The organism is Mesobacillus selenatarsenatis SF-1 (genome assembly GCF_000813125.1).
Taxonomy (GTDB): Bacteria; Bacillota; Bacilli; order Bacillales; family Cytobacillaceae; genus Mesobacillus; species Mesobacillus selenatarsenatis.
The window spans coordinates 1-57,671 of the sequence record NZ_BASE01000073.1 but is presented as its reverse complement, the minus strand read 5'-3'; the positions used below and the strand labels follow the sequence as shown (position 1 = coordinate 57,671).

Genomic DNA, 57,671 nt, shown 5'->3' with positions numbered 1-57,671 from the left:
TCCAGTCGCCATTGCCCTAACCGCTTATTTCAATCACATTCCGTATTTGCCGATTATTTTGTTCATCGTGATGGGAATTGCGCAATACCTGATCTACTGGTTCCAAATGAAACGTTACTCGTAAACGGGAGGAATTTTTATGGAGACGCGCCTGATTGTGACGGGCATCATTCTTGTTGTGCTTCTCGAAGCCTTTCTTGTACATTTGTTTCTTTTATACCGAAAAGGAAAAATCAATGAGAATCCGTTGCTGCTGATCTACAAAAAAGAAATGAAAATTCTTTTTTATGCTTTTTTTAAATGGAAAATCCCTACTCCTGCCCGAGATACTTTTTACTATCATAAAAAATCGAACTACTTCTGGCTATTTCTCGCTCTCGTCCATGAACAGATTATCGAAATGATTGTTTTCCATATTTATTTAAGAAAAGAAGCGCCTGAAATCGCTCTGGTAATGCTGCTGCTTCATATTTACAGCGTCTTTTACATAATGGGTGATTACAATTTATTGAGGAATTTGCCGATTTCAGTTAAGAAGAACAGTGTGCACATTAAAATCGGCGCAAGAAGGGAACTGAATTTTCCCTTGAGCGATATTGAAAGAATCCAGCCCGCAAAATTGAAGTATAACAATAACGGCGGAATCATTCATGAAAAAAATGTGTTCCATGCCACTGCCTTTCCGCGGGCGCTCACCAGGATATTCGGGATGAGCGATGAGGCGAAGTATGAGGTTATCTTCAAAGAACCGATGATTGCAAGAGGATATTTCGGCCAGGAAAAAGAAGTGCAAAAGGTGCTATTCTACATCGACCAGCCGGATGAATTCGCTGATTTGATAATAGAAAAACTGGATCATATCAATAATGACAGACTGGTAACCGTATAACGATGGCCACTTTAACTCTCTCAAGTGGCTGGTCATTTTAATATTTTACGAAAGTGGTAATACTCCGCTTCGAGGCAATCGTTTTTCTTGCGAGCTCTTCCTTCCAATTGCTCTCGTCCAGCCGGTATTCACCATTTTCATTCTTATAGGTCTTTTTCAATAGATTGATCGTCCGGGCTTCTTCAGGAAGATTGACAGACAAAGGCCTCCCCCGTTTTCCTTCTTCATATATGTAAAACTCAACAACATCGCCAAATTCCATGAACTCATCTAGAAACGTGATGAATACGGAATCCTCGCTTCCGTATTCATACACGTATGGCAGAGAAAGCGGCAGTTCCTTTTTATAATCCTCACCACTTATGAAAGGATAATCCTGTCCGTTTATATGAAATTCCTCGATCGGTCTCATTGTTGCGATAAAATAATGGCAAGTCATTACGTTCACCCCTTTTTTGAGTCACTATTTATCCATTCTTCATCTGAGTAAAAAACTATATATATGTAACCCTGACAAGTTATTACATACACTCCCAGTCTTATTAAGCCTTTCGACTTACCTTTTACGAGAATGGTATGTAAAAAGTTTCAAAGTTAACCAGATATTACAATTAACTGGGAGATTTACTTAAAAAGGTCCTTCTTCTGTATTTAGGATATACATACTCTGTCAGCCAAATGAAACACAAAAAACAGCCTCAAATATTAATAAGAGACTGTTTATTCAATATTTTCTAAGCGTTTAGCATCGGCCGCCAAAACAACAACGCCATAACCTTCGGATAATGCAGTAGGCAAACAAGATTACGACGATTAAACCTATAACCCCTAGAATTGTATTCAAAGTTCCAGCCAATGCGCCAAGTCCTGCTAGTATCGCAGCGACTAATCCAAAAGTAGACAACAAAATCAATCCTACCCCCAGCAAGACTCCAAGAAACAATTCGAACACGCTGCACGCAGCATGAACACCATTACTCATATGCTTCACCTCCAAACTATTGTTCATCTTCATCATATGCATGTACCAGACTGCTTGTTTGTTTTTAAAAGTAAAAGAGGCGTTTATCTATCTATTCATGCCTTACACCCATATTTCCATCTATACTCAAAGTGGTTTATGATGTAATCAACTAGAACGAACAGGAGACTAGTAATGGAAAAACAACAAACAAGCTTAAAGCCTTTTCTCAATTTGATTTTATCGACGAATCTTCCGAAGGCGGCCCTTTTCACTGGGCTGACTGCGAGCATCATCACGACTCTGGCTGGACTGGTAGTTCCGCTCCTAACGAAAAATCTAGTCGACGGTTTTCAGTTGAGGCAATCAGTGCTCCGCTTATGATCGCAATTGGTGCCGCCTTCATCATTCAGGCATTGATCAGCGGGATTTCGATCTACCTGCTCAGCTATGTCGGTCAAAAGGTAGTGGCGAGGCTGCGCGAACGGATGTGGTCGAAGCTCATCCGCATGCCTGTCCGTTATTTTGACAAGCAGTCCAGCGGGGAAACGGTCAGCCGAATCGTCAATGATACGAGTATTGTCAAAGACTTGATCACGAACCATTTCCCGAATTTCGCCACAGGAATCATCTCCATCATTGGTGCTGTTGTGATTTTGCTCGTGATGGACTGGAAAATGACCTTGCTCATGCTCATTTCCGTGCCGCTCACGCTGGCAATCATGATGCCTCTTGGCAGGAAAATGGCCAAGATTGCACGTGGGCTTCAGGATGAGACGGCCGTTTTTACTGGACATATCACCCAGACTCTCGGCGAAATTCGCTTAATGAAAGCTTCAACCGCTGAAAATATTGAAGAGGACAATGGCTATGGTGGCATTGATAAGCTGTTCAATTTTGGATTGAAGGAAGCACGGATCTTTGCGTTGATTGGTCCAGTCATGCAGCTGATGATCATGGTCGTTATTGTCATCATCATTGCGTACGGAGGAATGCGCGTAGTGAATGGAACCATGTCGACAGGTTCGCTCATCGCCTTCCTGCTTTATTTGTTCCAGATCATCATGCCGATCACTTCGTTTGCGATGTTCTTTACACAGCTGCAAAAAGCGAAGGGCGCGACAGAGCGGATCATTGAAATTCTCGACCAGCCACTTGAAGAAGGCCAGGAAGGAATCGAAACTGATATTAGCAACCTGCCAATTACCATCGATAATGTCAGCTTTGCCTACAGCGAGGAAGAGCCTGTCATTGAAGGAGTTTCTTTGGATGCGCAACCTGGCCAGATGGTTGCTTTCGTCGGACCAAGCGGCGGCGGCAAAACGACTATGTTTGGCTTGATTGAACGTTTTTACGAACCGACAAAAGGAGAAATCCGGATTGGCGACACTCCGATCCAGGAACTATCGCTCACCTCCTGGCGCAATCAGATCGGCTATGTTTCACAGGAAAGCGCGATGATGGCCGGTACCATCCGCGAAAATCTTTACTATGGGCTGGAAAACGGTGATCAGATTCAGGATGAACAACTGTGGGAAGTCGCAAAAATGGCCTATGCAGACCAATTCATCGCCGACTTTCCAAAGGGACTTGATACCGAGGTTGGCGAACGTGGGGTCAAATTATCTGGCGGACAAAGGCAGCGTATCGCAATCGCACGTGCCTTCCTCCGCGATCCGAAAATCCTGATGATGGACGAAGCCACCGCCAGCCTCGACAGTCAGTCAGAAGGAATCGTCCAGCAGGCACTGACCCGCCTGATGGAAGGCCGGACGACATTTGTCATCGCACACAGACTCTCCACCATCGTCAATGCGGATAAAATCGTGTTTATCGAAAAAGGAAGAGTGACCGGGATTGGCACTCACCAGGAATTGATTCAAATGCATGATTTGTATAGGGAGTTTGCACAGCAACAGCTGGCATAGGCATCATTTACACAGAGAGTTTGCCAAGCTTATGGGATAAACAACAAAAAGGAGGTCCGCCGTCATGGTTGGACCTCCTTTTTAGTTTTCACTTATTGTCCTGGCTCTCCCTAAACAAAAATGATCTCTTCAGTAGCCCTGTAGTCCCTCGGTGACAGGCCAACGTATTTTTTGAAGGTCCCGCTGAAGTAGTTGGGGGTGTTATACCCCAGTTCTTCGGCAATGGCTTCCACCGTGTGGTCCGTGTGGCGCAGCATCCAGACACCTCGCTGCATGCGGACGAAGGTGACATACTCGACGAAGCTGCGACCGGTTTCTTGTTTAAAGATGCGGCTGAAGTATGGCACGCTCAGATTGATCTGGTCTGCAACCTGCTTGATGGACAGGTCCTCCGTACAGTACTGGGAAATATAATCGACACACTTTTGGATTTGCATGTCCATCGTGATTTCCTCGAAATAGCGAAGCTGCAGTCTTTCGTATGGCGATGTCCGCCTTGCTTTACACGCTTCTTTATATGAATGGTGCAGCAGCAGCGGCTCGCGATAAATGGAGCCTACACCAATATAAAGCTGTATCCCGTATTCATTTTCCAAGGACTCAATTGCCTCAAGTATGTGCCCTTCCCCCTCTTTCCAATGCTTCAATGAACCATACTCCGACGGCACTTGGAGCAGCATGAGCAGGTGTTTCCTGTAGGACAGGAACGTGAGCTGATATCCTTCAAACTGCTTTTTCAAAAACTCCTGGATGACCATCGACGACTGCCAGCCCTCTTGCATACGTTTAGCCGGACAGCGGACGAATCCCTGAATAAAACAGACCACATTCGGCACAGCTTCCCCCGGCAGGTAAAAACGGGATTGCAGAAGCTCCTCCTCTGTCTTCACTTCCCCTGACAACAGTCTCCGTAAAAAAGCCTCCCTAAAAGGTAAGGTGTTGCGCCCAACTGCCTCAGCCGCATCGAAATGATGGAATACTTCCTCGCTTTCTGCGTATCTGGTATTCTCACTTTCAATCTCTTCGACCGCTCGCTTTAAGGTACGTATAAAAATTCGTTGTTTCACCGATTTTACCAGCAGGTAGGTCAGCTTGAACTCGATTGCCAGCGGAGAGGTGTGCAAAAGTGACGGGTCCAGCAGCGGAATGATCCGGCAGCCTTTATTCCGTTTGCGGAACCGGTGTATTTTTACCCAATCATGCCATTTGTTCACTTCAATGATCGCGATATGTATATCATTCTCTTCGTCTACTAGCTTACAATTCTCCTGGCATTCTCCCAGAATCCATGCAGCTAGCTTCCCATACTCCGCTTCATCCTCAACAGCAAGCCAGATTGAATTCAACCTTACCACCCCCTTGTCTTATTCACATGAGTGAATAAAAATTTAAATTATATTAAATATTTGTATATTTCTGATAATTTATTGTAAGGTATCGGACAATTCTCTATCGTACAATCAATTTAATGATATCACGGCTAACCTAAAGGAGGGAAATCTTGATAACGGGTTAGGCCAAAATTTTAACTAGGGGGAATTATATTTGGCAGGGGAGTATCGGGAGTATAATTATGTAGCGGCTGATACAATTGACGTCAGCGAACTAAAGCCGCTTGATCCGGAAACGAAGCAAATCATGAAAAGTGAATTCAGTACAGGCATTAAACTTACGCTCTTTTATTATGTATTCATTCTTTCCATTCCTATTTTGAATTGGTATGCAGGAGATTTCATGTTCTCCCGGATGTGGGGCGGCATGACCTACAGCTGGTTCTTCACAAGTATTGTCGCGATGGCGATGGCGTTTGTCATTGCACTCATCCATACGACTTTGTATGAGAAACGCCTGAAAAACCAAGCAGAACAATCCACATCTCCTGCTGATGGAAGGAGAATTGGCTGATGTCGACATTCATGGAGCCGAAATTCCTGTTAACATTGATCCTGATGGGAACCATTGTGTATATCACCTACCTTACAAAAAGAAACGCGACAGCTTCCGATTACTTCGTCGGAGGACGCAGCTTCGGCTGGTTCACCAACGGGTCGGCAATCGGCGGCGACTATTTGAGCGCTGCCACTTTCCTTGGGATTGCCGGCCTGACCTATCAGCTCGGCTATGATGGGGCTTACTATGCGTTTTGCTTCTCGATCGGCTTGACACTCCTGGCGATTTTCGTCGCTGGACCGCTTCGCAAGTTCGGTGCCTATACAGTTGCTGACTTTTTGGCCTACCGGTTCCACAGCCGGCGCGCCCGCCTTGCAGCCGTCGCTGTCGTACTCGCTATTTCCGGTTTCTATGCAGCTCCGCAGCTCCTTGGTGCTGCGCAGATTCTAAGCATGTTTTTTGGCACCAGCTATGAATTTGGAATCATTTTTACCTGCTCCGTGATGATTTTTTATGTAGGAATCGGCGGCATGAAAGGGACTACCCTGAACCAGGCGCTGGAACTATGGATTCGCCTTGGCGCGTTCCTTCTTATGGTCGGCGCAGCCATCTGGGGCGGACTTCATTATCAAGATATCCTGGCATCAATCAATGAGTTCAAAGGAACGATCACAGGTACAGCAGGCTTTACCACTGACAGAAAGGATATTCCTTTCGACGGTTCTGTCTGGACTGGAACAGGCAACTACTTCCCGTCCTTCTGGCAAACGATGTCGATGACAATTGGACTTTCGCTTGGTACGATTGGGCTTCCGCACATCCTTTTACGCTTCTACACAAACCCAAGTGCAAAAGCTGCCAGAAGATCCGCTTTAATGGCGATCGGAATCGCGAGCGCGTTCTTCCTGTTCGCTGTTTACCTTGGAGTAGTAGGACGCTCAATTTTCTTGACTGGTGAAGCTGATCCGGCTGTCATGAAAGACCTGATCGCTGGGGGGAATAACATGGTTGTCCCGTCAACAGCACAGGCGCTTGGCGGAGAATGGCTGCTTGGCCTTGTCATTGCCGGCGCATTCGCAGCCGTCTTTTCAAACCTTTCGGGGCTTTTCATCGCGAGCTCTGGTGCCCTGGCCCATGATTTATACGCAACCTTCTTCCGTAAAAACATTACTGAAAAAGAGCGCGTAATCGCTGGAAAAGCATCTATCATCGTACTGGGTGTTTTATACGGAATTCTTGGCCTGATGGTAAAAGAAGCATCCATCGGCCACCTGGTTGCCCTCGCCTTCACCGTGGCGGCCAGTACGTTCACTCCAATCTTCATCCTTGGCATCTGGTGGAGAGGAATGACGGAAAAAGGAGCGATCGCTGGCCTTGTATTGGGTCTCGTTTCCTCCATGTACATGATCTTCTTCAAAACGACACTGCCAGAATTCCTGCAGTTCAACGTACCTGGGATCATCACTGTGCCGATTGGATTCTTGTCTGTCTACATCGTCTCAAAGCTCGATCGAAGAGTACCAGCCGATGTGAATGAATTTATGAAGCAAGTTCACTCCAAAGAGTCTGAAGCAGCATAATAATAAAGAGAAGCCGGGGATGCTGATATGCTCCCCGACTTCTCTTTTTCTTCTATATAGACTCTGCAACCCTCTTTGCAGACTCTCCCTGCGTTTCCACATACAGTGTCCGACTCGGAAACGCGACGGATACTCCCTCTTCTTCAAGAATTTCCATAATCGCAAAATTGATTTCTTCCTTCACTGTCAGGAATTCTGCCCAGACGGTGGTTTTCGTGAAGAAATATAGGAAGATGTCGAGGCTGCTGTCATTGTATTCGTCAAACTTAACAAAAATAGTATCTGGATGTATGTCGTCGTTTGCCCTCAGCATCTCTTCAATCCTGAGAATTGTTCTTTGCAGCTTCATTCTAGGTGTGTCATACGTTACCCCAAGCTTGAAGGTGATTTGTCTTTTCCCCATTTTGCTCCAATTCGTGATCGATTCATTTGCTAAAATCGCATTCGGAACAGTAACAACGGCCTGTGCGAAGGTGCGGACTCTCGTGCTTCTGAAGGAAATATCCTCAACCGTCCCCTCCACACTCGGTGTCTTGATCCACTCACCTATCGTAAAAGGTTTTTCAGTAATAATGATGATGCCCCCGAACAAGTTCCCGATAGCATCCTTCGCTGCCAGCGCAAACGCGAGACCGCCCAGGCCAAGCCCTGCAATGAAACCATTCACATCGTATTCAAATACCTGCGCGATAATACTCAAGCTGATTGCGACGATGATGAACCGGATCGCCTTCGAGAAAAACGGAATCAAAATCTGGTCGATTTCCATTTGAAAACGATCATTGATTTTCATGAATAATAACGATGAACCCGAAGACAGATTATAGAGGCCCCATGCAATCAGCATGATGATCGAGGCTCTGATAATCTTTAAAAATAGCGGATTCGATTGCTCCATGAACGGAAAATAATCCGCGGCAACATAGATTCCTATAATGATAAATAACCATCGAATCGGCTGCTCAAATGCAACGGTCATACTGGTGAAAAATTCAGTCGGCGTTTTCTGCCCTAGTTTTAACATCAGCTTGAACACATACTTCGTGAAAAGCTTTCGGAACAAAAGGAATAAGAAGAAGATCCCTATGGATATTCCCAGATTTTTCAGCACTTCATAAGACAAAAGATATTCCCACCAGGTCATTTCATCCTCCCTCTCTATTTTTTACTCGTTCCATCATAACATATTTACTTTCTCTTAAATTTCTATGAAAAAAATGCCGATCAATGATTTTAATCACTACTTCCTTTTTCAGTAAGTGTTATTTTAATCATGAGAAACATTATCAGTTATAACCAATCCACACTCTAGGAGGAAATATAATCATGAGTGAAATGATAAATAATCGTGAATTGAAAGCAATGGATCCTGCAAAGCGAAAGGAAACCTTAAAGCAGCTTTTCAAAGATCTGCATGATGGTAAAAATGTGAATGAGGTCAAAGCTCATTTTGATGCTTTTATCGGAAAAATAACCATCGAGGAAATTGCCGGCCTACAGCATGTGGAGCTGATTGAAGGCGATATATCCGTTACGGAAATGCAGCGTATTTATGCGGCACACACCGACCTTTTCAAAGGCGCAATTGAAGAAGATGATTCAATGTACGGACCAGAAAACCAGCCGGGACACCCGGTCCATACATTCGAATTGGAAAACCGTGAGATTGAACTGCTTTTACAAAATAGGCTCCGCGTTCATCTTGAGCAATTTGCTATGGAAGACAGCGCTGAAAATATCAATCTTTTGCTAGAAGACTGCAACCTGCTCTACGACATTGACAAGCACTACAGCCGTAAGGAGAACTTAATCTTCCCGTACCTTGAAAAGTACGGCATCTACGGTCCGACGACGAATATGTGGCGAATCGATGATTTCATCCGCGACGGAATTAAGTTAGCTAAGAAAAAGCTGGCCAATTATGATGGCGATAAAAATGGCGTAATCGAAGAGGTCCAGTTTGTCCTCAGAGAAGTAAGCGGAATGATTTACAGGGAAGAAAACATCCTTTTCCCGATGGCCTTGCAAAATTTCACGGAAGATGAATGGGTAAAAATCGCCCATGAAAGCGACGAGATCGGCTATTGCCTCACGTCCCCGGCTGAGGAATGGAAGCCGGCCCGAAAACACCTTGATGCAGATGCAATTTCTGAAGGCTATATCAAAATGGAGACGGGAATCCTGTCATTGAAGCAGCTTGAATTGCTCCTGAACCATCTGCCGGTCGATATTACTTTCATAGATCAGGATGATGTCGTTCGCTACTTCTCGCATGGTAAAGAAAGGATTTTCGCGCGCACCAAAGCCGTCATCGGCCGTACCGTCCAGAACTGTCACCCGCCAAGAAGCGTCCATGTTGTCGAAGATTTGTTGCGCGACTTCAAAGCTGGCAAAAAAGACACCGAAGATTTCTGGATCAAGGTCCGCGATAAATTTGTGTACATCCGCTACTTTGCGGTTCGGGATGAGGACAATCAATATATCGGCACCCTTGAATTCACGCAGAACATCAATCCGATTCAAGCCCTTGAGGGAGAAAAACGAATTCTTTCTTAAATCGACGCTAGGCAACAGCCCCCACGGCTGTTGCTTTTTTTTGTCTAAAAATACGACCACAGTCTTAGCAGATATTAAGCCTGTGGCACATTATGAAATTACTTTTCTATCACTATAATGAGAGACGATTAATAGATTGGGGGATTCAACATGAGAAAAATCGGACCTATAGGTTTGAGATGGTAGAAAATGATTCACGTTTTTCTAGTGGTATTATTCTTTGGCGGGATATTGAGTTCGGTGGCGTTAAATCTCCACATTGATTTCACTCGATATGACGAGGCTTACCTCAGCTATAAAAACATCGTCACCATAAGTGATCAGATTGTCAGATGGGGTGCAATCGGAACGCTGCTTGTCGGGTTCACATATGGATTTTTCACGAATTGGGGATTTTTCAAGCATCGCTGGGTGGGCGTGAAATTCATTTTGTATATCATCCAAACATTTGTCGGTATTTTTATCGTCGACGAGCTGATGAGGGAAAACATGGAGCTATTGGAAGCACAAAAAGAGTTAGCCTTAAGCAATCCTGACTTTATTAAAAATCATATCGTCAGGCAATACGCCGTATACTTTCAAATTGTCGTCACTATCTTCATTTTCATCATTTCTTTTATAAGACCCTGGAAAAAGAAAAAGGAATTGAGCAGCAAAGCAGGGATTCCCAAAAATATACAGAATACAAGATAAGAAATTATATATTGGGAGGTTATGAAGATGGTTGCAACACAAGCGATTTTAGCGTGGACATTTATCTCTGAATGCCCGATTCCGAATGACGTGAATGAACTTTTAGTAGAAGGTGAAAAGGCGATCGCCGCCTATAAAACTCTACGCGACAGCGCGATTTTTACCAATAAACGACTGATCGTCCGAGACGCACAGGGCCTCACCGGCAAAAAGGTAGAAATCTACTCCCTGCCATACTCCTCGATCAATATGTGGTCCACCGAAAATGCCGGCAGCTTGTTTGATGTCAACGCCGAGGTAGAATTATGGACCAGGGCCGGCCACATTAAGGTCAACCTGAAGAAAGGCGTAGATATCCGCAAGTTTGATAAGTTGATAGCTGAAGCGATATTGTAATTTGATTAAAGCATTCCTCGTCATGACAGGGGGATGTTTTTTTTGGGTGCATGCCTACCAACAGGAGAAAACCTCCTGGTCAATTAAAGTCTCTATGGGTCAGTTTCCGCTTCTTTCCCGTTCAGTTTGTCCGATAGAGCCTTGCTATCGGACATTCTCCGCTTCTTTCCCGTCCCTTTTGTCTGATAGAACCCTTCTATCGCACATTCTCCACTTCTTTCCCGCCCGTTTTGTCCAATAGAACCCTTCTATCGCACATTTTCTGCTTCTTTCCCGTCCGGTTCGGCCGATAGATCATCCTATTAGAAACAGTATTCCCTTCTTTCCCGTCCAGTTTGTCCGATAGAGTCTTTCTATCGGACAGTTTTCTCTTCTTTCCCGCGCAGTTTGTCCGATAGAGCACAATTAGCGGCCCACTTAATTAAATATTTTCTCCCTCCATGTCCTTTTCACCTCCCCGCCTGTATATAGAAGGTGAAAGGAGGTGAGGCAAATGGCAATGGCGATGTTGAAGGATTCTAATATCAGGCTGATGTTTGAAGCAGGTGTCGATGAGAAAGGCGAGCCAATCTTCAAGGGCAAGACTTACCGCTATGTGAGAAAGGAAGCTACTGCCGACCAGGTTCAGCAGGCGGCTGTGGCTCTTGGTGGCCTTAGCGCGAACTTGTTAAGCTCTGTGGAGCGTAACGACAGCTTCGATATCATCTAATCTGGCAATCTACTAATTCAATAGGAGGTGAAAAACATGGCTAAAACACTTGAGTTGCAATTCGCTACTGACCTTGGCAAATACGCCAAGCTGACGGTTGATAACCCGACGGAGCCGGTTGATCCAGCAGCGGTCAAGCTGGCAATGGAGCAAATCATCGCTTCCAACGCATTCCTGCCAACGAATGGAACCCTCGTTTCCGTTCATAGCGCACGCGTCGTCGAACGCAACGTAACTGAATACGAACTAATCTAATGAAAGTGAGCCGGTCCTCTTCTAGAGACCGGCTCTTGTTTTAAAAATATAAGGAAGGAGGAAGCGTATATGGAACAGCTTATTCCGTTCATCAGCGATGTTGGGTTTCCGATTGTCGTGACACTTTACTTGCTTCATCGAATCGAAGCAAAGCTGGATACTGTCGTCCAATCAATCCAGGGCCTGCCCGCGAGATTGCAGGAAAGGCCAGAGCCAGAGCGGGGTTATACCCAACAAGCAATCCGAGAGATTAATCACTAACCATCAGAAACTATCCTCTTTTAAAAAGAGGGTGGTTTTTATTTAATCAAACGTTTGATTAAAACAATATCCTTTTAAATTTAATAATCACGAAAGAATCATTGGAATTATATGTTAAAATATAGATGATTTATTTGGCTGCGGGCCAAGCTAAAAAGGCCTTGTTCTGCTGACTAAACTTTGAATAAATCAGATGTTTCCTGCTAAAAGGGGGTAAAAATGGCAGCTATTATTTATAATGTCATATTAATTGCTAGTTTCTTATTTTTAGTGTGGAAAAAAGACGATGCAGAACCTTATTTTCCGTTAAAAATCCTTGGATACTTTTTATTAGGCTCGTTTGCCTTTAATTTGAATCAAGTCTCTCTGCCGCTTGGCTTTATCTTGTATCTCCTGTTTTTTCGTCCCAAGTTAAATGCGCATGTAAAACGGATGGCTGCTGTTCTTGGTGTTTTTTCCTTTGTCATTGTCCATTGGATTTTCCCGTTTGGCATCAACCAATGGGAAAATCGCTCCATTTACATCGCACATGAACTTGACTCTGTATATACGATGAATTTTCAGGATGAATATGAACTGATTAAGAAAGAATTAAACCTGGAGAACGACCATTCAAAGCTAGAAGGCTTTGAAATGCGCTATCATCAAGATGGACGCATTGCAGAAATAAAATGGCAGCTGATCCGGCAAGAACACAATAGCTATTATCTTTATCAAATTCGATATGATTTTCACAAGAGCAGGTATCAAGTTGTAAACGGTCAGAGCGATACTTGGTTCCAATACGATCGGTTAATTGATGCTGATCATTTCTTTGAAAATCTAAATGTACTTGATATGAAAGATCTTACCCAAAAGAAAGGCAGTTTTTCTTCCTATGCCATACAAAGCTCTGGAGAACGGGTCTTATATTCAGCAGACCTTAGAACTCATTACTACTTATTAAACGGGGAAACCAAGTTGTTAACTAATGACCAATTGCCCGTTGAAGGTTATGTAATTTCAACCTTTGCCATGAAGAAAACAGAAGAAGAAAAAGATCAGCAAGGAAATATAATTCATGAAAGCTTTGAAGGTACCGAATCAGCTGATTATCTATTTGATGTTTATTTTGGTGATCAATAATAATCAGGAAGCAACTCAATGCGCTTTTTACCCACGAAGGCAAAACAAAACTAATACACAAAAACTCCTGAACGACAAAGAGAGCGGCCTTTCGCCGCTCTCTTAAATGCTATTTCAACAACTTGTAAAGTCTCGCCCCTGCTTAACCGGAATCCAAACCTCAGAATAATAATCTTGGTCAGCCGCATTCCCTGCTGTATAAACCTCCAGCTCGGGTGTTCCGGCATGCTGGTATCCGCTGGACGGGAACCATTCGGTGAAAATTTGCTTCCAAACCTTTTGCATTGCGTCTGGCATTGGGCCGTGGACTTCGAAGATTGCCCATTTAGATGCAGGTATCTCCATTTTCAAATAGCCTTCAGGTGTTTCCCCGTCATATGCCGCAGCAACCCAATAATCCATCCGCTTATCCTGGACATTGCTTTGATCCACACAAACACCAAGAACTCCTTTTACTGGCCCATTATTTTTACCTAACAAATAGTCGCTCGTTCCATCCTGATTCGCCTGATCCCACATTTTTGGAATGCCGGCAAGATTTTCGCCATTTGCGAAAGAAAATCCCTTTTTGACTCCAATCACTTCAAAACCCTCTTGTTCCACCACTTTGTATTGCATCGGTTCCGCTCCCTTCAGACTCACCTGTATTCCCAGGCGGCTATAAGATTTAAGCTTTCCTGTGTACTTCCGTGCTTCACTTGGCGAAATGCCATGCTGCCTGCGGAAAGCCTTCGTAAATGCTTCGGGAGTGTCATAGCCATATTTCAGCGCAAGATCAATGACCTTTGCATCTGTGCTGCATAGCTCGCCGGCTGCCAGTGTCAGCCGCCTTCGTCTCAGGTACTCGCCAACGGAGCAATCCGTTAAAATCGCAAACGTACGCTGAAAATGAAAAGGAGATGAATTGGCCTGAATCGCAATCTCCTCCATCGTAATGTCTTCCAGCAAGTGCTCCTCCATATAGTCAATCGCCCTCTGTAAAGCTTCAATCCACGCCATACAACTCACTCCCTTAAAAACATCCTATCAAGATTCCATTGAGCTATCCGGTCAATTTTTGCTCACTTATGTCAGTATTTTTCTATAAGATAATCCCCTTTTCCTTTCCCAAAAGAATGAAATTTTTCAGATTGGTATGATCCTTACCTTCAATTGACCCGTTAGCTTAGCAGACTCTAAAATTACATCTTTAAATAAATAGGTTATGATGTTACAAAATACATATAGAAGGAGAAAGTGATGAGCGAACATGATATCGAGCTTTATGCCCGCTTGCAGGCTAAAGATAAACGGGCACTTGAAATCTTATATGACCGATATGAAAAGCTTCTGTTTTCGTTCGCATACAGGATGACTGGCAGGCGTGATCTGTCAGAGGAAATCGTACAGGATGTTTTCCTTAAACTGTGGACGAAACCAGGAATATATGATGATACGAAAGGAAAATTCTCTTCCTGGATCCTGACCGTTACCAGATATGCTGCAATTGATTGTCTGCGTAAAAAGGATGATAATCATGTGGAGCTTGAGGATCGTGATGCTTTGAAATCCTCCGGGCCTTCGGTGGAAGAAGTGGCAGAGTGGAAAGAAAAACGCCATGAGATCAGGACAGCCATCAATCAACTTGCTGAAGAACAGAAGCAAATTGTTGAACTCTTTTATTTTAAAGGACTTTCACAGCAAAAAATCGCTGATACTTTCGAGATCCCTCTTGGGACGGTAAAAGGGCGAATACGATTGGCACTTAAGCATCTTCATAAAAAAATCGGCGGAATCAAGGAAGGGAGGGATCATAGCTATGACCGAACATAAGACATGTGAATGTTTACTGGATTATTTTAATGACACACTGACAGACGAAGAAAAATCACAGTTTGAGCATCATCTAGCCACTTGCAAAGATTGCCGGGATGAGTTGCAGGAACTGAATATGCTGACAGCTGATCTCCCTTTTTCAGCAGAACTGACCGAGCCGAATGAAGGAATGAAGGACCGAATCCTTGCTTCCGTTTTTGAAGAGAGTGAAGTACCTGAAGAAACTGAAACACCAATAGTAATAAAGGAATCCAAACGCCGGAATTACAGATGGCTTCAGCCGCTTCTGGCCGCGTCATTGCTTCTCTCCTTATCGGCTAACGCATACTTTTATTTGAACCAAAATGGCCAGGAAATCAGCAACCCACCGCGGGAAGGAACGGATGAAATCGTAAAGCAGGTTCAATTGGCGGTTTCGGAGGGATATGAAGGAACCGCGGAAGCAGCCATGATCAAAAAAGAAGAAGGAATGGCCCTTGTTGTCCAGGCAAGCAATCTCAAGCCTTTAACTGGCAATGAAGCCTACCAGGTTTGGCTGATCGATGAAGCCGGCGAAAAGTTCAGGGCGGGAACATTCCGCACCAACACGGAAGGAAAAGGTGCCGTAACATACTCGGTTAATTACGAAGGTGAGCACAATTGGACTACCATCGCAGTTACACTCGAACCTACTCCTGACAGCCAGCAGCCAAAGGGTGACATTGTTTTAGCTTCACAGCTTTAAAATGAAACAGAGCCTGAACGGTAATTTACCTGCCCGTTCAGGCTCTTCTTTTTGCATTTTTAATCACTATGCCATAACAAATGCTTAAATCCCCCCCCGGCCTTTCTGAAAAAATAAGCCTGAATGTTAATAGGATTCCAAGGACACATGCTTTAATTTTTCAGGATTCCTGACAATATAGATATCTGCTATTTGATCGTTTTTGACATGGAAGCTGATGACAGTCAGGATATTATCCATACCCTTTACCAGAAGGCCACACTCACCATTTACATTGACCATTTTAACCACTGCCGGTTCATCAGCATGGTGGTTTTGCTTCATGATGTTTAAAATAAAGCGGGTAACCAGGTCCTTTGAAATGATTGGCTTTAAGGCTGCGTAGACGTTTCCTCCGCCATCTGAATACAGGGTCACTTCTTTACCTAATAATTCCTCCAGCTTCTGAATGTTCCCCTGATATAAGGCAGAGACGAATGCCTGAATCATCTCCTTGTTTTTCGGTTCAGGTTTTCCTTCTGTCTCTTCTTTTAAAGGAAATTGGTTATTTACCCGACTGAAAATTTTTCGGCAATTAGGTTCGCTTCGGTCGACAATCTGCGAAATCTTCTTGTAATCGTATCTTAGTACTTGTCTAAGAACGAATACGGCTCTCTCAATAGGATTCAACTTCTCAAGTAAAAGCAAAAAGGCAAACGAAATGGCTTCCTGGTTCATAACCTCCGAGATTGGGTCATGATCCTTTAAAATCAGAGGCTCAGGAAGCCAAGGACCAATATAGACTTCACGCTTATACCTCGCTGATTTGAAAAAATCAATACATCTGTTTGTCACCATTTTACACAGATAAGCCTTTTTATTTTCCACCTGTTCAATCGTCTTTTCACTTATCTGCAGGTACACATCATGTACGATATCTTCTGCATCTGATACACTGCCGAGCATTCGGTAAGCAATCGAAAAAAGCAGCGGTTGATACCCTGAATATAGATCCTCCAACTCCACACTCCCCATCACATACCTCAGTTGATCTTACTCGCCAGCTCCCATGTATACTCTCTGATTTTGCTGGCAGGCTTCCCACAAAAGACAACATCTATTCCCCATTTTTGTGCCCACACAAAACCGTCGTCTGGCCCCAGTCCAATACTGAGAAAATCGGGAAAGTTCTGATGGGCAGGCGCTGTATTTCCATCCATATTCGCTTTCAAAATTTTAGCCAGTCGTTCCGCCTGTGAAATGGCTTCTTTACAGCTCATACCTGCGGCCATACCACTATTTGAATCCACTGCATGAACGCAGTCTCCAATCCCATAAATATCTTCGCTGCCAACAAGGCGATACCAGGGATCGACTTTTATTTTCCCGTCGTCAGTGAGGGGAACATCCAATACAGAAAGACTGGGACAAGGCTTTAATCCGACAGTCCAAATACAAAAATCTGCATCCAGTTTGGATCCATCAGTTAAACATACTTCACCATCAGCGAATTTTTCAGCCACTGCATTATGGATTATTTGGATTCCGTGTTCTTTAAGCCTTCTTTCAAGCCTTGAACTGACTTTTACTGGAGCTTCCTCCAATAATCTCTGCGAAGCGTTAATAAGAACTAATTCTATATTCTTAGATATTCTCCTTTTTACCGTTTCATCTTTGAGCCATGAATTTACTTCTGCTGCGGTTTCAATACCTGTAATTCCGCTTCCCGCAATCGCCAGGCGAATATTGCTATTGGGCGAATCTGTAATTTTTAATAGCTGTTGCCGAATTTCCCGGGCATTTTCCAGGCTAACGAGCGGTACGCCTCCACGGTCAGGATCATCATTACGAAGTACACTTCCCAGAGCAAGTACCAATTGGTCGTATCCCTGCTGAAATGGCGTTCCGTCAATCCCAGAAATGAGGAGGGTTTTCGCTTCAGGATTGAGACCAATAAGTTCCCCCTGGATAAAATGAATATTTCCGCAATACTGTTTAAGCGGGATACGTAGTTTCGAGACATCTTCGTTAACAATCCCTTTAAATAACTTTACCTTCTTAAAATGATAGTCATTTTTATCAACCAATATCACCCTGATTTTTTTATTCAACTCTTTCTTAAGTGCAGCTATCAAATTTATTCCTGCGTATCCCCCTCCAATAATCACAATCGTTCTCAGCTTAGTCATTGTCCTTTCCTCCCTTGGTCGTTGTACTTTCATAACGATTAATGGAGCCATTTTGTGACCACTTCATCTACTTTTTAAAAATTTTTTAAAAAAATTCACCCAAAAGTGATCCATCCTGAATTTTCTCCCGTTAGCATAGTGAAAACAAAAACAAAGGAGAGATTTCAAAATGAATTTTAAAAAAGCAGCGATTGCCGTACCACTTAGCCTATCCCTCTTATTGCCTGTTGCAGCAAACTCAGCTTCAGCACACGATCATGCAAAACCTACAGTATCAAATTCAGCAGTTGATTTAAGAGCTACCCTTGACCAACTCCTTAGCGAACATGTTTATTTAGCAGTTGATACGATGAGAAAAGGTGTCGATGGCACGAAAGATTTTGAACAATCCGCCGCTGCCCTTCAAGGAAACACTGAAGATTTAAGCGCTGCGATTGCATCTGTATATGGAGATGAAGCAGGTGCGAAATTCAAGGATATGTGGTCTGCTCACATTGGTTTCTTTGTCGACTATGTCAAAGGAACTGCGGGGAATGACGAAGCAGCAAAGAAAGCCGCCCTAGATGAACTGGCGCAATACAAAGAAGACTTCTCTAATTTCCTTTCCACCGCAACAGAAAAACGCCTTGAAGCGGATGCCCTTGCTGATGGATTGCAAATGCACGTCGATCAGCTGGTCGGAGCCTTCAATGCTTATGTCGAAGGCGATTATGAAAAAGCGTATGAATACGAACGTGAAGCGATCCATCATATGTACATGGTGAGCAAAGGCCTGTCCAATGCGATCGTCATGCAGTTCCCGGATAAATTTGAAAACCACAAGGCCGTCACTCCGGCAGCTGATTTACGATCAGACTTAAACTATCTATTGTCCGAGCATGCAGGTCTGGCCGTTACAGCGATGCAAAATGGCATTGATGGTTCAAAGGACTTTGAAGCATCAGCCGCGGCTCTTTCTGCCAATACCGATGACTTGAGTGCTGCGATTGCATCTGTATATGGCGACGAAGCTGGCGCGCAATTCAAACAGATGTGGGCTGCCCATATTGGCAACTTTGTTGATTATGTAAAAGCGACCGGCGCAAACGATGAAGAAGGCAAAAAAGCAGCCCTTGCCGCTCTTGCCCAGTATAAAACTGAATTCTCGAAGTTCCTCGAAACAGCCACAGATGGCAGACTTCCTGCAGATGCCCTGGCAGAAGGATTGCAAATGCATGTGGATCAGTTGATCAAAGCTTTCGATACCTACACAGCTGAAGATTATGCAAGCACCTACCCTGCAGTAAGGGAAGCTTATGGACATATGTTTGGAACATCAAAAGGTCTTTCAGGAGCAATCGTAGACCAATTCCCTGACAAGTTCAACGCTGAAATGCCAAGCGAAATGCCAAAGACTGGTTTGGGCGGTACCGCTTCACAAGGACTTCCGTTTGAGGCGATTCTGATTTCAGCCATTCTAGCGTTAGTCGCTGCAGGATTCGTAACAATTCGCCGTCTGGCTGCTGACAAAAAATAATAAGCCAGATTGAGAGAAGGCACTGTCCCTTCTCTCTTCTGTCTTTTTACTGAGGTGATCCACTTGAAAAAACTCTATGTAATGATTGCTGCAATGATACTGGCGGGCTGCTCAAGCCAGTCGGGTGCTGAAACGGCAGAAGGAACCCAGGCTCCTAATAATCAGGAGCAAACGGCTTCTGTAGCTGCTCCTTCCTCAGAATCCAAGATTGAAATCATTAAAGATAATCGGACAGGAATCATCCCTGCGACAATTGAAATTCCTGCGATCAATGTCAAAACCAGGATTGAACAAGTAGGCACCTTGAAGGACGGTCGCATGGATGTTCCGAAAGATCCTGACAATGTTGGCTGGTATGAGCCCGGTACATTACCTGGAGCTCCAGGAAATGCAGTCCTCGCAGGACATGTAGACGATCTGACGAGCCCTGCTATTTTCTATGACCTTCACAAACTGAAAAATGGCGACAAAATCATGTTAACGGACACTGATGGCCAGACACTGACCTTCGAAGTCTACGACCAAAAAACCTTTCCGCGTCTGGATGCACCAATTGAAGATATTTTCGGCTTCACATTTGCAAGCACCCTCAACCTGATTACCTGCAGCGGTGACTATGACCCCGAAACAACCGAACGGGCTGAACGGACCGTAATATATACCAAATTGGTTGAAGAAAAGAAGGATAGTCTCTGATGCATAAAACTGCTTTTTGAAGCCAAAGTTAGTTCGGCTTTAAAATAAAAATATTGAACTAACCATGCCCTTCTCACAAGATTCACTCTAGAATCAGCAAGCAATTCGGCGAGTAAATTAGCCAAGAAAAATGCTTGGAGAAACTCCAGGCATTTTTTATATACTCCCATCACCGAACGCATCACACCCATTTTAGTTTCACCCTTCGCCCCTCTCTTTCTTTTTTTCGAAAAAAAAAGCACTAAGCAGTCATGCTTAGTGCTTTTCCCTTATTTCTTAAAAATCCCGAACGGCTTGCCAATTGGCAGGACAACTCTTCCAAAGTGGGTGTTCAGCACATTTGCTGCTGAGCCGTAGAATGAAAGAATCGCAATTCCCAGTTCAGCTACGGCTGCCAGCATATGCGACGCCTCATGGAAGATATCAAATGAACTTAATGATAGTCCAATAAATAAGAAGTCGATCAATACGAAAATGAAGAATAAGACTTTATTCGTTTCCAGGGCTCCAATCGTCATGAAGACACTGAAAATCAAATAGCCGATGAAGGCCATTCCCAATTGCTTCACATCGCCGTCAGCTGCAAGGCTTTCTCCGAAAAATCCGAGTTGAATCAGCCAGGAAGTTCCAACACCGAACCAGAAGAGTCCGAACGCGCCGAAAGCTGTCATTCCAAATATATTATTATGCTTGCCATCAAGAATCGCAGCATAAAGCTGTGCTAGTCCACCAAGGAAAATTGCCCAAGGGATGATGAGTGATACGCCATCTGTGAATCCAAGTTTCTGGGACGACGCAACTAATGTAACCATGGCTAGTCCAAACAAACCTAGCGCTGATGGATCCGCTGTTGTAATTTTAATCTGTGTTTGATTTTGAGTATCCATTTCTGCCTCCTATAAATAAATGCGCAAACGCCTTGGTCTGCCCCGACAGGCGCTGGAGCTAGACAATTTTCAAGGCGAGTTGCCTACTTTCTACATTTCAAAAAACATACTTTTGTACTTTACAGGATTCAAGTGTACGAGTCAATATGATTTATTTGTCATTTGAAACAAATCGAGGAACTCTAGCGAATGTGAATGGGCTCAGCTTGGTACAACAACTGAAAAAGAGACGGATTATGTTATATCCGCCTCCTTTGATTACTTCTACCAGCTTGTTCGCAAGATGAAAACGAAGATAACCCTAAAAATCCAATTCAACAACTATACTGAGTCCTAACAGAAAGTTCCAGGATGTTTATTTTACAGAGCTAATTATCCTGCTTATGATACACTCCAACCAGCCGTCTTCGGTTCTCTCTCTTGATCAGCTGCCACATCGGGATATATGTGATACTGAAAACAATCAGTGCCCCAACTTCAAGGTTCAGATAATACATGATGCCGCTGCCAAAGAAAGATAGGATTGTCTTGGCTTCTGTCGGACTCGCCAAATAGAAGAAGTTCGTATCAAACAGGAAATTGAAAATGAAGATGGGAACGGCAATAATGTTCACGACAAGATAAGTGAATAGAATGGCTTTGCGGGGAACTCTGTAGTCTTCGAAAAGGATGAAATATAATGCGGCAATCGGAATGGCTGAGTGGTTGAGGAAGTATTCAATATAGTCGAAATGAGGAAAGGTGTAAGACATTTCAGGTGTAACCATGGCTAAAACTGCTGGCAAGGTGCCAATGAAGTAAAGTACATAAAATCCTTTCACACTCTTTCTTAAAAACAAGTACATCGCCAGAAAGGAGCTGAGCGAACACATGTGTAAAGGAAGGTCACCGATTTGCCATTGCCCGGTCAGGATGAGCCATAACTGATGAGAAACCTGGCACGCCACCAGAGTCCAAAATATGATCCATTTCAAAACATTTTTGTGCGGCCTGATTTGGTTTCGTAATAGCACCAACCCAAGACAAACACCAAAGAAAAGTCCCAGGGTAACCAGGTGCTCAGCAGAAAGCAATTCAAACCCCTGCATTCCCGTAACAGAAAACATGATGTCATCACCTCGCTGTACATTTAAAATGCTGTTAACTATAAATGTATGCGCGAGAACATTGGTTGAACACAGGTTTTCGTCCAAAAACAGGAGAGGCAGTATACAAAAAAAAGCACAGGGTACGTCCCCATGCTTCACTTCTGTCTCAGATACAAAGGCAATGTAAAAGTAAATTCGCTGCCTTTTCCTGGCTGGCTTTCAGCGTGAATCTCTCCACCGTGCGCTTCGACGATATATTTGACGATCGCAAGACCCAGCCCGGTACCGCCTGATTCCCTTGAACGCGACTTTTCACCGCGGAAAAATGGATTGAATATGAATGGCAGATCTTCTTCTGCAATTCCTTGTCCATTATCCTTAATGCTGATTTGAAGATATCCGCCCTGGTTGTCTACTTTCAACAGGATATTCGTCCCGCCGTACTTGACTGCATTATCAACCAAGTTCGCCATAACTTGCTTTATTCTGCCGCTATCTATTTTCAGACTGACAGCCGGAATTGGCTCAGCAAGCACGAGTTCTACCCCCTGATAGTCCAATTGCGCATTATGAAAAGCCTCCTGGAAAAACTCGCGACTGTTCACAAGATTCTTATCAATTGAGAGCTGCTCGAGCTCAAACTTCGAGAACTCAAACAAGTCTTCAATCAGCCTGTCCAGCTGGTTTGTCTTTGATTTGATGACTGAATAATACTTCTTCTGCATTTCCTCATTCTTGGCAATGCCGTCTTCCAATCCTTCCACATAGCCCTTGATCGAGGCAAGCGGTGTCCTTAAGTCATGGGAGATGCTCGCGATCAATTGCTTACGAGCCCGTTCATATTGCTGCTGCTGCTCAATCGATTTTTTTAAGTGGTCACGCATCAAGTCAAAGCCATGGATGAACCTGCCGATTTCATCCTGCTTTCCATACCTGATCTTATAATCCAAATTCCCCTCAATCACTTCTTCTGTCGCCTGATATATTTCCTTCAAAGGCTGGAGAATCGTCTTGGAAATATACCATGTCCATAGTAAAATCAGCGCAAGCAGTACCGCCAGGCCAATCCCAATCGCTCCCAGGATGGCATAAATCATTTCTTTGAACTGACTAAATGGAGGAACGGTGAGAGAATGAGCCTGGATTTCCGCAGACAACTCGCCTTGCTCCTGTGTCAGCACGTCAACATTAAGCTTTCCCAACCGGTCCAGCCATATGGATTCTTCCTGCCTTTTTTGATACCCCGAAGAGTTGAATAAAGTCTCCCCCTCTGAGGAATAAACAGTCAATCCAATCTGGTATTTTTGCATCAACGGCCTCACGTTTTCGTAAAAAAGATCTGGATCCTCAAGGTACTGAGCATTCTCATTAATCGTTGTCTTAACCTCTGACAATAGCAAGTCGAGTTCATCTTCGCTCTTGCCTGCCCGCTCTTCCATACCTGCCGAATAAAAGGTCATGAACAAAATCGCTGCCGCAATCGGCAAAATGATAATGCTGACAAAAGCGAGGATCAATCGCGGTTTCAGCCCCCATCTCATTGGCTGCCACCATCGAACTTATAACCGATTCCCCAGACAGTTTTGATAAACCGTGGTTCTGACGGGTTAACTTCCATTTTCTCGCGAAGCTTCCTAACATAAACGGTGATCGTGTTACTATCGCCGACATGCTTATAGCCCCAAACGTTTTCGAGCAGCTGTTCTTTTGTAAACACCTGTCCTTTATTGGCTGCCATGAAGGCGAGCAGCTGGAACTCTTTTGCGGAAAGTTCGATCAGCCTTCCTTCCGCATGTACGGTATATTCTTTCAAATTAATTTCAAGTCCAGGATATCTAATCTTATTTTCAGTTTCCTTCGGGACTGACAAGTGCTTAAACCGTCTTAGCTGGGCTTTAATCCTGGCGACAAGCTCCCCCGGACTGAACGGTTTAGTGACATAATCATCGGCACCAATTCCGAGACCGATAATCTTGTCGGTATCACTTTTCTTTGCGCTCATGATGATAATCGGAATGTTCGACTCCGCCCTGATTCTGCGGCAAAGCTCGATTCCGTCCATTTTTGGCAGCATGACATCGAGCACTGCCACCGTGGGCCGATGTTCAATAAATTGATTCAATCCGTCAAGCCCATCGAAAGCCAGAATACTGCGGTATCCTTCCGCTTCCAGATAATCACTGACAAGCTCGGCAATTTCCCGTTCATCTTCAACAATTAAAATCAAATCTTCTTCCATGATGGGTACCGTCCTATTTTTAAAATGGCTGTTTTCGTAAAGATTGTTGTTAAAATCCTAAAGCCGATTTTAACGTGAAAGTATCTATTTTGTAGTTCGGTATTAAGTGTGCAAGCTCTTTTCTCCTAATAATTTTTAATAATGTGAAGAAACATAGGTTATTTAATCCTATTTTGTAGTCAATAGCAACAAAGTTTGAGAAAAGAGCCTTAAAAATAAAGGAAACCACAAATGCGGTTTCCTCTTTCATAACATAGTCAAGCTTAAGCTGCAACGTCACGCTTGTTAAAAATGAACAGTGATAGAAAAGCAAACAGCCCGAAATAAATCAGCAGCATCACGATCGAGAATGTCATTGTCATTCCTTCAACCAGCGGTGTCCCCGTTGTGTACTGTTGAAGGTCCGTGTTGGCAAATAGGATGTATTTTACCCAGTCGTACTGGCTTAAAAGCTGGACAATCTGCGGGCCCGTGAACATTAGGAACAAAGAGATCCCGATGGCGAGCGAGCTGCTGCGGAATACAGTCGAAATCATGAAAGCCAGAGTGACCATCATAATCAAATCAATGCTCCTGAATCCAAACAGCTCAATGATGTGTGTGACCATATTCTGCTGTACAACCCTGCCATTGCTATAAGAAAGATACGGAGTTTCCGCCCCGGTGAATCCGAAAAAGATCATGCCAAACAGGAAAGAAGTGCTGAATAATAAAACAAGCATCAAAACTGCGAACAACAAGGTCGAAGCATACTTGGCAAGAAGCACCTTCGTTCTGCTCACAGGTCGAATCAGCAGCAGCTTCACTGTCCCCCAGGAAAATTCACTTGCTACCATCCCCGCAGCAATCACAATTGTAAACAAGGCCGCAATCCCGGTGAATGTCGTCGCATCAACCATATAGCCCCAAAGTGAATCCCGTTCCATTGGCGCCAGATCATGTTCAACCCGGTATTCATTCAGGGCAATTCTTTCTTTTAACAATCGCTTTTGCGCTTCAAGCATCGGTGCTGTTTCCAGACTCTCAGTCAATTGCGCATTTTCAGCGGTCAGCTGTGACTTCCAGTCAGCATTGCTGCCAGGGTCCAGGACAAACTTTGTAAAAGCGCCAACAAGGGCAACGACGAGTACGAGGATTCCAATCATCACCCATGTTCCCATGCGTTTATAAATTTTTACGTTTTCATTATGAATCAGTCTGAAAAAATGGCTCATTTAGTTCCCTCCGTCATTTCCAGGAATTTTTCCTCCAGCGTACTATTTTCCGAAGAAACCTGATAAATCTCAAATTCATTTTCCGCAAGCACCTTTACCAGGGATGGAACTTTCTCACGGCTGGCTGAAACAAACAGCTTAGCTCCATTCACCTTTGGATTGAGCTCAGGAAACGTCTGTTCAACAAACTCCCTGGCTTTTTCAATCGGTTCAATTTCAAGTACCGTATTCACCTTTTCTCCGACAAAGTCTCCGACTGTTTCCACGCTGACCAGATGTCCATCCTGGATAATGCCAATCCGGTCACACATTAGCTGCATTTCCGAAAGCATATGGCTGGATACAAAGACGGCGATCCCTTCTTCATGGGCGATCTTTCGGATATAAGTGCGGATTTCCCTGATTCCAGCAGGATCAAGGCCATTTGTCGGCTCATCGAGGATGAGTAAAGCTGGCGAATGCAATAGCGCCTGTGCCAGTCCAAGCCTCTGCCTCATTCCCAGTGAATAGCCCTTAACCTTTTCATGAATCCTTTTTTCCAGCCCTACCAGCTTCACGATTTCATCGATTCTTTCCTTTTTCACAGGATCCGGCAGCATCCGCGCGTATTGCAGCAAATTATCATAACCAGAGAGGAACTTGTACATCTCAGGGTTTTCAATGATCCCGCCTACATGCGAAATTGCCTTTTCAAAGTTCTTCTCGATGCTAAATCCATTGATTAGCACTTCGCCTTCCGTAATGCCCATCAACCCAACCATCATCCGGATCGTCGTCGTCTTCCCCGCACCGTTAGGCCCAAGAAACCCAAACACCTCACCCGGAAAAACATCCATGCTGATCCCATGGATGATCGTTTTATCTCCAATCACTTTCTTTAAATTCTTTATCTCAACAATCGGTTTTTTCATAGATCATTGCCTCCCTTTCACAAACTCTATTCTGTCAGCGAATCCCTAAAATGCTCTTATGAAATTATTAATAAAGTATTAAAATGAGCAATAGCACAAAAAAAGAGAGCGACCATTTGGTCATTCTCTATCATTTACTTTCACAGATGTTTTTAAAAATCTAAACCCACACTTCTTTATAATCCTCAATATATTGCCTGATATCGGATGGCTTCCTTCCCGTTACCTTTTCAAAATCATTATTTATGCCTTTTGCAAGACCCAGCTTAGTAGGAATATGAATGCCGGCAACGACATTGATAAAGCTTTCATCGTTACCTTTGGAAGTCATGTAATTTTTGAATGCTTTCACTGAAGGATTCGAATACTCAACCTTAATATTCATCACTTCGGACATGATCCTGGCAACTTCATAAAAATCGAGTGCTTCTTTTCCGGTAATGACATAATTCTTATTTTTGTACTCTTCTGGGTTGCTCAGGGCAATCGCAGCCACTTCGGCAATATCCCTGGCATCAACAAAGCTGGTCTTGCCCTTGCCGGCCGGGACAAAAATCCGTTTATGTTCTTTCAATTCTTCATATAAAAAGTCTTTTAAATTTTGCATGAAATAGCCCGCGCGCAAAAATGTATACGGAATTCCTGCCTTCTTTATTAATTTTTCATTTTTATAATGGTGGATGAAGGGCATATACTGAACGTCCTTTACTGATAGGTAGACGATGTGGCTGACGCCTTTCTCCACAGCCTGAGTGACAAAGGTTTCAAACTCCATTCGGTCTCCGGGCGGATACATCAGGAAGATTCCGGTTATACCATCCAAAGCCTTATTGAACGTATCTGATTTTGAAAAATCAAGAGCGACAAATTCAAACTTTGATTCATGACGGTCCCTTGCCTGTTCCACATTTCTGACAGCACATTTCAGAGGAATTTGTTTTTCCTTTAATTTCTCCGCCACCTCATAGCCTGCCTTACCGTTAAAGCCAGTCACCAATATTGTCATTTTCCTCATTCCTTTTCGTTTTTGTAGACCAGTCTATATAATATTTTCAAAAAAACAACCAGCACTACTTACTTCAATAGTGCCGGTATATTTTTAGCTGCCAGTAAAAGGGGTTCGTTGTTCCCTTTTGTAAAAGATAGCAGAAACGCTCCTTCAATCATGCTGTTAATGACGACTCCAAGCTCCCTTGCTCTGCTTTCATCAAAGCCTGATTGAAGCAACTTTTCGGTAAACACCTGCTGAAAACTCTCATAGCCGCTTTGGCATGCTTCCCTGATCGGTTCGTTGAAAAGCGCGGTCTCAAGTGCAACAGCGGCAATTGGAACTCCCTCTTGGCTGTCATCATTCTGGTATTGTTCTGCCATTTTTTCGATAAAACCTTGAATCGCTTCAATGGCGTCAGTTTTTTGATCAAGCCCCTGTTTAATGCGCTCCCTTACATGCTCGGCAGTCATTCGAACAGACTCCACCGCAAGCTGCTCCTTTCCATCAGGAAAATAATAATATAAAGAACCCTTCGGTGCGCCACTTTCCTTCAAAATATGATTCAAACCAGTTCCATGGTAACCCTGAAGCTGGAATAACCGCGAGGCAGCACTGATTAATCTATCCCTTGAAGTTTCCTTCATCTTCATTCACCCCTCTCTATCATTTTATAACAATCGGTCTACATATAACACTAGCTACACAGACAGGATTATGTCAATTTTGGGAATCTCAACGCGACCTTATATACGATAAATGGAATACACTGAAAAACTGACAAGGTAACTCCACTTTGCAAAAAAAGCAAAGAAAGCGGTACACAAATCCGCAAATACCAAACGAAGCATAAGGCAATTCCCTGAGTTTCACTTCGATACAAATGAGAAGCATAAGGCACTTCCCTGAGTTCACCTTCAACACAAAGAAAAGTAAGGCACCTCCCTGAGTTCCCCTTCAACACAAAGAAAAACACAAGGCACCTTCCTGAGTCCCCATTCAACACAAAGAAAAGCACGGGGTACGTCCCCGTGCTTCAGCTTTTAACCTAAAACAAACCTCACTTCAACATCTTCCACAAACCCCAATTCACTGCAAACATCAAAATCGCGTATCCGGCCACGCCGAAGGGCAATTTCAATGCTAAAAAGTGAAGTCCCACAAAGACAGGGATGACGAGGAAAAGCAGAAATACCTTGATGTCGCCACTCTGCTGGACAGCGTCGAACGGCTGTGAAAAGGCGAGCTCCTTTCCTCCTGCCAGAAAGCACACCGCTGTATAAATCAATGCGGCGAATAATACCGCAGCCAGATCATCCAAAATCCTCAGACCAAACAAAAAGCTGAACATAACCGACACGAGCAGGAACAATGGCAAAAACAGCTGGAACAGAAATGCCTTCAATGCCGCTTTATTGATCAGACCAAGCTGTTTCACTGGTGCGACCTGATAAATCCAGCTTCCTTTATGAGAACCGGAATGCGCGAGCATGATGACTGACGTCGGGATGACCAGCATGATCGAATACATGCTTAAATAGGACCGACTGGCAGCGAATTCCTCAAAACTCATGATCGAATAGCTGTTGAACATGAACACGAACGGAACCACCACGGCAAACCCGAGCGATGGATAGACCTTCAGCTTGAAATCTCGCTCATTTTTCATCATGATCCTCGCGAACCGGAAAAATGGCAGCTCATCTTTGGAAACCAGCATGTGCAAGGAACGGAATACCTTCCATTTGTTGCTGGCTTTTTTCTTGCCAGTTTGGCTCGATAGTTTTTGCAGGTTGCGCTCGAAGTCTGGAATCATCTTCAAATACACAATGATCGATATAACTGGTCCAAGCACGGCCAAAATTGTCAATATCATACTTCCGATGCTTCTGCCGCCTCCAAGCAGCACATCGAACAGACCGCCAAACCACATCGGCGGAAGCAATAGCTGCCACCAGGCAAAATCGATTGTATAATCAAGATTCACCAGTTCAAATGAACGCGCCACCACCTGGTAGCCAATCATCATGCCAACAGTAAGGGCAATCTGCACATAATTGATAATATCCTTAAGCTTTTCACCGTCAAAATACTTCAAAATAAACAGGTACAACAACGCGGTGAATGCAATGATAAAAATGTCCGCCAGCGCGAATGAGACAAGGAATAACAGGGTGAACAGGATGCCCTTGAAAAACAGGCTGACCAACAACGGAATCAACGTTGTTGCCAGGGTAATGTAGAGCATGTAAATCGTCACATGCAGCAGCTTTGCCATGCTTACCGTTTTCGAATTTACTGGTTTTGTAGCAAGGACGCTTTTATCCCGCAAGTCGAGCAAAACGGATGAAAAATCGGAAATCAGCGTCGTCATGATGATGAACATAAAGATGCTGAACAAGATCGACACTTGAAACAAATAATTATCCCGTAAAAATAAGAACGGAATCAGCATCAATCCAAAGAAACCATACATCCACAACGATTTGAAGAATTCATTCTTCTCTGGTTTATCCTTCTTTTTCCTTGACTGGTTGAACACTGTCGGCTTCCGACGCTGATCCATTGTCAGCTTGACCTGGAGAATTCGCCGCATCGTCATGTAATCTACACCCATTTTTAAAAATAAAGGCTTAAAAACATCCAGCAGCCTTAACACGAAAAAATTGTCCATCGTCACCCCTCCTTAACGATGGATACAAATTCAGAGGCACGATCCTGATGCTCATGGAATCCGGTCATCTGATTGAAGATATTCTCAAGAGACCCCTCTTGGCTCTGACTCTTCAATTCTTCAAAACTGCCATTCGCAACGATATGACCGCCATGCAGCAAAACAATCCGGTTGCTGATCTTCTCGACGACGTCCATGATATGGGATGAATAAAAAATCGTCTTCCCTTCACCAGCGAACATGGCGAGAATCTCCTTAAAAACCATCACACTATTTGCATCGAGACCTGTCAGCGGCTCATCGAGGAAAAGCAAATCCGGATTATGCAAGAAACTTGATACAATCAGCGTCTTCTGCCTCATCCCTTTCGAAAAAGAAGAAATCCGGGATTGATAGACCTCTGCCAGTCCGAACACATCGAACAGCTGCTTCGCTTTCCTGTCCGCATCGTCATAATCCATCCCATACAGCTCAGCAACGAACGTCAAATACTCCTGAGCCGTAAGCGAATCATACATTTCAGAAGTCTCGGGAATATAACCGATCCTCCGTTTGTAGCTTTCACCCTGCTTCGCAATATCCTCTCCAAAAATCTCAATCTTCCCAGAATACCCTTCCTCAAGGCCCAGCATCAGTTTTACCGTTGTACTTTTACCAGCGCCGTTTGGACCTATGTATCCGATGATTTCCCCTCTATCAACCTTTAAATCTATCCCTTTCAGCACCTCTTTGCTTCCGTATGATTTAGTCAAACCGGTAATTGATAATACTTCCGAAGACATGACTCTCCCCCTTTTAAAAATGGTTCAAAATACCATATTATCATTCTAACATAGTAGGAAAATACTGGAATGGTATCTGGGGTATTATGTAAATAACCCCCTTATCAATTAAATAAGGGGGCATCCTGCTACACCACTTTTTCGAAAAAAATCTGTACAACAAGCGCCACTGTCATCAACCGCAATATAGGTTTGACATAGCTGGGGTTCAGCTTGCTGGCAATTCTGACGCCAATTTGCGCTCCTGTCACCGAACCCAGCATCAAGGCAATGGTCAGCGGCCAGATAACAGCCCCGGTAGAAATATAGGTAATCGCTGCACCTAAACAGCTCGAAAACGTGGCAAGACGGACATATCCGACTGCCCGGATGTAGGCGATGTTCAAATAACCAAACAAATAAAGCATAAGCGTCCCTTGTCCCGGCCCAAAAAGACCATCATAAATTCCGATTGCATATAAACCTGGAACACTTTTACCAGAAGGCTTTAATGGCTGATCTCCAGACATGCTCCCTTTCCCCAAGAATGAGGCGAAGAAAGCAAAAATTAGCAAGCCAATCGCCACCACATACATGTCTTCACTTGAAATCTTTGAGGCTATGAACCCTCCACTCACCCCGCCAATCAGGCTTACAGGGATAATCCAGAATGATTCCTTAAAAGTTATTTTCTTTTCTCTATAAAGATGGTAAAAGCTCGAGAAGGAGCTGACCGTATTCGAAACCTTATTCGCAGCAATCGCAGAATGGACTGGCATGCCAAGAACAAGCATCGCTGGCAAACTGATCAATCCCCCACCTCCAGCGAGAGTTCCAACCGTCGTCGCAAAAATACCAATGAAAAAGAGAATGATATAATCCATAATTTAACACCTCCTTCATTCATTATATTTGTAAATATGTAATAAGAAAATTTAATAAAATCAATAAATATCGATAAGAATTAGTTATACACCAACAAAAAAAGAGTCAGCAGAATGGTTCTGCTGACTCTACAAATTCCTTAAGGCAGTCTGACACCGCGTGAGCTCACATACAATGAATACCATTCCTCACGGCTGAGACTGATATTGACTGCATCTCCGCACGCTATGATCCTTGCTGGATTGACGGTGCCGATGACAGGCTGGATTGCGGCTGGATGTCTCATCAGCCAGGCAAGCACAATTGCTTCTGGTGTTGTTTGCTTCTCCTCGGCCAACTTCTGCACCATGGCAGCGGTCTGTTTGACACTCTCGCTTTCATTCTCAATATTTTTCCCAGTATAAAGGCCTTTCGCAAGTGAACCCCAAGACTGAACCTGGATCCCTTCCATCTGCATAAACTCCAGCGTCCCATCAGGGAAGGTGTTTTGGCGCGCGGCGTCCTGGTTTACATGGACACCTGTCTCAAGCCAGCCAATTTTATTCAAGCTCATTTCCAGCTGATTGACGATGATTTTTTCATCGGTATGCTTCTGAAGCAAACGAATCTGTCCTGCACTCATATTGGAAACACCAAATGAACGCACCTTGCCGGAGGCTTTTAGCTGATGAAAAGCTTCGCCAACCTCCTCTGGTTCCATTAGAGGATCAGGACGGTGCAGTAACAGGATGTCCAGATAATCGATGCCAAGCCTTGAAAGGATGCCATCCACACTGTCGAGGATGTATGATTTTGAAAAGTCGTACCTTCCGGGCAGGCCAGATGCCTCATCCCCGAAGCGAATGCCGCATTTAGACTGGATGATGATGTTCTCACGAAGGTCAGGCTTTTCTTTTAAAACCTGCCCGAAAACTCTCTCTGCTTTTCCCAAAGTATAAATATCGGCATGGTCAAACATATTGATCCCAGACTCTAACGCGGCTTCCACCGCTTCATGCGCCTGCTTGACATGTTCCAGCTCGATTGGACTGCTGTCCCAGCCTCCGCCAAGACCCATGCATCCAAACACAAGCTGTGAAGCATTCAATCCATTTTCATTAATAGGCAGCTTTTTCAATTCTTCATTCCTCCTTAAAACTCTTTGCAAGACATTCTATCATAGGAAAAGGAAAGACGATAATGTAAGGCCAGAAACCATCTGCACGCAAATCCACCAAGATTAGGCCATATTTAACTTGATTATGTGCCCATAACCTTGAAAATCCACCAAGTTGTGGCACGTAAACGGCATTACTACCTAATAGAGGATTAACTTTTACCAAATCTTCCTTCGAAAAATCACTCCATCCTAATTCCTTTGAATTATCAGTAAAGTCTTATATGATTGAATTACAATATATTCAATTGGAGGGTGTTACGATGGAATTAACGGTTTATTTGGCAGGTCAGATTCACGATGATTGGCGCGATCAGGTGGCACAAAAGGCGAAGGAAAAGAACTTGCCTTTGGTCTTCGTCGGACCGCAGACTAACCATGATCGCTCTGACAATATTGGCGAGGACATCCTTGGAAAGCAACCGGGCAATGTGTATAAGGACGACGCTGCATCTGATATTAACAACTTCAGGACACAGGTTTTAATGCAAAAATCGGATATCGTCATCGCGCTGTTTGGCGAAAAGTACAAGCAATGGAACACAGCGATGGACGCCAGCGCTGCCATCACGATGAACAAACCAACCATCATCGTCAGACCAGAATCCTTGATTCACCCATTGAAAGAACTATCCAATAAAGCGAACGTTACGGTAGAAACCGTTGATCAGGCGTTGGATGTCATCAGTTATATCTATGAATGAAACAGAAGCATAGGGTGCGTCCCTATGCTTTTCCTCCGTGGATGACCGATAATAATGAGAAAGCACTGGATGGTTCTACTGGTTCATACATTCCGTCAAACAAAGGAACCGTCCCGATAAAAATCAAATCTGCTAGTTATTAAATTGCTTCACGTGTTTTCTACTTTCAAAGACCTTTATGGTATGTGCAGAATGATCTCTTTTCATTTCAATAATATAAGTGTTTTCTTCTGTTTTGACTTGATATGTATTACTACCTAAATAGATTATATTGGTTATTTCAGACCTCTCCCCTAAAGCTTCTTCTCTAATATCCGGATCTGCCAGGATACTCTTCACATTCTGCTCTGCGTTAAAATAGTCAATCATGTTATAAGGACTTACAAATAGTAAAATGCTAATAGGAAGGAGCAGACATATACCAATTAAAAGTTTCCCTTTCACCACTCTATCCCCCTTCAATATTCTTTATTCTGGCTAGCCTGTTTATGTTTAAGAGACCCGAATTAATTTTCCAAATAAAAAACTAAGTCAGTTGCAATTGCGTTCATTTTTTTACAATGAAAATGCTGCCCCATGCACAGCAACATCAATTCATTTAACATCTATACATCAAATTCCACCCCATCCACTTTCCATTGATCATTGTATAATTTGTATTTCAGTTTCAAGAATGTTGGGGGCTGACTGGCTCACCGTTTGTATCTTTTAAAAATTCTCTTATATATACAGTATAGGTATTGTTTTCGCTATCGTAATGAAACCCTTGAATTACCCAATCATCCAACTTATGATCATCAGCTGAATATAGCATCCAGTCGACATTATCGTTATTTTTAACAAATAACTTATTGTCTCTTTCCTCCAGCATAAGTTCTTCAGACAGCAGAGATTGCAGGGTTTCTTTGTCACCTGTAGTATGTGCCTTTACGAAATCTCTTGATAGGTTGCTCAATTGTGAGAACAGTTCTCTTTCTTGTTCATTGGTTTCAAGTTGTTTTTCCAGTTCTGATATTTTTTCATTTAACCTATCAATCTCCATTTTATTCTCAGTAAGATCCTGTGTTAGTGTTTCCTTCTCACTCTCGAGCTGATTGACTGTTTCTGTATCATTACAAGCTGTAATGATTGGAATGCAACAAACAATCAATAACAATCCTTTTTTAATCATATTCTTTCCCTCCTCTTCACATTTGTATATTTCTACCAAACTACCATAAAACCCTTCTATAACCGCCATCTCGTTTGCCATCTAAATAAGCTCAAATGCCTGCTCGTACTCTACTACTTTAAAAATCCAGGAATGCTGGAGCTGTGAGTGAGTAAATGGTTGATAGTGATGTCGTTGCCATGAGGAAAATCTTCGATAAGAACACTTAGGTACTGGTCTGTGGAGAGTAGTTCTGTCGAAAAGGTTCTGCCCTTCTGCAGTTAAAATAAAAAAAGAAGGTCTCTCATTTTAAAAAACGAAAGATCCTTCTTATTAATACGGACTTATGATTCTACTCTATTACTGGTATTGAATCTTCAATACTCACATGGACACGGGAGATCCTTCTGTCATCCATTTCAGCAACTGCGAACACAATTCCCTGATATTCAATCTCAGGCCGTTCGTTCGGGCCGGGAATATATCCAAGCTGACCAAGGATAAAACCGCTTAACGTATCATACTCTGCACTTGGAAGTTCTACTTTGAGTATATCCTCTACCTCATACAAATTAAGGGTGCCAGCCATGATAAAGTGGTTTTGATCAATTTGTTCGATATCGTCGACGTCCAGTTCCGGTTCATCATACTCATCAAAGATATTGCCGACGATTTCCTCAATCAGGTCTTCAATGGTCACAATTCCATCCGTTCCGCCGTATTCATCAATGACAACGGCCATATGAATATTGCTCTTCTGCATATCTCTGAACAATTGGTCGAGCCGCATCGATTCCAGGATAAAGCTTGGTTCCCGCAGCATACTTCTCAAATTGAACTCCTGCGGATCAACACCTTCGATGAACGGGATTAAATCCTTCGTATGAAGAATACCAATGATATGATCAATGTCTCCATCGTAAACAGGCATTCTTGTGTATTTTTCCTGGTTGACGATCTTGACCGTCTCTTTCAGGCTGGTGCCAGCTGAAAGAGCGATAATATTAGTCCTGTGTGTCATGATATCAGATACCGTTTTATTATCGAATTCAAAAATATTGTTAATCATAACCTTTTCTGAATCCTGTATGGTTCCTTTTTCCCTGCCGACATCAACCATCATCCGGATCTCTTCCTCTGTCACATGTTCACTCTCCGCATTGGGATCCACCCCGAACAGCCGAACAATTCCATTCGTGGATAACGTCAACAACTTAACGAATGGCGAGGAGATTTTGGACAACACAGTCAAAGGACCAGCGGCAAACATCGCAATCGGTTCAGCTTTCTGAAGCGCAAGCCGCTTTGGGACTAATTCTCCCAGCACGAGTGTAAAATAAGACAACACCAGTGTAATCGTGATGACAGAAATCAATTCAAGCATCCCTTGTGAAAGTGGGACGCCCATTTCGTTCAAGAATACTGCCATCCTGCCAGCAAAGCTTTCAGCTGCGAACGCACTCGCCAGGAAGCCTGCTAGAGTAATACCAATCTGGATGGTGGCCAAAAACCGGCTTGGTTCGGCAGTTAGATTATACAGCATTTTCGCTTTTCGATTCCCACTGTCTGCCATCAATTTTATTTTATTATCATTCAACGAAATTAACGCAATCTCTGATGCGGCAAAAAAAGCATTCAGTACAATCAGGATCAATAACACCACTATCTCGATTCCCAAAAGGGATCAACCTCCAAATTTTTCATTTCTTTAATTGTATCAAAGATTTTCAAACCATTGCCAATGGAAGCATCCTACATCAGCGGAAACACCCCAAGTAAGATTTCAATTCATTCCTTCTGGTAAAAGAAGTCAGTGTTTTTATGATACTCAATTGCCTGGATGACATACTTCGTTAAAAGGTCCTTGCACATTCAAGGTATGTTATTACGCACTCTGCGCTTGCTCTTTTTCCTTCGTCAGGAACCAGCCAGCTGCTGCTATCCCAATGAGTACGGTGTAGAAGAACAGCTTCCATTCAACTGAATGAGCGAAATCATACGGTAAAATCCCAATATCAGGATGCCCCAGTGTCAACACCGAAAGCTTAACGCCTACCCAGCCGACGATTGCAAATGCAGCAATTTCGAGGCCTGGCCTTGAATGAAGCAGTTTAACAAACAGATTGGCTGCGAATCGCATGATGATCAGGCCCATTAACCCTCCCGTAAAAATGACAAGGAATTTGCCGCCATCCATTCCGCCTATCTTGGGCAGATTGGTGTTCGGAAGAGTCATCGCCAGGGCTACAGCTGCAAGAATTGAATCAACCGCAAACGCGATATCTGCCAGCTCTACCTTAAAAACAGTTGCCCAGAAACCAGATTTCTTTTTCTCAGCAGCATTGTTTTCATTTTCTACTTTCTTAAAATAAAGCTTCCTGACTATGTGGTTAATGGCGATAAACAACAGGTATAGTGCTCCGATTGCCTGTACCTGCCAGACATCGACCAGGAAAGAAATGATGAATAGTGAAGCAAATCGAAAAACAAATGCTCCTGCCAAACCATAAAATAGTGCCTTTTTCCGCTCTTCTTCCGGAAGATGCTTTACCATAATCGCCAATACTAATGCATTGTCAGCTGCGAGCAATCCTTCAAGAGCGATTAATAGCAGTAATACCCAACCGTATTCAAATAAAATCGACAGTTCCAATTAGTTATTTCCTCCTTTTAAAATCTGTATTTTTAAGATGCATTCCCGGTTTTTTTGTCCAAACGTCTAGCTTCAAGCCGCTCCTCGATCTTTTCAAGCTGCCTTTGGTCCTCCATAAGCTCAAGCCTATTGGCCTTCATCAATTCCTCAAAAGACACTTTCTTCTTTTTCACCTTTTCCAGCTCCTTTTCGCTATTTTTATATTATTGAAAGTTCCCATTCGTCTGCGGCCGGTCTGAACATAGAAAAAGACCTTTACCAGACATGGTAAAGGTCTTTAAAACATAAAAAGACCTTTACCAAAAAGGTAAAGGTCTTGCTAACAACGACAACGTTGCCAACAAAGCCGGGAGATACGTGACCTCCGAAATGACGACTCTGTTGTAAAAGCTACTCCCCTTTAGGAGAACTATTCAAATAATTAAATACAATATAATTCATTCCTAGCCATTCTGTCAATAAGCAATGTGAAAGAACCATATGCTTCTTCCACTCTTGGACCTGTGAATCCAGGCCCACTGTGTTAAAATCAAAATAAATTCTTTTCGGGGGTTTAGAATGCAAACCGAATCAACAAATAAAAAACCTTTACGATATAAAATTGGAATGTTCCTTATTATTTCATCCTTCATTATATGGGTGACTCCACTTGGCATTCCTTTTCTACCGATATCCAGTAAAATGAAGGTCATCAGTATCACAAGCAGCCTGGTACTTGCTGAAATTACCTTCTGGCTTGGAGCAATTATGGTCGGAAAAGAAGTCGCAGGTAAAATCAGAAAGTACTTTAACCCTAAAAATTGGAGAAAAAAACACGTAGAAAAACAAGAGGATAAAAACGAAGCATAGGGACGTACCCTGTGCTTCATTTTGAGTCAGTTCCTTATTTGCGTCTAACCGGAATCCATATTTCACTCCGATACTTCGGTGAGGTCATATCCTTATTTTCATTCCACAGGATTTCCGTGCCTTCTACTTGTTCATAACTTGAGGACGGGAACCATTCGGAATAAATCCGCCCCCAAACATTTTGGAGAGTCTCAGGGAATGGGCCGACTGCTTCAAACACCGCCCATGTCGATGAAGCAACATCAAGTGAAGCTAAATGCTCCGGACACTCCTTCGTTGTCGCAGCGCCAATATAATGATCCAGGTCTCCTTTCCCCTCCATCCGGCCCTCGGAAAAATTTGTAGACGCACTGATTAATCCGTTAGGCTCAATATTCGAAAGGTCCTTCAGTTCCTGTATTTTCTCCATATTCAAGCTGTTCCACATCTCGGCAATCTCCGGGTTCACTCCATGATAAATTAGCGGCACTCTTTTCGTGATGCCGACAATGCGGAATGCTTCCTTCTCGACGATTCGATAATTCATTTCTGATCCTCCCTTTATTGATAACTGGAAGGTCATCGGCGGATAGGCTTTTAAGGATTGACCATGATTCCTGGCCTCCGACGGAGTAATCCCATGCAAAACTTGAAACGCCCTGGCAAAAGAGTCCGGAGAAGAGTAGCCATACTTCATCGCAACATCGATCACCTTCATATTGCTGGCCTTCAAGTCAAACGCAGCTAAAGTAAGCTTCCTTCTGCGGATATATTCCGAGAGCGAAACACCAGCTAGAAAAGAGAACATCCTTTTAAAATGATATTCTGAACAATAAGCTCGCTTTGCCACTTCCCGAAAATCAATCTCATCAGCAAGGTTTTCTTCAATATACTTCATGGCCTCATTCATGCTCTGCAGCAAATCCATACAACGACCTCCTTCTACGTTAAAAATAACAGGACCAAAACCACCCCGCCCTACAGTTCACGCACCGCTTTTGCAGGGTGGATTGGGACAAAACAATAGGAGGCGACCCATGCTTCTGTCCTCAATTTTTATTGGGATGTCCCCGGCTTCTATCTGTTCGCTTTTCTTCATTTTACCAGAAAGAGGATTTCCCATGATTCAACGAAACAGCAGTCATCCCATACACCTTATTTTTTGTCATATTTTACTATATTTTAAAAATTTCCAATGTTAACCTTATAATAGATATGGTTAGGAGGATAAAAATGAATAACTTAGAATTAGCAATTCAAGAACTCCAGACTAAGGTTGATTTTTCAGGAGCGGTCATGCTTCAGAGTGGGGACGGCCATTCCGAAACTGCAAGCTTTGGCTATGCCAATCGGACTGACTTATTAAAAAACAACCTGGAAACTCGTTTTGGAATCGCTTCTGGCTGTAAGCTTTTCACGGCGATCGCCATTTGCCAGCTTGTAGAGGAAGGCAAGCTCAACTTTGATATGAGGCTGAAAGATTGTCTTGATATAGAGTTTCCTAGTTTCAGTAATGAGATTACAATCCATCATTTGCTTACGCATACATCTGGTATAACAGATTACTTTGACGAAGATGTCATGGATGATTTTGAGGAGCTATGGATTAAGAGACCGATGTATCACATCAGGAGACTTAAGGATTTCATCCCTATGTTCCAGAATGAGAAGATGAAATTCACTCCAGGAGAAACCTTTCACTATAATAACGCAGGATATATTTTATTGGGACTGATTGTGGAGCAAGTCTCCGAGATGGAGTTCACTGAATATGTTCAGAAAAAAATCTTTGAAAAAGCTGGAATGAATGATTCTGGATACTTCTCCTTTGACGCTCTTCCAGCAAACACTGCTTTGGGTTATATTGACCTTCCTGACGGGAGCTGGAAAACCAATATCTACTCGCTGCCGGTAAAAGGCGGTTCGGACGGAGGCGCGTACGTCACAGTAGGAGACATGAGCAAACTGTGGAAGGCGCTTTTCGGCCAACTTTTACTAAATGAAGAAACCTTGCACAAACTACTGACTTCCCACGCCCAAGTCAATGAAACAGGCTATTACGGATACGGTGTCTGGATCAAGAAGCAGGATGACCAAATTGTGAAATTCCATGTGATGGGCTATGACCCAGGAGTTAGTTTCCATTCCGCCTATTACCCAGCTTCGCAAGCCATTGCCGTAGTTTGCTCCAACAAATCAAGTGGTGCGTCCGCTATCATGGAGCACATTGAAGATAACTTATGATTAAAGACAAAACAGGGACGATTCCTGTGTTGGAACCGTCCCTGTTTTGTTCACTAATATGATGGCTCTAGGGCTTAATTGCTTAGATCCTATTGCGACCCACACATCTGGTGTTCTTTATCAATCTCTTTCTTTTGCTCTCTGTGTATCTCTAATATTCTTCTGAACTGTGATGGCCGCAAATATACTAAGGACAAATGACATACCATAGAAGCCCTTTTCACTTAAAACAATACTTCCGGCATTGTATAGACCAATCGCCATTAATGAAATAGAGACGATAAGCGCAAACCAGCTAATTCCATAATAAATATTCGTAACGGGTATGTCTTCCTCCCTATCTCTCACTGCCTTTTGCAAGGATACCGCTGCATAGAGTCCGAATACCAATACGGCAAAATAATAGCCTTTTTCGTTCAGTTCCATCCCTGCATTGAATAAACCAATCAGATAACCGGAAACACCAACTAACAGAGCTCCCCAGGAAGCCCCTTTAAATGCCGAAGTAGGCTCCCCTTCTTTCCTCTCAACCTTCACCTTTGGCTTTCTTTCTACATCTTTATCCAATGACACCTCATGCTCATTAGACATCATCTCTCTCCCCCAAATTTAACGAATATATAAAGCACTACATTTTCCTAAATACATTATATATAAGTTGTTTACAAATAATAGATAAAATTGTTATTTTTTCTAAAAACTATTGTTGGAATATGCTCTATTTTTTTAAAAAAAGGAGGGATCTTATGAAGAAAAATTTACAAGCTACAGGAAAGCCAGGTTCTATTATGCAAGCTAATTCAGGAACAGATGCAGAAAAAGTAAAACAGCAAATCCAAAAAGATGTGGCTGCTGGGCAAGGTGCAATGACTTCCAGAGAGGCGGGAGCCATGCGGAATTAAAAACCATTATTAGTGTTTTTTCCATTTAAGGCTAGGCACAAAACTGAAGCATAGGGTACGTCCCTATGCTCCCGTGCTGGATTATGGATTTGGAATTCTGAACATGCATCGAATCGAGCTCGAGGTTTTTGCTTACAACCCACGCGCCATCCATGTGTACGAAAAGCTAGGGTTCAAACAGGAAGAAATTTAGAGAGATTATCTCTATTACAACCACAAATACCATGACTGTATCAAAATGAGTATTCTGGAAGATGAATTCAGAGATTTATATGTAAAATAGATGATGCAATTTAATTGAATGAAATGGTGAGGAGTACCTGATGAACAACTATGTTGAAGCATTATATGAAGAAGCGTTAAAACACCGGAATCGTGAGGAAGCAGTAAGGCTGTCTAATTACATGCGGAATCAATTTGAATATATTGGTTTGAGAGCTCCACAAATGCAGGAGGTTTTCAAACAGCATGTGAAGACTCATGGCCTCCCTGCAAAGGAAGACTTACTTGAGGTCATATCTTCCCTGTGGAAACTGGAAGAACGAGAAATGCAGATGAGCGGGGCTTACCTGTTAGATTTAATGAAAAAACAGTTCACCGAAGATGATCTCCAGCTTCTTAAATACATCATCACGACCAAGCCTTGGTGGGACACGGTAGACCATATCGCGAAAAAGCATTTCGGATATTATCTTGAAAAATTCTCGCAGCATCGACAGCCTATTATCGACAGATGGATCGCCTCGGATAACATCTGGCTGATCCGTTCCTGCATATTATTTCAATTAGGCTACAAAGAAAGAACAGACGTGACCATGCTCGAGGATATTATTTCGAGAACCTGCCATACAAAAGAATTCTTCATCAATAAAGCCATCGGCTGGGCACTGAGAGAATACGCAAAGCAAAATCCTGAGAAAGTCTTCGAGATTACGAACAGGCTTCCTCTTTCGAACTTAAGCCGAAGAGAAGCCTTGAAGCATATTGGCGGCAAGAAGTGAAGCCAGAATAAAGGAGCACAGGGCATTTTTATCCCTGTGCTCTTTTAACTTTCCTATATAGAACGATGACCATTTCACAGAAAAACGTCATTCCGATAAAGGTAAAGATGAAGAAAAACGGAGAACCCGTCATCCCGAAAGCCACCTCATTCTGAAGTGTATCAACACTTTCCCATGAGCCTTCGATATCTGGTGTATAATTTATCGTTTTAATGTAGCCTATTCCAAACATACTAAGAAAGTAGATTATATGAAGTGCGATTGACCAAGCGGCCGCTTGCATGAATAGCTTCATATTTTCAGCCTCCTAATAATTTAATTGGGGGCTCTGCGGGCTAAACACAAGAACTGTCTCTTTTCCACTGATCATTTCAGTGTGATTTTCATAACATCACCCAAATACCTCATTGAATTATACCCATAAATTTCAAGCCTTTTAGGAACCACGTTTTCTCCGTCTAACGTTATGGTTTGAACTGTTACAAAATGACGGGGCTCTTCAATTTTTTCATAATCCACCGGATCTGAATATGGATCGTATATAACACCATTTTTATCAACGAGTACGCTTTCTTGTTCCATCCCAGTTGAAATCGTTTCATGTTCATTTTCACCGAAAATATTCAGGTGAAGAGCTTCGAAGGCCCGATCGGCAACTTCATGATTGCTTATCACAACGCTTGTCGGCTGTCCAACTTCAATTTCATCAATACTGATTTTGCTTCCTGCATATTCAAAGGTCTGTGGAAGTGGTTGGTCTACATCCAATTCGACGCTTTTATGGTCTTCAAATGTAAAATAGGCAGTTTCAAAATGAATTTTCAGCTCTTCAGGTTCCTCACCAAAAAACGAATCAAATTGCGTTTGATAAGTACGCCAGTCCATATCTTGCTGAGTGTGTGAAAAGACACTGCCATATTGGTCAACTTTCACTTTTTTACCATTCACTTCGAGATCTCCCAAGTTAAGAAAATCGATCCTTTTCTTTAGCTGTACTTCTCGGATGCCATATTGCAAAATAGTTGCTGTTGGCGCGATCGTTAACTTCTCTAACCGAATGGGAATTCCCTCGATCACTGTTTGTTCAGTTAAAACTATTTCTGTGGAAGGTTGCTTAGTTGCGGGAATTTCGAATTTCCACTCGCCTGATTTATAACCATTGGTCCTAAAGCCCATTTCCATCCCTGCTTCATTATTATCGGCTACCAATTCCTGGACTTGCGTGATTTTCAGTTTAATTACCGCCTCATCTTCTTCTAACGGCTTCAGACTGACCTTTCCGTAGAACACATTCTTATCTCGTTTATTGATCTCGGCATCAAGGTCCGAGAAAGAATATCTCGGATACGCTTCACTTTTCATGATTTGATATTCGTTCTCAACATAAAGGCCATCTTCATAGCTCATAAGATATTTATTGTCGCCCTTGGTATCTTCTATCTCATAAAAAACAAGTGTTTGGGCATCATCAGCAACCACACCTTTGATTTTGATTTTCACGCCATCGCTTTCCGCTTCCAGGTTCACCCTTTGGCCAAGGTCCTGTTGCAGGAAGGTGCGCAATTGTTCATCCTCTTCGGTCCAAGTATAGTAGACATTTGCAAAAGCATCAGTAAAGAAACCAATCCCGATCACGATGGCGAAAACACTTACAAAGACCAGTGCACTTTTCTTAAGCTTCTTAAATTTCTGCTGCCTGTGCTGCTCTTTTTCTGCAAATCGCTCTTTGATATTCGCAATCAAATGCTCCGGAACTGGCAAGTCATTCATCCACTCAGCATGATTCAACATAATCGTGACATCCTGAAAGGCAGCCAAATCCTCCTGACATTCCCGGCAATTGTAGATATGCATCTCGAACTCTATTTTTCCCGGCCGTTCCATCGTTTTTTCCAGATAATCAATGTAGGTATTCTGATACTCCTTACAACCGTTATAAGTTGACCGGTCGAGTTGTTTTCTTACCGACTTTACTCCCGAATACATAAGCTCCTTTAGTTTCCCCACAGAAACCCGTAGAATTTGCGCTGCTTCCTTTTGGGAAAACCCTGCTCCATATGTAAGGATCATCGCTTCTTTTTCATCATCCTCAAGTAGATTAAGTGCTTTAAATAAATCTTTATGGGGTATAATTTCCTCCGACGACTGTAAAGCTTTAGCCTGAGAAAGCTCCCGGCAATTATCAATAAAAATCGAGGTAACCCACAATTCGAATGAGGTATCCCTTTTATATCGAGGCAGTTCCTTATGTACTTTTATAATCGACCGGTAAAATAACTCTTCCATTTGCTGCTGGTTCTGAAGATAAAACCAACCCAATCCGTAAAAGGATTGCTTATGCCGATCGAACCAGCCAACGACAGAATCTATCCCTTTTTCCTGTATAGTGGCAATCGTAATGGATTCCATTTCTGGGATCATAGTTATTCCCCCCTTTAACGCGTCTATCTCTAATTCTATTTTACCTTTAATTTCCTTTTATGCTAGATGTCTTTTAAAAAATGGAATCTGGCCGACATCGTACCTTTTGACTGGAATGGCTTATGTAGTTGGGAGCATCGGGACGTATACTAAAAAAAGCACAGGGTGCGTCCCCGTGCTTTCATATCTTTATAGTGAGGATACTTTATTTCTTCCTGTCCGTTTTGCTTTATATAAGGTATCATCCGCTTGTTTGATGAATTCTTCTAAGCATTGAGTTGTTTCTAGATAGGTTGAAGCACCAAGGGAGATGGTGATCTTGATTTCCTTGCCATTTGGCAGGGTGAATCGATGATTTTCCACTATTCCGCGTTGGCGTTCTGCGATTTCCAGCGCTTGAGAATAGGAACAATTCTTCAATAACAGTGAAAATTCTTCACCGCCATTTCTTGAGACAATATCACTTGGGCGTGAGCAGGTGATTAACAGTCCTCCCAATTGCCTTAATACTTCATCTCCCGCTTGATGACCATACGTATCATTCACCTTTTTGAAGTGATCGATATCAATCATAAGCAACGATAATTTTTCATTAAGCTCCTGGGCACTTTCTATACTTTCATTTAGTGAAGAATCGAACTGTCTGACATTATTTAACCCCGTAAGGAAGTCTGTTGCCGACTGGGTTTTCAGTTGCATAAACATTTGGTTGGATTGAACAATATATCCTGCCAAGAAATACACCAAAACTCCCGATATTGTTGTAATAACCCAATAGTTAACCAAAATTTGGTACACTTGATTTGAAAAGCCCATTAGATACAAAAAGCCGGATGAAATCGTAATTAAGCTGATCAATCCCATAATCGTCCACTTAAAAAAGTCCGGACCCTTTACCTTTTTTTGGACCAGTGCTGCTAACGCCGCAATAATAAACATTATGAGCACAGTGACCAGAAATGTTTCCATACTTCCATCAAAAAATACTAATCTGCTGATATTGATTATGCTCGCGGCTACGAAAGCCGACACGAATCCTCCATAAAAAGCAGACAACAGAATCGCAATATGACGCAAATCCATTATGATCACAGGAGTAATCTGAATACTAAAAGCCATTAACACTGAACCAAGTATTCCCGCTAATGCCCCAAGTTTTAACTTTTGAAGAGTTGTATTCATCTCAGGATTGTTTTTAAATAAACTTCCGCCTATAAACAAAAATGTGATAACAAAACTAGAATGTATAAAAAAATCTTTCAGCAAGATCATACCACCTAAAACGTGAATTTCGACTTCCTTTTATAGAATACGAGATAAGGGACAATTTTGCTATAAAATTAATAGCTATCTTCCTTCCGCCACTTTAGAGTTTAGCAAAGCCAAGCAACAGAGGTACGGTGATGTTGTTTCACAATATGTTCTATTTTACACGAAACAATTTCTTGCGAATGTGGTCTTGTTCACTGCTAATTTAAAAGGTGATTACTTCCATCTAGTAGATTACTTATGTAATGCAATACGATTATTGTGGTGACTTGTTTTACAGGACTGGGTATAATAAATTCAAAGAGAAGAAGGTGAATAAAATGGAGAAAATATTGAATAAGATTTTAGATCGGTTGGATTCGATGGACAAGCGCTTTGATTCGGTTGATGCACGTTTTGATTCTGTTGATGCACGTTTTGATTCTGTTGATAAACGTTTTGATTCCATGGAGAATCGCTTAGACAATTTAGAAAAAGGCCACCAAGCTATACATTCTGAACAGAGTGAGTTGACCAACGGCCAGCAAACTATACTATCTGAACAGAGTGAAATGCGGAGGGAAATGGAATTTTATTATGGCACCTTGATGAAGAAGCTTGATGAAACGAAATCAGAACTATCTAGTGAAATCAAGCATGTTTCCAATGTTCAGAAGCAGCATCAGGATGTTTTAGAGATACTGAATGAAAAACAGCAGTAAGATTGTTCAATGCATACACTTTAATATCCCTCTTACATAATACTTCCTAGGAATCCTCAAGAATACATTAACTTTTCCTAAACTTATCCAAACCAAAAAGTGCCTGTTCCCAGGTGAACATCACTCTGGGGACAGGCACTATTTTTTGTCCTTACTCTAAACCTTGTATCACTAACTCTTTCACTGGCAGGAAGGTTTCTCCGGTGTCCATGTATTTGAGATTAATCTGGTCGCCTTCTTTTACATAGATCGCGAGCGGGTTGGTTTCTGATGAGATGATATAGTTCTTTTTATTGTCCAGCAGGATGGAAACAATCGTGAAGTCGCCTGTTTTTTCTTTGTAGACGCGCATCACGGTTCCACTCGTTTGCTTTTCCTCTGCCTTCGAACTTCCATCCACAGTTCCGCCACCATGCTGCAGTGCAGTTTTATATTTTTTCAATGCTTCATTAGGAGTATTACCAAACACCGATATTTCCGGGTTTGCTGCCGATACGATAAAGTAATTTTGCAGGAAGCCATTCGAATCAAGAACAGGCGTCAACCAGCTTGCCTCTCCATAGAAATTGTAGAGAATCGGCATTTCACCATGCCATTTTTTCTCAATGAACTTCTTTTCAATAATCTGCAACGCGCCTTCAGAATCCATATAGGACTCTTCAAGATTGCCAGTATAGAAGGTCGCCTTTCCAGTCCTTGCGTTCGTCAAGGCATACCCAAGCATGGAGTCGACCCCTTCTTTCGGGCTGGTAAAATCGGTGAAATAATACATATCGCCATTTTCATCGAAAATTGGGCTGACCTGCGCTTCGGTTCCTTCATCAGAAGGCAGTTTTATATCCGTCTTGCCAAACACGCTGTTCCAATAACCATGAATGTAATTACCATAATAGCTGTTTTGCAGACTGACCGCTTCCGGTGAAACGGCGCCGTCAATAAATTCAGGGACATCCTTTAATTCATACGCCTTCGTTTTCCCTGAATCTGGATCAACGACGACAACCCCTGTCACATCAAAACCGTTGCGGGCAGAGATGAACTCACCGAAAGTCTTGATATAATATGGTTTGCCTTCATTGTCGATCTCAAGCTGGGTGTCACCGTAGAAAATCGCCTCGGGATACTGCAAACGAATGTGACGTTCGACATTTTTATTAAAAAATGAAGAAGGTGTATAAAACATATTTGATTTCTTGAATTTTGGATTAGCTGATGAATCAGTAGCACTGATGGTAAAATAACCAGGCGTTGATTTGCCATTCAGCCATTTGAAAAAGCCTGAGAATTCTACCGGAGCAATATAGACATACTCTCCATTGACCTTCTGAATTTGCAGATTCCCAAGCTCATAATAACTCGTATTCGGAACCTGGCCGAACGCCTTTTTCATCTTATTACGCGCAAAATGTGGAGGGACACTCGCCGGTGTTTCCTTTTCATCAAAAGTCGAGATCTCCATCTTCTCCGACATTTTCGCAGACTCATATTTTTCCTCAGCGTTAAAAAGAAAGGCGATCATAAAATACACGCCCAATAGCAAGGTAAGCAAAAATAAGCTCCCCTTAATCATCCTTTCCTTTCCAGCCGCAAAAAACGTTCCAGCAAACGCGATCACAATCGCAAACGGCCACAAAGACGATAGGTTTCGATCTAAATTAAACGCATAATAAAACGCAAAAGTCCCAACTGTAAAAAGGACAACCGCAGCAATCAAAAAGGCTGATGTCATTTTCCTGTCCTTCTCTACCCCTTTAGAAAAAGGAGTAAGAATCAGAGCAGAAGCCAATCCAACCAAAAGAGCAAATAGAATGATATTTCCCATAGAAAAATCCCCTTTTATTTTTGTCCTCTACATATACGAATCAACTGATATAAAGTTTCATGGGGGCTCATACTGGAATGAAAGCGTACTAGATAACTATGACGACCTCTTGGGTGGTGAAAATTAGGTGAACCTGCAATTATTTGGTTGAATGAACAGAATAATTTTTCCGGCGTACTTTTTTACCTTCGATTTTCAGCAATATGATGGATTTACTTAAATGGAGAAAGGAAAAAGCACAGGGTACGTCCCCGTGCTTCTCATAAAAATCACTCAAACGGATATTTCAATCCCCATTGTCCACGAATTTCGTCCATCATTTTCATAATTTTCAATGATTCATCCAATGGAACAACAGGGCTTTCTAAAAGCCCCTGTCTGAGACATCTTCCTACTTCTTCTATTTCAAATGCATAACCAGCACACTGTCTGTCATCGGTAAATGTCTCTGCTTCCTCCCCATCCTTATATAAGGTTGCTGATTTGGCACTGTGGAAAGACGGAATCCGAATATAGCCTTCTGTTCCATGTATGTAAGCTTCGTTCGTTAAACCAATTCGAAAGGCTCCGTTAAGGGTAGCGGTCTTTCCAGAAGGATAGGACATAAGAATAGAAAACTGTTCATCCACACCTGTTTCACCGATATGAGCCGTACTTAGAATCTTCTCCGGTTTCGTTCCGAAGATCATTGATGCAAATGTGACAGGATAAATCCCTACATCGAGTAACGCTCCTCCTCCAAGGGCTGGATTAAGCAATCTCCACTCGGGTTCCCATGGGGCACGGAAACCAAAATCCGCTTTTACTAACAGAACTTCGCCAATTTTTCCACTGTCAATCCATTCTCTCACTTTAACAATTGGAGGCAGGAATCGTGTCCACATCGCCTCCATCAAGAACAGCTTCTGATCTCTGGCAAACTGAATGATTTCTTCTAATTCTCCACTATTCATCGTAAATGGTTTCTCGCAAAGCACAGCCTTACCAGCACGAAGACACTCCAATACATTTTCTTTATGAAAAGGGTGTGGCGTCGCAATATAAATGGCATCGATATCCGGGTCCTGCACCAGTTCATCGTAGCTGCCATATGCACGAGAAACACCATGCTCTTCCGCAAACTTTGCAGCACTCTCTTTTGTACGTGAACCGACAGCAGTCTTTTCGGTATTTTTAGCAAAGTTCAAATCCCTCGCGAAAGCACTTGCTATTCCACCTGTCCCTAAAATTCCCCATTTGATTATTTTATCGTTCATCGATTAATCCTCTCCTTAATAATCACTAGTCAGAACAAACCTTGTTAGTTCATTATACTATTATTAGTTTCGAGAATGTCGTGTTCTATCAATCGGTCTGCCACACCAAAAAGCACGGGTCACATTCCCCATGCTTCATTGCTCCCAATTCCATGGCTATTCTTCCATCTCCAGCTGAAATCCGTGACCTCTTAACTTCTTCTCTAGCTGCTCTATATGTTCATGGTCCTTCGTTTCCACTGATAACTCCAGCTGTGCAAAGCCTGGATAGATATGCTTGCCGATCCGGTTAAGGTTGACGGATTGGATGTTTGCGTTCAGTTCAGTTACGGAGTTCAGCACTCTTTGCATCTCTCCTGGCTTATCTTTCAAAGAAATCGTCAAATGGGCAAACCTGCCGGATTCAACGAGTCCACGTTCAATGATTCGAGAGATAAAATTGACATCTACATTTCCCCCGCTTAAAACAACGGCAACCTTCTTACCGCTAAGCTTCACTTTATCGTAAAGCAGTGCTGCAAGCGGGCTTGCACCAGATCCCTCAACCAGCAGCTTATTTCGCTCCAGGACAAGAAGCATGGTTCGGGCTATTTCCATCTCGTCCACACAGAAAATGTCATCCACATAATTTCTAATGATCTCAAAAGTCTTTAATCCGGGCTTCTGAACAGCAATTCCATCTGCCATAGTTGGGGCTGCTTCAACAGCGACTGGCTTGTTCTCTGTTAACGACTGTTTCATACTCGGACATGCAAGCGTCTGGACTCCATATACCTTAATGTCCGGATTTTTCTCTTTCACCGCCAACGCGACGCCTGCAATAAGTCCTCCCCCGCCAACAGGGCAGACAATTGCCTCGACATCCGGCAGCTGATCAAGTATTTCCAAACCAACTGTGCCTTGTCCGGCAATGACTGCCTCATCATCAAAGGCATGGATAAAAGTGGCGCCAACCTTGTCTTTCAGCTCCAATGCAAAGGCGAGGGCTTCATCAAAAACTGCACCTTCGAGTATGACTTCAGCTCCGTATTGCCTAGTTGCCAGCACCTTGCTGAGAGGCGCACCTTTCGGCATGACAATGCTGCACCGAATGCCGAGCATCTGGCAGGAATACGCAACACCCTGAGCATGATTGCCGGCTGAAGCTGCCACAACCCCGTTTTGAAGCTTTTCAGGAGGCAAAGATATTAGTTTATTATAAGAACCCCTAACCTTGAAGGACCCCGTCTTTTGCAGGTTTTCAAGCTTCAAATATACTTCATTATTTGAGAGATTGCTGAACGTTTTAGAATAATCAAGAGGGGTCGTATGTACAATTCCCTTCATTTTTTCCCGCGCTAAAATCACATCATCCAAGCTCATTTCCAAGCCCCCTGCCTACAATTCAATTTCTTTTTATGTTGCTCAGGTAAAGGAAAAGTATGTAAAAGGGGAATCGTGGGATCACTTACTGTCTCTCAAACCACATATGCTTTAGGTAGAATCCTATCCTCAATTACTCACCGCGAGCATTATGTTACAATGCTGAAAAGGGTTCATCCACGAAGGAGGACGGGTAAAATGGCGTTTTTTATTTCGCTTATTTTCATTGTGATTTCGGTATTCATTTCCCTCATTTTTAAAAATGAACTTGAACGGATGTTTCTTAGAGGAAAGGAGTTTTTTGCTTTTCACATCTGCAATGTGCTAATCATCTTAATGGTGGCTTTTGCAACCCAGGCGGTTATGACGAGATATGTTTTCGAGCAACAATTTCATATCATCAGAGATGTACTGATCCTCATCGCCATCATTTTACCTTTTTACATTTCCGGTCACTTAGCCTTTGAAAAATACAAATCCGTCTACCGTAAATTTTCAGCCGCTGAGAACGGGAAAGTACTAGTTCTTAACGAAAAGTACTTGAAGAAGAAAAAGCTGTTTAAAGGTCTCAAAAACTATAATGCCATGTCCAAGGAAGAATAACTTATATGTAAAAAGACAGCGAATCAATTTCGCTGTCTTAGTCGTGCTTGCCACATGAGACCCACATAAAACTTCTGACAATGTTTTTAAGAAGCAAAGTTTATGCTGCCGATAATTCAGATCCTTGTTTTCGACGGTAAACTACCTTCGATAATAGAACACTGCATTCGTACAAAAACAGCAGCGGGATAATGACAAGTATGTCTGAGAGAAGATCAGGTGGCGTGATTAGGACCGCCGTTACAATCAACACAAAATAGGAGTACTTCCTGGCTTTTTGCAGCCGGTATGGATTTAACACACCCAGGCTTGTCAAAAACATGATAATGACAGGCAATTCAAACAGGAAACCAAAGGGCAGGACCATATGAATTAAAAAACGAAAGTATTTTTCGGTGGTGAAAAACTCCATGAACATGTCTTGTGATAGCGTTAGCAGGAATTGAAACACCAGCGGAAAAATGACAAAATAACCAAAACAAATACCCGCTATAAAAAGCAGAAATAGTGCTGGTATGTAGGCTACTGTTACTTTTTTCTCTTTTTCAGATAAAGCAGGCCGGACAAAGAGCCAAGTCTGATGGGCTGCAATGGGGATCGTCCCTGTTACGGCAATCACAGCCGCAAGCATTAAATAAACCCACAGAACATCACTTGGACCGAGAACGGCTAATTTTATTGATAAATCCTGGACTAGCCAGTGGTAAATATTCTTTACATAGACCAATGCCAACATGACAATGATCATAAAGCTGCCAACGATGATCATCAGTCGTTTTCGCAATTCACCCAAGTGGTCCACCAGATTCATCTGTTTTCCATCCATGAAATCACCTCTTTTAAAAATGCTGTTTTCGTAAGATTGTTGTTAAAATCCTAAAGCCGATTTTAACGTAGTATAAAGCCATTTTGTATGTCGGTATTAAGTCTGCATGCTCTTTTCTCATTACAAGAGTCTACTTTGCGAAGAAATATAGTTCATTCACTTCTAGTTTGTAGTCAATAGCAACAAAGTTTGAGAAAAGAGCTTTAAAAAAAGAAGATGAAAGTATATACCGGCATCTTCTTCTATTCCTTATTGAGTTGCACTGCTTTTATTCTCGTCTTTCTTCGACTCGTCATCCGAAACCAACTCACGTGTTGATTTTTTAAACTCTTTTAAAGTCGATCCAAACGCACGGCCAATTTCAGGCAGCTTGGATGGCCCAAAAATAATTAAAGCAATGACCAGCACTAAAATTAAACCAGGTATCCCTATATTCTGTAACATTCTATAACCTCCATTACTTTAACGGTTCTATCTTGGTCACTTGCTCACCAAAACATAACCGATATGGTAAAAAAGATGTAAACCATACAAAGTGTTTAGCTTACATCTTTTTATCGTATCTGTTAAATCGTTTAATTCATTTTTACTCCGTGGCGTTCAAATGCTGCTGCTTCCAGAATGGACATACCTTGCGCCTTGGCAGCCTTAGCCACTTCTTCAGAAACCTGTGGTGCAAGGTTCGCCGGAGCTGCAAAGGACATTTCCCTTGCGCGAGCAGCATTGCGACGTTGGAATGGTCCCCAAATCGCAAACGTTTTGCCAGGGCTTTGAATATTGACGAAAAGGGTATTTCCATCTGGTGAGAAGGTTGGACCAGCCAATTCTGCACCACTTAAACGATTGGCAGCAAACGGGTACACCTTGCCTTCTGGAGTAATTCCCATAATGCGATCCTGGCCAGAACCATCTTCTGCATACCAAAGGTCGCCCCAAGGGGTACAGCAAATATTGTCCGGATACTCCATTTGCCTTGCGTCATTGCCCTCATAGAATAGCTCCAATGTATTCGTGTGAGGAATATAACGATACACGCGGCCAAGTTTTTTATCACCGGCAGAGGTGTCATCGAACCAGAAAACCCCTTCTTGAAAGAAGGCTCCCTCAAGCCTGGAGAAGACAATACAGTTTTGCGCAGCAGCTTCTTCACGGCACCAGTGAGGATTTACTTCCTTCCAAACAATTTTAAAGGTTTGTCCCGTTTTAAAAGTGCTGGCTGACGGATCAGCGACCGCTTCAATCGCTGCCGCATATAACTTGCCGCCTTTTTGCAGCGCACCCGGCTTTTGGCTCAAGTTATTCGGGATAAAACGATACAGGAAGCTCGGGCTTGCATCTTCGGTTAAGTAGACATATCCTGTTGCTGGGTCAATTGCACATGCTTCATGTGAAAAACGGCCCATTTCTTTAATTGGCGTTTTGGACATATCGTTTTCAGGCTGTGTCGGATCGACTTCGAATACATATCCGTGGCCCTCGGAGCGGTTTTCTTCGCAAGTTAGCCACGTGCCCCAAGGTGTCGCGCCGCCTGCACAATTTCGGATTGTACCTGAAGATGTCACATATTCTTTGATCACCTTCCGATTTGCTCCTACAACTAGAGCGGTAGTACCACCTTGTGCATTTGGGTCATAAGGATTTCTGCCAAAAGCTGGACCTGACGATAATTCATGATTACGAACTAGAATTGTCGTGTTGTTCTGCCCCTCAAAAGCCGCCATTCCATCAAATGCTCCAGGGATCTTGGTTCCGTCTGTCATCAAGTCGCCTTCTCTGGATATAATTTTGTAATGGAAGCCCTTTGGAAGATCGAGAATGCCATTAGGATCTGGAACCAAATCTCCATACCCGCCAAATCCACTGGTTGGATTATCAGCTGAATCCGCAAAAGCTGTTGAGCTCAGTCCCATTACTCCCGTGCTGCCAAGAGTAAGGGCAAGTGCGCTTACCCCACCCGCTTTTAAGAAATCCCTTCTGTTCAAGCCACTATTAGCATTCTGATTAGTCATACCTCATCTCTCCTCATCTATGTATTTTTGAATCTAGTAATAGATTAAATGGAAATTATTAAGGGATAACCAGAATTATGTAAAAATTCAGTATAATAATGGTAAAGACGAATTAACAGTAATTAGCCATTTGTTCTCAAAAAAAAAGACCCAGCGCAGTAAATGTGTCTACTACACTGGGTTCTGTTTATGACGGAATTTCTTCCTTTGCAAATTCAATTTCAAATCCTAAATCCTCTAGCATTCTATGGTCTGCAGTCGTTTCTTGTCCTTCAGTTGTTAAATAATCTCCGACAAAGATTGAGTTAGCAGGATATAGCCCTAAAGGCTGTAGGCTGCGCAGGTTCACTTCTCTGCCTCCGGAGATCCTGATTTCTTTTGTTGGGTTGATGAATCGCATCAGGCACAGGACTTTCAGGCAGTAACGCGGACTCAATTCATCTGTTCCTTCCAGCGGGGTACCGTCAATCGCATGAAGGAAATTGACCGGTATGGAATCAGCGTCCAGTGCTTTAAGGCTGCGTGCCATGTCAACCACATCTTGCTTCGTTTCCTTCATTCCTACTATTACCCCGGAGCATGGTGAAATCCCCGAACTTTTAATAAGTTCCACCGTATTGACGCGATCTTCATATGTATGTGATGTCGTGATGGCTGTATGATGGTTTGCTGAAGTGTTGAGGTTATGGTTGTATCGATCGACACCAGCTGCTTTCAGTCTTTCTGCTTGTGAGGGCTTAAGGATTCCCAGACAGGCACAAACCTTAAGGCCATATTTATCTTTAATTTCCTCTACAGCCGAGGTGACTGTATCAATTTCCTTTTCACTTGGCCCTCTGCCGCTGGCAACAATGCAATAGGTGCCTGCATTCAGGTTGAAAGCCTGCTCAGCACCTTTAAGGATTGTATCCTTATCCATCATTTTATACTTTTGGATAGGTGCTTCCGATATGCTGGATTGAGCACAGTAACCGCAGTTTTCCGGGCATAACCCCGATTTTGTATTGATGATCATATTTAGTTTCACGCTATTTCCATAATAGTGGTGGCGTATAAGGTAGGCTGCCTGAAGTAACTCGAGCAGTTCCTGATCAGGACAATCCAGTATGCTTAAAGCCTCTGCATCCGAAAGCTCATTTCCATTGAGCACACCCAGCGCTAACTCCTTCCAGTATCCCATGCTATTCATTCCCCCTTTAATATTAAGCTGCTTTCCTTAAGTGCTTGAAGCTGCCTTTCTGCAGGACTGTTTTCTCCAGCCTATACCCCATCATGCCAGCGAATACAGCAAGGATGATGTCTTTTGGAAGCGGGACAACCATCCACAGCCAGGCCATTTTATACGTAAAACCTTCCGGGGCCGCAGCCCAGAACTTATAAGCAAAGTACATCCAATTTGTCCCGAATACATAGTTAATGACGAGTCCTGTTAATGAAGCAAAGATAAAGGCGAATAATGTACGATTCTTTTCTACCATTTTCCCTGCGACATAAGCTGTAAAGATAAACGATAGAATAAAACCGAATGTTGGGCTGATAAAAGTAGACAACCCTGCCCCAAATTTTGCGAAGACTGGGACACCTACCAATCCCACCAATGCATAGACCGTCATGGAAATCGCTCCAAGGCGGCTTCCGAGGATGATTCCCGCTAAAATAGCGAAGAAGGTTTGCAGGGTGATTGGCACACCGCCGACGACCATAAACGGTACAAAGGAAGTGATATTCGCACCAATCGCCATGAGACCGACAAACATGGATGCCAGAGTTAAATCTAGTGCTTTAAACTTCATAAAAAAGCGCTCCTTTTCTGTTATATAAAACAAGGATACGCTTTCATAATATTTTATGTCAACTAATAATTAATTTGGTTTACATATATTTTTAGTAGAAAGCCAGAAGATAAAAAGTAACTACGCTAGCTTGTCACTCATCCCCCAAAAAAGGCCCCGCAAGTTCAAGCGAACTTGCGGGAGCCAGAGTAATTCGAGCCTTTTGAGCACTAAGATTTTATTTTCGCCATAATAGTTTGATTCTTCCCAGTCCTTTTCGCTTGGTACAAGCTATCATCTGCAGCGATATGGAGATAAAAAAAGAGGGGATGCCCCCTCGCATTAACTTCTGCCTTATTCATCTTCTTTACTCATTTGATAATAATTCAATAGCTTTTTTATAGTCGTTCCCCGGACACTTTTACTGTTTTCGATTCGGCTAAGCGTATTCAACTTGATGTCCAAGTCTTCACACACTTTTTCCTGGGTTAAGCTCCTTTTATATCTTTCCATTCTCAATATGTCGCCCAGACTCTTAGGTCTCATGTTGTTGTCACAACTCCTTATTAGCTGCCTGCTCGCTTTTTCTTATACACAGTAAAAATCCACATTGAACTTTAGTAGAAATAGTGTTCACCCAAGACAATCGCGTCGTTTTTTCCTCAGAAGTTCCATCCCGATCTTTTGTTGCTCCAATATATATACATCCAATTCCTGGCTCAGTTGAATCGTCCTTTTACTCATGTATCCATTTTCCTTAATACTGATAATCATTTTTCTGCGAGTATCCTCAATTAGGTCCTCCTTAGTCATGACGCTGCACACCTCTTTATCTGCAAAAAATCTTTACAAAAACTTAACTATATTCCTATTTACCCTACTGTTACTATTATGGTAGAATTCACCCTTTTTGAATATTGAGTGTTTGTTCTATCTTTCTAGATATTTGATTTTAGATGGAATAGTACAAAGGTTATAGAATATAAAAAAACTGCCATACAACCTGACTGAAAACGAGTGGTTGCTTGACAGCTTTCAGCCCATCTCCTGAAAAACTGTCACAATAACGAGCTTTTCTTGACAGCTTTGGGTTCCTTTACCTGAAACCTGTCACAATAACGAACCTTTCTTGACAGCTTTGGGCTTCACAACCTGAAACCTATCACAATAACGAGCTTTTTTT

61 protein-coding genes and 2 pseudogenes (1 of these 63 running past the window's edge) are annotated in these 57,671 nt (G+C 42.8%); 24 read left to right on the top strand and 39 right to left on the bottom strand.

Annotation, left to right across the window (positions count from 1 at the left end; all coding sequences use genetic code 11):
• On the top strand, window positions 1-124 hold the final stretch of the coding sequence (locus TY49_RS23960; RefSeq protein ID WP_052442205.1) for a hypothetical protein. 302 nt of this gene lie to the left of the window's left edge; 124 of the gene's 426 nt are visible here — the last part of the coding sequence; its start codon lies beyond the left edge, outside the window; it ends in the stop codon at window positions 122-124.
• 15 nt (window positions 125-139) lie between these two features.
• Window positions 140-889: a hypothetical protein gene (locus TY49_RS15525; RefSeq protein WP_041966818.1), complete on the top strand. Its 750-nt coding sequence runs from the start codon at window positions 140-142 to the stop codon at window positions 887-889.
• 37 nt (window positions 890-926) lie between these two features.
• Here TY49_RS15525 and TY49_RS15520 read toward each other — a convergent pair whose 3' ends face one another.
• Together TY49_RS15520 and TY49_RS15515 are read right to left on the bottom strand one after the other, a co-directional pair.
• Window positions 927-1,328 (bottom strand): hypothetical protein, encoded by a 402-nt coding sequence (locus TY49_RS15520; RefSeq protein WP_041966817.1) that lies wholly within the window; start codon window positions 1,326-1,328, stop codon window positions 927-929.
• 303 nt (window positions 1,329-1,631) lie between these two features.
• The gene (locus tag TY49_RS15515; protein ID WP_041966816.1) at window positions 1,632-1,871 is read right to left on the bottom strand and encodes a hypothetical protein; all 240 of its coding nucleotides are present in this window, start codon (window positions 1,869-1,871) and stop codon (window positions 1,632-1,634) included.
• 174 nt (window positions 1,872-2,045) lie between these two features.
• Between TY49_RS15515 and TY49_RS15510 the strand changes: the two are divergent.
• A pseudogene (locus TY49_RS15510) lies at window positions 2,046-3,778 on the top strand (ABC transporter ATP-binding protein).
• A 110-nt stretch (window positions 3,779-3,888) separates the two neighbouring features.
• On the opposite strand, the gene TY49_RS23955 reads toward TY49_RS15510, so the two are convergent.
• Window positions 3,889-5,124 (bottom strand): AraC family transcriptional regulator, encoded by a 1,236-nt coding sequence (locus TY49_RS23955; RefSeq protein ID WP_052442204.1) that lies wholly within the window; start codon window positions 5,122-5,124, stop codon window positions 3,889-3,891.
• A gap of 199 nt (window positions 5,125-5,323) precedes the next feature.
• Here TY49_RS23955 and TY49_RS15500 point away from each other — a divergent pair, with 199 nt between their 5' ends.
• Window positions 5,324-5,683: a hypothetical protein gene (locus TY49_RS15500; protein WP_041966815.1), complete on the top strand. Its 360-nt coding sequence runs from the start codon at window positions 5,324-5,326 to the stop codon at window positions 5,681-5,683.
• Window positions 5,683-7,248: a sodium/solute symporter gene (locus TY49_RS15495; protein WP_232310463.1), complete on the top strand. Its 1,566-nt coding sequence runs from the start codon at window positions 5,683-5,685 to the stop codon at window positions 7,246-7,248. Before TY49_RS15500 ends, TY49_RS15495 begins: the two co-directional genes overlap by 1 nt.
• Window positions 7,249-7,300: 52 nt before the next feature.
• On the opposite strand, the gene TY49_RS15490 is transcribed toward TY49_RS15495, so the two are convergent.
• Window positions 7,301-8,392, bottom strand: coding sequence for a mechanosensitive ion channel family protein (locus TY49_RS15490; protein ID WP_041966813.1), 1,092 nt, complete (start codon window positions 8,390-8,392; stop codon window positions 7,301-7,303).
• A 182-nt stretch (window positions 8,393-8,574) separates the two neighbouring features.
• On the opposite strand from TY49_RS15490, the gene TY49_RS15485 reads away from it, so the two are divergent.
• The 7 genes from TY49_RS15485 to TY49_RS15450 all read left to right on the top strand — a co-directional run bounded on the left by TY49_RS15485 (window position 8,575) and on the right by TY49_RS15450 (window position 13,243).
• On the top strand, window positions 8,575-9,804 hold the full coding sequence (locus TY49_RS15485) for a DUF438 domain-containing protein (protein WP_041966812.1): 1,230 nt from the start codon (window positions 8,575-8,577) through the stop codon (window positions 9,802-9,804).
• A gap of 189 nt (window positions 9,805-9,993) precedes the next feature.
• Entirely contained in the window at window positions 9,994-10,497 is a 504-nt protein-coding gene (locus tag TY49_RS15480) for a DUF2269 family protein (protein ID WP_232310462.1), read from the top strand.
• A gap of 27 nt (window positions 10,498-10,524) precedes the next feature.
• Entirely contained in the window at window positions 10,525-10,893 is a 369-nt protein-coding gene (locus TY49_RS15475) for a PH domain-containing protein (protein WP_041966811.1), read from the top strand.
• Between the two features lie 493 nt (window positions 10,894-11,386).
• On the top strand, window positions 11,387-11,602 hold the full coding sequence (locus tag TY49_RS15465) for a DUF1659 domain-containing protein (protein WP_041966809.1): 216 nt from the start codon (window positions 11,387-11,389) through the stop codon (window positions 11,600-11,602).
• A 36-nt stretch (window positions 11,603-11,638) separates the two neighbouring features.
• Window positions 11,639-11,857, top strand: a complete 219-nt coding sequence (locus TY49_RS15460) for a DUF2922 domain-containing protein (RefSeq protein ID WP_041966808.1) — start codon at window positions 11,639-11,641, stop codon at window positions 11,855-11,857.
• Window positions 11,858-11,926: 69 nt separating this feature from the next.
• Complete coding sequence (locus tag TY49_RS15455; protein WP_041966807.1) at window positions 11,927-12,118, top strand: YvrJ family protein; 192 nt, start codon at window positions 11,927-11,929, stop codon at window positions 12,116-12,118.
• Window positions 12,119-12,337: 219 nt separating this feature from the next.
• Window positions 12,338-13,243, top strand: coding sequence for a hypothetical protein (locus tag TY49_RS15450; RefSeq protein ID WP_041966806.1), 906 nt, complete (start codon window positions 12,338-12,340; stop codon window positions 13,241-13,243).
• A gap of 114 nt (window positions 13,244-13,357) precedes the next feature.
• Here TY49_RS15450 and TY49_RS15445 read toward each other — a convergent pair whose 3' ends face one another.
• A complete protein-coding gene (locus TY49_RS15445; protein ID WP_041966805.1) occupies window positions 13,358-14,242 on the bottom strand; it encodes an AraC family transcriptional regulator in 885 nt (294 codons plus the stop codon).
• Window positions 14,243-14,482: 240 nt separating this feature from the next.
• On the opposite strand from TY49_RS15445, the gene TY49_RS15440 reads away from it, so the two are divergent.
• Window positions 14,483-15,055 (top strand): RNA polymerase sigma factor, encoded by a 573-nt coding sequence (locus tag TY49_RS15440; protein WP_041966804.1) that lies wholly within the window; start codon window positions 14,483-14,485, stop codon window positions 15,053-15,055.
• Window positions 15,042-15,782, top strand: coding sequence for an anti-sigma factor (locus TY49_RS15435; protein WP_041966803.1), 741 nt, complete (start codon window positions 15,042-15,044; stop codon window positions 15,780-15,782). Before TY49_RS15440 ends, TY49_RS15435 begins: the two co-directional genes overlap by 14 nt.
• Before the next feature lie 126 nt (window positions 15,783-15,908).
• On the opposite strand, the gene TY49_RS15430 is transcribed toward TY49_RS15435, so the two are convergent.
• Both TY49_RS15430 and TY49_RS15425 read right to left on the bottom strand, forming a co-directional pair.
• Window positions 15,909-16,781, bottom strand: a complete 873-nt coding sequence (locus TY49_RS15430) for an RNA polymerase sigma-70 factor (protein ID WP_052442203.1) — start codon at window positions 16,779-16,781, stop codon at window positions 15,909-15,911.
• Between the two features lie 23 nt (window positions 16,782-16,804).
• Entirely contained in the window at window positions 16,805-17,950 is a 1,146-nt protein-coding gene (locus TY49_RS15425; RefSeq protein WP_041966801.1) for an NAD(P)/FAD-dependent oxidoreductase, read from the bottom strand.
• Window positions 17,951-18,119: 169 nt separating this feature from the next.
• Between TY49_RS15425 and TY49_RS15420 the strand changes: the two genes are divergently transcribed.
• Together TY49_RS15420 and TY49_RS15415 are read left to right on the top strand one after the other, a co-directional pair.
• Window positions 18,120-19,466, top strand: a complete 1,347-nt coding sequence (locus TY49_RS15420; RefSeq protein WP_041966800.1) for a hypothetical protein — start codon at window positions 18,120-18,122, stop codon at window positions 19,464-19,466.
• A gap of 63 nt (window positions 19,467-19,529) precedes the next feature.
• Window positions 19,530-20,162, top strand: a complete 633-nt coding sequence (locus TY49_RS15415; protein WP_041966799.1) for a class F sortase — start codon at window positions 19,530-19,532, stop codon at window positions 20,160-20,162.
• A 269-nt stretch (window positions 20,163-20,431) separates the two neighbouring features.
• Here the strand turns inward: TY49_RS15415 and TY49_RS15410 are convergent, their stop codons facing one another.
• From TY49_RS15410 to TY49_RS15355, 12 genes are all read right to left on the bottom strand, one after another.
• The gene (locus tag TY49_RS15410; protein WP_041966798.1) at window positions 20,432-21,049 is read right to left on the bottom strand and encodes an acetate uptake transporter; all 618 of its coding nucleotides are present in this window, start codon (window positions 21,047-21,049) and stop codon (window positions 20,432-20,434) included.
• 368 nt (window positions 21,050-21,417) lie between these two features.
• On the bottom strand, window positions 21,418-22,155 hold the full coding sequence (locus TY49_RS15405; RefSeq protein ID WP_041966797.1) for a YwaF family protein: 738 nt from the start codon (window positions 22,153-22,155) through the stop codon (window positions 21,418-21,420).
• Between the two features lie 137 nt (window positions 22,156-22,292).
• Window positions 22,293-23,678 (bottom strand): sensor histidine kinase, encoded by a 1,386-nt coding sequence (locus TY49_RS15400; protein ID WP_052442202.1) that lies wholly within the window; start codon window positions 23,676-23,678, stop codon window positions 22,293-22,295.
• The gene (locus tag TY49_RS15395) at window positions 23,675-24,376 is read right to left on the bottom strand and encodes a winged helix-turn-helix domain-containing protein (protein WP_041966796.1); all 702 of its coding nucleotides are present in this window, start codon (window positions 24,374-24,376) and stop codon (window positions 23,675-23,677) included. The genes TY49_RS15400 and TY49_RS15395 overlap by 4 nt, the downstream gene beginning before the upstream one ends.
• A 263-nt stretch (window positions 24,377-24,639) precedes the next feature.
• Window positions 24,640-25,590, bottom strand: a complete 951-nt coding sequence (locus TY49_RS15390) for an ABC transporter permease (RefSeq protein WP_041966795.1) — start codon at window positions 25,588-25,590, stop codon at window positions 24,640-24,642.
• Window positions 25,587-26,501 carry an ABC transporter ATP-binding protein gene (locus TY49_RS15385; protein ID WP_041966794.1) on the bottom strand — a complete coding sequence of 305 codons (915 nt, stop codon included), beginning with the start codon at window positions 26,499-26,501 and terminating at the stop codon, window positions 25,587-25,589. The genes TY49_RS15390 and TY49_RS15385 overlap by 4 nt, the downstream gene beginning before the upstream one ends.
• 160 nt (window positions 26,502-26,661) lie before the next feature.
• A complete protein-coding gene (locus TY49_RS15380) occupies window positions 26,662-27,507 on the bottom strand; it encodes an SDR family oxidoreductase (protein ID WP_041966793.1) in 846 nt (281 codons plus the stop codon).
• 68 nt (window positions 27,508-27,575) lie between these two features.
• Window positions 27,576-28,142, bottom strand: coding sequence for a TetR/AcrR family transcriptional regulator (locus TY49_RS15375; RefSeq protein WP_041966792.1), 567 nt, complete (start codon window positions 28,140-28,142; stop codon window positions 27,576-27,578).
• Between the two features lie 407 nt (window positions 28,143-28,549).
• Window positions 28,550-30,163 (bottom strand): hypothetical protein, encoded by a 1,614-nt coding sequence (locus tag TY49_RS15370; protein ID WP_041966791.1) that lies wholly within the window; start codon window positions 30,161-30,163, stop codon window positions 28,550-28,552.
• 2 nt (window positions 30,164-30,165) lie between these two features.
• Window positions 30,166-30,945, bottom strand: a complete 780-nt coding sequence (locus TY49_RS15365; RefSeq protein ID WP_041966790.1) for an ABC transporter ATP-binding protein — start codon at window positions 30,943-30,945, stop codon at window positions 30,166-30,168.
• Window positions 30,946-31,073: 128 nt separating this feature from the next.
• On the bottom strand, window positions 31,074-31,808 hold the full coding sequence (locus TY49_RS15360) for a sulfite exporter TauE/SafE family protein (RefSeq protein WP_041966789.1): 735 nt from the start codon (window positions 31,806-31,808) through the stop codon (window positions 31,074-31,076).
• Window positions 31,809-31,948: 140 nt separating this feature from the next.
• A complete protein-coding gene (locus tag TY49_RS15355; protein WP_041966788.1) occupies window positions 31,949-32,926 on the bottom strand; it encodes an aldo/keto reductase in 978 nt (325 codons plus the stop codon).
• A 302-nt stretch (window positions 32,927-33,228) separates the two neighbouring features.
• On the opposite strand from TY49_RS15355, the gene TY49_RS15345 reads away from it, so the two are divergent.
• Window positions 33,229-33,669 carry a YtoQ family protein gene (locus TY49_RS15345; RefSeq protein ID WP_041966786.1) on the top strand — a complete coding sequence of 147 codons (441 nt, stop codon included), beginning with the start codon at window positions 33,229-33,231 and terminating at the stop codon, window positions 33,667-33,669.
• A 132-nt stretch (window positions 33,670-33,801) separates the two neighbouring features.
• Here TY49_RS15345 and TY49_RS15340 read toward each other — a convergent pair whose 3' ends face one another.
• From TY49_RS15340 to TY49_RS24725, 5 genes are all read right to left on the bottom strand, one after another.
• Window positions 33,802-34,113, bottom strand: a complete 312-nt coding sequence (locus tag TY49_RS15340; protein WP_041966785.1) for a hypothetical protein — start codon at window positions 34,111-34,113, stop codon at window positions 33,802-33,804.
• Between the two features lie 223 nt (window positions 34,114-34,336).
• Entirely contained in the window at window positions 34,337-34,840 is a 504-nt protein-coding gene (locus TY49_RS15335) for a hypothetical protein (protein WP_041966784.1), read from the bottom strand.
• A 331-nt stretch (window positions 34,841-35,171) separates the two neighbouring features.
• The gene (locus TY49_RS15330; protein WP_041966783.1) at window positions 35,172-36,497 is read right to left on the bottom strand and encodes a hemolysin family protein; all 1,326 of its coding nucleotides are present in this window, start codon (window positions 36,495-36,497) and stop codon (window positions 35,172-35,174) included.
• Between the two features lie 207 nt (window positions 36,498-36,704).
• Window positions 36,705-37,472, bottom strand: coding sequence for a TerC family protein (locus TY49_RS15325; protein ID WP_041966782.1), 768 nt, complete (start codon window positions 37,470-37,472; stop codon window positions 36,705-36,707).
• A 32-nt stretch (window positions 37,473-37,504) separates the two neighbouring features.
• A complete protein-coding gene (locus TY49_RS24725; protein ID WP_156972701.1) occupies window positions 37,505-37,645 on the bottom strand; it encodes an FbpB family small basic protein in 141 nt (46 codons plus the stop codon).
• A gap of 385 nt (window positions 37,646-38,030) precedes the next feature.
• Here TY49_RS24725 and TY49_RS15320 point away from each other — a divergent pair, with 385 nt between their 5' ends.
• Window positions 38,031-38,321: a transporter suffix domain-containing protein gene (locus TY49_RS15320; protein WP_041966781.1), complete on the top strand. Its 291-nt coding sequence runs from the start codon at window positions 38,031-38,033 to the stop codon at window positions 38,319-38,321.
• 34 nt (window positions 38,322-38,355) lie between these two features.
• Here TY49_RS15320 and TY49_RS15315 read toward each other — a convergent pair whose 3' ends face one another.
• Window positions 38,356-39,228, bottom strand: a complete 873-nt coding sequence (locus TY49_RS15315; RefSeq protein WP_041966780.1) for an AraC family transcriptional regulator — start codon at window positions 39,226-39,228, stop codon at window positions 38,356-38,358.
• Between the two features lie 305 nt (window positions 39,229-39,533).
• On the opposite strand from TY49_RS15315, the gene TY49_RS15310 reads away from it, so the two are divergent.
• Window positions 39,534-40,544 carry a serine hydrolase domain-containing protein gene (locus TY49_RS15310; protein WP_084135504.1) on the top strand — a complete coding sequence of 337 codons (1,011 nt, stop codon included), beginning with the start codon at window positions 39,534-39,536 and terminating at the stop codon, window positions 40,542-40,544.
• A 120-nt stretch (window positions 40,545-40,664) separates the two neighbouring features.
• On the opposite strand, the gene yiaA is transcribed toward TY49_RS15310, so the two are convergent.
• Entirely contained in the window at window positions 40,665-41,135 is a 471-nt protein-coding gene (gene yiaA / locus TY49_RS15305) for an inner membrane protein YiaA (RefSeq protein WP_041966778.1), read from the bottom strand.
• A 155-nt stretch (window positions 41,136-41,290) separates the two neighbouring features.
• Between yiaA and TY49_RS25045 the strand changes: the two genes are divergently transcribed.
• From TY49_RS25045 to TY49_RS15300, 3 genes and pseudogenes are all read left to right on the top strand, one after another.
• Window positions 41,291-41,446: a hypothetical protein gene (locus TY49_RS25045; RefSeq protein ID WP_198135632.1), complete on the top strand. Its 156-nt coding sequence runs from the start codon at window positions 41,291-41,293 to the stop codon at window positions 41,444-41,446.
• Between the two features lie 73 nt (window positions 41,447-41,519).
• A pseudogene (locus TY49_RS24320) lies at window positions 41,520-41,729 on the top strand (GNAT family N-acetyltransferase); the annotation flags it as partial.
• Window positions 41,730-41,769: 40 nt separating this feature from the next.
• Complete coding sequence (locus TY49_RS15300; RefSeq protein WP_041966777.1) at window positions 41,770-42,447, top strand: DNA alkylation repair protein; 678 nt, start codon at window positions 41,770-41,772, stop codon at window positions 42,445-42,447.
• Between the two features lie 28 nt (window positions 42,448-42,475).
• On the opposite strand, the gene TY49_RS15295 is transcribed toward TY49_RS15300, so the two are convergent.
• From TY49_RS15295 to TY49_RS15285, 3 genes are all read right to left on the bottom strand, one after another.
• On the bottom strand, window positions 42,476-42,742 hold the full coding sequence (locus tag TY49_RS15295; protein ID WP_041966776.1) for a membrane protein: 267 nt from the start codon (window positions 42,740-42,742) through the stop codon (window positions 42,476-42,478).
• 71 nt (window positions 42,743-42,813) lie between these two features.
• Complete coding sequence (locus TY49_RS15290; RefSeq protein ID WP_041966775.1) at window positions 42,814-44,868, bottom strand: DUF4179 domain-containing protein; 2,055 nt, start codon at window positions 44,866-44,868, stop codon at window positions 42,814-42,816.
• A gap of 189 nt (window positions 44,869-45,057) precedes the next feature.
• Window positions 45,058-46,134 carry a GGDEF domain-containing protein gene (locus TY49_RS15285; protein ID WP_041966774.1) on the bottom strand — a complete coding sequence of 359 codons (1,077 nt, stop codon included), beginning with the start codon at window positions 46,132-46,134 and terminating at the stop codon, window positions 45,058-45,060.
• A gap of 323 nt (window positions 46,135-46,457) precedes the next feature.
• On the opposite strand from TY49_RS15285, the gene TY49_RS23950 reads away from it, so the two are divergent.
• Window positions 46,458-46,838 (top strand): hypothetical protein, encoded by a 381-nt coding sequence (locus TY49_RS23950; RefSeq protein ID WP_052442201.1) that lies wholly within the window; start codon window positions 46,458-46,460, stop codon window positions 46,836-46,838.
• Window positions 46,839-46,989: 151 nt separating this feature from the next.
• Here TY49_RS23950 and TY49_RS15275 read toward each other — a convergent pair whose 3' ends face one another.
• The 3 genes from TY49_RS15275 to ilvA all read right to left on the bottom strand — a co-directional run bounded on the left by TY49_RS15275 (window position 46,990) and on the right by ilvA (window position 51,278).
• Window positions 46,990-48,660 carry a membrane protein gene (locus TY49_RS15275; RefSeq protein WP_041966773.1) on the bottom strand — a complete coding sequence of 557 codons (1,671 nt, stop codon included), beginning with the start codon at window positions 48,658-48,660 and terminating at the stop codon, window positions 46,990-46,992.
• A 269-nt stretch (window positions 48,661-48,929) separates the two neighbouring features.
• Window positions 48,930-49,916, bottom strand: coding sequence for a Gfo/Idh/MocA family protein (locus TY49_RS15270; protein WP_041966772.1), 987 nt, complete (start codon window positions 49,914-49,916; stop codon window positions 48,930-48,932).
• Window positions 49,917-50,072: 156 nt separating this feature from the next.
• Complete coding sequence (ilvA, locus tag TY49_RS15265) at window positions 50,073-51,278, bottom strand: threonine ammonia-lyase (RefSeq protein ID WP_041966771.1); 1,206 nt, start codon at window positions 51,276-51,278, stop codon at window positions 50,073-50,075.
• Window positions 51,279-51,476: 198 nt separating this feature from the next.
• Between ilvA and TY49_RS15260 the strand changes: the two genes are divergently transcribed.
• On the top strand, window positions 51,477-51,881 hold the full coding sequence (locus TY49_RS15260; RefSeq protein WP_052442200.1) for a hypothetical protein: 405 nt from the start codon (window positions 51,477-51,479) through the stop codon (window positions 51,879-51,881).
• A gap of 100 nt (window positions 51,882-51,981) precedes the next feature.
• Here the strand turns inward: TY49_RS15260 and tatC are convergent, their stop codons facing one another.
• The 7 genes from tatC to TY49_RS15225 form a co-directional block, all read right to left on the bottom strand.
• Window positions 51,982-52,707, bottom strand: coding sequence for a twin-arginine translocase subunit TatC (tatC, locus tag TY49_RS15255; RefSeq protein ID WP_041966770.1), 726 nt, complete (start codon window positions 52,705-52,707; stop codon window positions 51,982-51,984).
• A gap of 249 nt (window positions 52,708-52,956) precedes the next feature.
• On the bottom strand, window positions 52,957-53,151 hold the full coding sequence (locus TY49_RS15250; protein WP_041966769.1) for a twin-arginine translocase TatA/TatE family subunit: 195 nt from the start codon (window positions 53,149-53,151) through the stop codon (window positions 52,957-52,959).
• A gap of 131 nt (window positions 53,152-53,282) precedes the next feature.
• Window positions 53,283-54,716, bottom strand: coding sequence for an alkaline phosphatase PhoX (locus tag TY49_RS15245; RefSeq protein ID WP_041966768.1), 1,434 nt, complete (start codon window positions 54,714-54,716; stop codon window positions 53,283-53,285).
• Window positions 54,717-54,903: 187 nt separating this feature from the next.
• Window positions 54,904-55,896 (bottom strand): biotin synthase BioB, encoded by a 993-nt coding sequence (gene bioB, locus TY49_RS15240; protein ID WP_041966767.1) that lies wholly within the window; start codon window positions 55,894-55,896, stop codon window positions 54,904-54,906.
• A gap of 22 nt (window positions 55,897-55,918) precedes the next feature.
• Window positions 55,919-56,509: a biotin transporter BioY gene (locus tag TY49_RS15235; protein ID WP_041966766.1), complete on the bottom strand. Its 591-nt coding sequence runs from the start codon at window positions 56,507-56,509 to the stop codon at window positions 55,919-55,921.
• 333 nt (window positions 56,510-56,842) lie between these two features.
• Window positions 56,843-57,034: a helix-turn-helix domain-containing protein gene (locus TY49_RS15230; RefSeq protein ID WP_041966765.1), complete on the bottom strand. Its 192-nt coding sequence runs from the start codon at window positions 57,032-57,034 to the stop codon at window positions 56,843-56,845.
• A gap of 87 nt (window positions 57,035-57,121) precedes the next feature.
• On the bottom strand, window positions 57,122-57,301 hold the full coding sequence (locus tag TY49_RS15225) for an aspartyl-phosphate phosphatase Spo0E family protein (protein ID WP_041966764.1): 180 nt from the start codon (window positions 57,299-57,301) through the stop codon (window positions 57,122-57,124).
• Window positions 57,302-57,671 lie beyond the last annotated feature (370 nt).

Coding starts and splice junctions, on each gene's coding strand:
- TY49_RS15405 (WP_041966797.1), bottom strand. CDS start 22,155: ATGTTTTCTGTTACGGGAATGCAGGGGTTTGAATTGCTTTCTGCTGAG.
- TY49_RS15270 (WP_041966772.1), bottom strand. CDS start 49,916: ATGAACGATAAAATAATCAAATGGGGAATTTTAGGGACAGGTGGAATA.
- TY49_RS15455 (WP_041966807.1), top strand. CDS start 11,927: ATGGAACAGCTTATTCCGTTCATCAGCGATGTTGGGTTTCCGATTGTC.
- TY49_RS25045 (WP_198135632.1), top strand. CDS start 41,291: ATGAAGAAAAATTTACAAGCTACAGGAAAGCCAGGTTCTATTATGCAA.
- yiaA (WP_041966778.1), bottom strand. CDS start 41,135: ATGTCTAATGAGCATGAGGTGTCATTGGATAAAGATGTAGAAAGAAAG.
- TY49_RS15300 (WP_041966777.1), top strand. CDS start 41,770: ATGAACAACTATGTTGAAGCATTATATGAAGAAGCGTTAAAACACCGG.
- TY49_RS15380 (WP_041966793.1), bottom strand. CDS start 27,507: ATGACAATATTGGTGACTGGCTTTAACGGTAAGGCAGGCTATGAGGTG.
- TY49_RS15225 (WP_041966764.1), bottom strand. CDS start 57,301: ATGACTAAGGAGGACCTAATTGAGGATACTCGCAGAAAAATGATTATC.
- TY49_RS15425 (WP_041966801.1), bottom strand. CDS start 17,950: ATGACTAAGCTGAGAACGATTGTGATTATTGGAGGGGGATACGCAGGA.
- TY49_RS15465 (WP_041966809.1), top strand. CDS start 11,387: ATGGCAATGGCGATGTTGAAGGATTCTAATATCAGGCTGATGTTTGAA.
- TY49_RS15335 (WP_041966784.1), bottom strand. CDS start 34,840: ATGATTAAAAAAGGATTGTTATTGATTGTTTGTTGCATTCCAATCATT.
- TY49_RS15250 (WP_041966769.1), bottom strand. CDS start 53,151: ATGTTACAGAATATAGGGATACCTGGTTTAATTTTAGTGCTGGTCATT.
- TY49_RS15235 (WP_041966766.1), bottom strand. CDS start 56,509: ATGAAGTTTAAAGCACTAGATTTAACTCTGGCATCCATGTTTGTCGGT.
- TY49_RS15440 (WP_041966804.1), top strand. CDS start 14,483: ATGAGCGAACATGATATCGAGCTTTATGCCCGCTTGCAGGCTAAAGAT.
- TY49_RS15485 (WP_041966812.1), top strand. CDS start 8,575: ATGAGTGAAATGATAAATAATCGTGAATTGAAAGCAATGGATCCTGCA.
- TY49_RS15520 (WP_041966817.1), bottom strand. CDS start 1,328: ATGACTTGCCATTATTTTATCGCAACAATGAGACCGATCGAGGAATTT.
- TY49_RS15480 (WP_232310462.1), top strand. CDS start 9,994: ATGATTCACGTTTTTCTAGTGGTATTATTCTTTGGCGGGATATTGAGT.
- TY49_RS15230 (WP_041966765.1), bottom strand. CDS start 57,034: ATGAGACCTAAGAGTCTGGGCGACATATTGAGAATGGAAAGATATAAA.
- TY49_RS15445 (WP_041966805.1), bottom strand. CDS start 14,242: ATGGCGTGGATTGAAGCTTTACAGAGGGCGATTGACTATATGGAGGAG.
- bioB (WP_041966767.1), bottom strand. CDS start 55,896: ATGGGATACTGGAAGGAGTTAGCGCTGGGTGTGCTCAATGGAAATGAG.
- TY49_RS15515 (WP_041966816.1), bottom strand. CDS start 1,871: ATGAGTAATGGTGTTCATGCTGCGTGCAGCGTGTTCGAATTGTTTCTT.
- TY49_RS15375 (WP_041966792.1), bottom strand. CDS start 28,142: ATGAAGATGAAGGAAACTTCAAGGGATAGATTAATCAGTGCTGCCTCG.
- tatC (WP_041966770.1), bottom strand. CDS start 52,707: ATGGATGGAAAACAGATGAATCTGGTGGACCACTTGGGTGAATTGCGA.
- TY49_RS15245 (WP_041966768.1), bottom strand. CDS start 54,716: ATGACTAATCAGAATGCTAATAGTGGCTTGAACAGAAGGGATTTCTTA.
- ilvA (WP_041966771.1), bottom strand. CDS start 51,278: ATGAGCTTGGATGATGTGATTTTAGCGCGGGAAAAAATGAAGGGAATT.
- TY49_RS15295 (WP_041966776.1), bottom strand. CDS start 42,742: ATGAAGCTATTCATGCAAGCGGCCGCTTGGTCAATCGCACTTCATATA.
- TY49_RS15395 (WP_041966796.1), bottom strand. CDS start 24,376: ATGGAAGAAGATTTGATTTTAATTGTTGAAGATGAACGGGAAATTGCC.
- TY49_RS15400 (WP_052442202.1), bottom strand. CDS start 23,678: ATGAGATGGGGGCTGAAACCGCGATTGATCCTCGCTTTTGTCAGCATT.
- TY49_RS15390 (WP_041966795.1), bottom strand. CDS start 25,590: ATGAGCCATTTTTTCAGACTGATTCATAATGAAAACGTAAAAATTTAT.
- TY49_RS15475 (WP_041966811.1), top strand. CDS start 10,525: ATGGTTGCAACACAAGCGATTTTAGCGTGGACATTTATCTCTGAATGC.
- TY49_RS15495 (WP_232310463.1), top strand. CDS start 5,683: ATGTCGACATTCATGGAGCCGAAATTCCTGTTAACATTGATCCTGATG.
- TY49_RS15290 (WP_041966775.1), bottom strand. CDS start 44,868: ATGATCCCAGAAATGGAATCCATTACGATTGCCACTATACAGGAAAAA.
- TY49_RS15450 (WP_041966806.1), top strand. CDS start 12,338: ATGGCAGCTATTATTTATAATGTCATATTAATTGCTAGTTTCTTATTT.
- TY49_RS15435 (WP_041966803.1), top strand. CDS start 15,042: ATGACCGAACATAAGACATGTGAATGTTTACTGGATTATTTTAATGAC.
- TY49_RS15460 (WP_041966808.1), top strand. CDS start 11,639: ATGGCTAAAACACTTGAGTTGCAATTCGCTACTGACCTTGGCAAATAC.
- TY49_RS15365 (WP_041966790.1), bottom strand. CDS start 30,945: ATGTCTTCGGAAGTATTATCAATTACCGGTTTGACTAAATCATACGGA.
- TY49_RS15525 (WP_041966818.1), top strand. CDS start 140: ATGGAGACGCGCCTGATTGTGACGGGCATCATTCTTGTTGTGCTTCTC.
- TY49_RS15260 (WP_052442200.1), top strand. CDS start 51,477: ATGGCGTTTTTTATTTCGCTTATTTTCATTGTGATTTCGGTATTCATT.
- TY49_RS15385 (WP_041966794.1), bottom strand. CDS start 26,501: ATGAAAAAACCGATTGTTGAGATAAAGAATTTAAAGAAAGTGATTGGA.
- TY49_RS23950 (WP_052442201.1), top strand. CDS start 46,458: ATGGAGAAAATATTGAATAAGATTTTAGATCGGTTGGATTCGATGGAC.
- TY49_RS15345 (WP_041966786.1), top strand. CDS start 33,229: ATGGAATTAACGGTTTATTTGGCAGGTCAGATTCACGATGATTGGCGC.
- TY49_RS15490 (WP_041966813.1), bottom strand. CDS start 8,392: ATGACCTGGTGGGAATATCTTTTGTCTTATGAAGTGCTGAAAAATCTG.
- TY49_RS15315 (WP_041966780.1), bottom strand. CDS start 39,228: ATGGATTTGCTGCAGAGCATGAATGAGGCCATGAAGTATATTGAAGAA.
- TY49_RS15370 (WP_041966791.1), bottom strand. CDS start 30,163: ATGGACAATTTTTTCGTGTTAAGGCTGCTGGATGTTTTTAAGCCTTTA.
- TY49_RS15360 (WP_041966789.1), bottom strand. CDS start 31,808: ATGGATTATATCATTCTCTTTTTCATTGGTATTTTTGCGACGACGGTT.
- TY49_RS15420 (WP_041966800.1), top strand. CDS start 18,120: ATGAATTTTAAAAAAGCAGCGATTGCCGTACCACTTAGCCTATCCCTC.
- TY49_RS15410 (WP_041966798.1), bottom strand. CDS start 21,049: ATGGATACTCAAAATCAAACACAGATTAAAATTACAACAGCGGATCCA.
- TY49_RS15320 (WP_041966781.1), top strand. CDS start 38,031: ATGCAAACCGAATCAACAAATAAAAAACCTTTACGATATAAAATTGGA.
- TY49_RS15310 (WP_084135504.1), top strand. CDS start 39,534: ATGAATAACTTAGAATTAGCAATTCAAGAACTCCAGACTAAGGTTGAT.
- TY49_RS15275 (WP_041966773.1), bottom strand. CDS start 48,660: ATGGGAAATATCATTCTATTTGCTCTTTTGGTTGGATTGGCTTCTGCT.